The sequence below is a fragment of the Corynebacterium glyciniphilum AJ 3170 genome (genome assembly GCF_007673095.1).
Taxonomy (GTDB): domain Bacteria; phylum Actinomycetota; class Actinomycetes; order Mycobacteriales; family Mycobacteriaceae; genus Corynebacterium.
The window spans coordinates 1-57527 of sequence record NZ_VDYZ01000005.1 but is presented as its reverse complement, the minus strand read 5'-3'; the positions used below and the strand labels follow the sequence as shown (position 1 = coordinate 57527).

Sequence of the window (57527 nt, the reverse complement as noted above, 5' to 3'; positions counted from 1 at the left end):
AGGGCTGAGTCCTCATCCGGAACGCTTTCACCCGGGTAGACCTCATGCGCACCCCAGGGCGCCAAAGCATCCGTGCGTCCCATCAGCCGGCACTGTCGCACAGACGCAATGAGCGCACTGACGTCGGCACGGTTGTCGAGTGCTGAGAGATCAATCAGGAGTTCATCGGTCAGACCCGGCCCCGAGAGCCGCACTGACCCCCTGGCCTGTGGACGGACCAAGCCTGCCACCAGGGAGAATCCGTTCTCCGGTCCAGTCATGCCGTCGAGATACATCGGGATGGAGAAATGAATCGGCTGAGTGTCCGGCTCCGCAAGACCCGGTCTACTCCGCCAGAAATGGTGGGTCTCCGCAACACCTGTCATCGGTGCCGGGACTGGAGTCGACGTCGTGAAGACCACCGGGACCAGGAGGTGGTCCTGAAGGTTCCGTCCAACGCCGGGCAAGTCGAGCAGTGGTTCCACGCCCACAGAGATGAGCTCTTCTGAGGGTCCGATACCTGACCGCAGCAGGACTGCCGGTGATCCCAGCGCGCCGGCGGCCAGAATGGTCTCCGCGCCGTACAGGGTCTCCGTCGCGCCCTCACTGACATACTCGATCCCAATCACTGTCCCGCCCTCTATGATCAGGTGTTCCACCTCAGCGCCGGTGATGACCGTAAGGTTCTCGTGTCCTAGAACTGGTTCAAGATAGGCGTGCCAGGTGTTGAACCGTTTCCCGCCCCGGACGTTCAACTGCATCCTCGAGATACCGTCTGGGGCGCCGTCGTTATAGTCTTCATCCAGCGGAAGGCCTATCTCCACTCCCGCACGGAGGATGCTCTCCTGGATCGGGTTGACGTCGTACCCTTGGACCACATCCAGGAGGCCTTCTTTACCCCGCAGGTCTGAACCTGCGCCATCGAATTTCTCTATCCTCCGGAGAGTAGGGAGGACGTCGTCCCAACTCCACCCCGCACACCCCAGGTATGACCATGTGTCGTAGTCCGCCTTCGCCCCACGGCACCAGATCGTCCCGTTCAGTGCGTGCGACCCTCCGGTGACTTTGCCACGCGGCAGGTGTATTCGTCTCCCGTTACAGTGTTCCTGCGGGACCGTCTGAAAATCCCAGTCCTCAGGCCCGTGCCACAGTCTGACAGACGACCAGACGTCCGCGATCAACGGGTTTTCGTCGTATCCACCGGCCTCCACGAGGGTCACTGACTTACCGGCGTCAATGAGTCTGCGAGTGATAACGCTGCCCGCGGATCCTGCGCCGACGACGATGTATTCGGTTCTGTCCATGTTTTCCTGCGACTTCCATACTCTGCGCGACATGTGTATGACATGCGCCAGCCTTCTGTGATACACACCACAATCCTTGCGTTTAGAACAGTAATCCGTGGTCACGGCCTTGAATTGTCCGAGAGTGCTACCCAATTGGCCTGGAGTGACCACCTCCACTCCTCACCAACTGTCACAAGGCCCCGATAACCGCGGATCTAAGATCGATACACCGCACGCCGCCCGCTCGCGCCCACAGCCTCCTGTAACCTCTTACTCATGAGTGACACACCAGAGCTGGAGGTCGTAGCTGGGGCGCGACGCGATGCTTTCTCCCCGACTATTCCTGCGCCCCGCATCGGCATAGCCGACCCCGACCTCGACGATGCTGAACATCAGGCGCTTGTGTCCGAGACCCTCGAGGCCACGACACTCGACCTGAAGAAGATCGCGGAGCAGCGTAAGCAGACGTTCTCTGGCACCTACCCCACAGCTGCCGCCATTCTCTACAGCATACTGGCCGTCATCGTCGCGACACTGACGGTGCTGGTGGGGATCTGGTTGTTCCACGTCGGCGTCAACATGGACCTGGGAAACTGAGGGGCACGGTCATGAGCAACAAGAACCAGGCCGGCGGTGGGTGCGCCGCCCTTATCGTCCTCGGGGTCGCCATCGTCATTCTGGCGTGGGCAATCAAGATAGGACTCATCATCCTTGGGGTCGCTCTCGTGCTGGGTGGAGTGCTCGGTGGAGTCTTTTTGATCTTTGTCTTCTGGAACGGAGTCTTTGAACGCCCGGCAGCGCAGGCCGCTCTGGACGACTTCGACAACACGCTGAAGAACCTCTCCACCGAGTCCGCCCGGCGGCTCTCCTCGGCCATCACCGCCTGGGACGACCTGCAGCGTAGCCGTGGTGTCGGCACCGAACTCGAGAAGACCTACTTCGCCGAATCCGTGGACGCCACCACCCGGGAACTGTTCGAGGAGGTCAATTTCCACATGGAGTACGGAGAGGAGCTCCTCAACCCCGCCAACACTCCCCTCGACCGGGACAGTCACATCGATCACCTCCACGAGCAGGATGTCACCACCCTCCACCTGGACACGCTGCGTCGACAGGTGAGCTGACACCCCGCCGGATAATGTCGGTGCAGCCGTCAGTCGCACTTTGCCACCGCCGACAACGAAGCGTCGTCAGGCAGTGCTGGGTTACAGGCTCAGCAGACGCTCCCTGAGCGCCAGCGGGAATCCCTCAGCGGAGCGCAGGACGACCCGGACGTTCGCGCCGTCGACGTCCACGCCCTCTGGTCCGGCGGCACGCTGGTGCCGCAAGTCGCATACGGTCTGTCCTCTCCCCGGACCGTCAGTCGTGTCCACTTCGACCGGAATCCGGGGCGCCAGGACGGGCTCCACCTCCCCCACCGCGATGGCCGCGGCCAACGGATCGTGCAGCGCGCAGCACCGTCGTCCGAAAACACCCTGGTAGAAGTCAGCGTAGTAGTCCAACATTTGTCCGATCGCCGCTGCCACCGGCGTCGAACAGCGCTGCAACTCCTCGATGTCGGCGGTCTCGAAGGTGTTGACCATTGTGGTGTCCAGAGGCACCAGGGTGACCGGCCAGGACGCCGAGAGCACCTCCTGCGCTGCCTCGGGGTCATTGCCGATGTTCGCCTCAGTCAACGGCGCCATGTTGCCCGGCACCATCGCGGCCCCACCCATCACCGTCACCTCGGCGACTCGGTCGACGATGCTGGGATCTCGCCGCAATGCCAGCGCCAGATTCGTCAGCGGCCCGATGGCCAGGATGTGCAGCCGCCCTTCGTACTCACGGGACAGCCGGAGAAGGAGTTCGACAGCATCGACGTCTTCCACGGTCGCCGACGCGGCAGGAAGCGCCGTTCCGCGGGTGCCACCGACACCGTCCTGCCCATGGACGCGTACCGCACCCCCGGCGAAGGAGCCGACCAGTGGATCGCATGCGCCCACCGCGACCGGGATGTCGTCGTGTCCCGTCATGCCGAACAGTCGTCGCGTATTCTCCGCGCCGCTGACTGCACTAACGTTCCCGTGTACCGAGCCGACTCCGACGAGCGTCGCCGCAGGCGTGGCCAACAGGTAGCCGAGGGCGAGCGCGTCGTCGATGCCAGTGTCACAGTCCAGGTAGACCGGGATGCGGGGTTCCGCCGGCACGGTCAGTACAGGCGCGGCGTTCTGATCCATGTCTTTCTTGGCGTCTCCGTATTATCCGGCGCTGGTGGTCGGCTCCGGTGAGCCATCCCCGGAACCTGAAGTGGCCGAGACTTCCGGGATATCGATCAGCACCTTGCCGTTACCGGTGCTGACCAGGACCAGTTGGGCAGCTTCGGGCTGAACCTCGAACGCCCCGTAGAGCAGCTTCTTCTCGCCTTTTTCGATGTGCCCGAAACCCGGCCAGCGATTCGCCCCGTCGTCCGGTTCGTTGCAGAACCTTGTCGCGGACTCCACCGGCTGAGTGTACCCGTCACCGGACAATGCCGTCAGTTTGTCCATGCTGTATGTGTCATCGCCGTGATTCACTACGTCGATGGTGAGTTGGACGATGCGACTGTCCGGAGCTTTCTCCGCAATTCGGGGATTCACCCCGCCGTACTTGCAGGCGTCGTCAACAGAGAAGTCGTGGACGTACGTCTCGATTTCCAGGCCGTCCCATGTCGTTACGGTGAAGCCGTCGCCGACGCCGATGACATCATCCTGCACCTCGGTCTCGTCTTCCTCTGCCACGGGCTCATCAAGGGCACCTGCCGGAATTGCAGGACTGTCCTGCGATGCCATGCTCTCGCCCTCCCCGCCGTCATCGCCGGATCCGATGAGGGTGAAAGCCAGACTCGTCGCCAGTACACCTACCATCAGTGACGAGACGCCGGTCGCCACCAGGTGCGCACCGGTGAAACGTCGTCCCCGAGGCGACGGAGACGGTGCCGCAGTCCGTCCCCAGCCCTCCTGATCGGGTGCGCCACCGGCGGCCGGGTCGGACGGATGGTCAGGGTTTTGCGCAATGGGCACGGGCATCCTTAACGGTGAGGAGGGCTGTCAGGCGAGATGTCGTAGACGGTCGTCGTTAACTTAAGCATATCGTCCAGACATAAGACGCTAAGTTATAGCCCAGGCTTTGCGGGACCTGTCAGATCTGCCGTCATGACATACGGCAGGAGTACAAGCACGTTACGCCGCAGACCGTCTCAGGAACTCTTCTATTCTCGCGCCGAGGTAGAGCGGCATCTCGTACATGGAATAGTGTCCGACGTTGGGAAGGACCTCCAGATCGAGATGAGGGTAGGTCTTCCCAAAACTCGACCGGACGGTTTCAACGGTGACCGCCGGGTCAACAGCTCCCACGAAAGCCTTCACAGGGAGGTCCCGTCTCCCGAGTTGCTCAAGAAAATCAGCGTCGGCCCATGCCCGGAAGTACCCACCGACAGCGGCATCAGCTGAGGTATCCCGGGTCTCCTCCGCCAGTCTCCCGGTAAATTGCGGAGACAGGTTATTGCCTGTCGTAATGTCGATAATCGTCTGCCGTGCACCGATATCGAACTCGGCGGACTCAAAAAGTGCCCGCTGTTCTGGAGGCATCGGAGTCCCCGCCGCGCCGACCGGTGAGATCCCCACCATCGACTCGATGCCTCGGGACGAGTCTGCGAGTACCCGCTGCATAAACACGCCACCCATCGAATGACCAAGCAGTGAAATCCTCGAATGCGGAAGATCCTCAAGCACCCCACAGATGTCCGAAGAGACCTCGACTACGGTGAATTCGCCGGACGTGCCCTGCCGTCGTCCGTAGCCTCTGTAGTCAGGGAATACCCAGGTGAATTCATCGCCGTCCAGGTAGTTCTCCCATGGGCCCCAGGTTCCTGCGTGACCGAACCATCCGTTCAGACACACGACGGCGTGGTCACCTGTTCCACGTCTTCTTGTCTGGTTCACCGGTACTCCACTCCTTCTGCCACCCGGAAACCTGCCTCGGTCTTCATCCGGATCTCATCCACACTCACTCCCGGCGCACGTTCGGTGAGCCTGAGCCCGTCCGGGGTGATGTCGAAACAGGCGAGATCAGTGATGATCCTGTCCACCACCCCCAGCCCGGTCAGCGGTAACGAGCATTCCCGACGGATCTTCGGCATCCCGTCCCGGGTGGTGTGGGTGGTCATCACGACGACCCGTGGTGTACCAGCCACCAGGTCCATCGCCCCGCCCATACCCTTGACCATGTGTCCGGGCACCATCCAGTTGGCGAGGTCACCAGTCTCGGTGACCTCCATCGCTCCGAGGATGGCGACCTTCACGTGCCCACCACGGATCATGGCGAAACTCGTTGCGGAATCGAACACCGATGCACCGGGGATCAAGGTCACGGTCTGCTTGCCGGCATTGATGAGATCGGCGTCCTCCTCCCCTTCCACGGGGAAGGGCCCCATACCGAGGATGCCGTTCTCGCTCTGTAGCGTGACGTGAACCCCCTCGGGTAGGTGGTTGGCGACCAGAGTGGGCATCCCGATTCCAAGGTTGACATAGTCGCCGTCACTGAGTTCGCGGGCGGCGATCGCCGCCATTTGCTCGCGTGTCCAGCTCATGCCGTGGCCTCACTTTCTTCACGGGAACGCACGGTGCGCTTCTCGATCGGTTTCTCCCGGGGCATTGCCTCGATGACCTGCTGAATGAACACGCCCGGCGTCATCACCCTGTCGGGCTGAATCGCGCCCCGTTGCTCAAGGTGCTCGACCTCAGCGAGGGTGACTGCGCCGGAGGCAGCACACAACGGGTTGAAGTTTTGAGCGGTCAACCGGTAGACGAGGTTGCCGTCGACGTCCCCGTGAGCGGCATGGACAAGTGCGAGATCGGCGACGATGCCGCGTTCCTGGACGTAGGTCCGACCGTCAAACTCTGCGGTCGGTTTCCCTTCCGCCACCAGCGTTCCCACGCCAGTGGCGGTGTAGAACGCGGGAATCCCGGCTCCCCCAGCCCGGAGTCGTTCTGCCAGCGTCCCCTGAGGGGTGAACTCGACCTCGAGTTCACCGGACAGGTAAAGCTCGGCGAAACGCTTGTTTTCTCCGACGTAGGACGCGATGACCTTGTCCACCTGGTTGTTCTCCAGGAGAACGCCGAGTCCCTGACCGTCGACTCCCATGTTGTTGGAGACAATGGTGAGGTTTGTCGCCCCGGATTCACGTAGGCCGTCGATCAGGTCGAAAGGGTTGCCGGACAGGCCGAACCCTCCCACAGCGACAGTCATACCGTCGCGGGCGTACCTGGCGACGAGTTCCGCTGCCGTTGCCTCAGTTGTCTTCCGTGCCATCGTCGCAGTCACACCCCTGTCGCAGGACGGATCGTTCCGACGCACTCCCCGAAGTCGACGGTCTGGCCGTCGGCGCCGGGAGCGGTGGCACGCATCGTCACGGTCTGGCCGTCCTGGAGGAAGACCATTTCCGTACCGTCTTGGAGCTTCAGCGGTTCCTTGCCTCCCCAAGACAGCTCCATGAACGATCCACGGCTGTTCTTCTCCGGACCGGAGACCGTACCAGAGCCGAACATGTCACCAGGCCGCAGCGAGCCTCCGTTGATCGTCATGTGAGCGAGCATCTGCGGCGCGGTCCAGTACATCCGTCGGTACTCCGGGCGCGACACGACCTCGCCGTCGACCTCAACCTCGAGATGGATGTCCAGGCCCCAGGGCCCGCCGGCGTCCGTACCGTCCTTCAGGTAGTCGGCGAGCTCGAACTCACGTTCCGGAGTGTCGACACGGGCGTCCTCCAGCGCGGCGAAAGGCACGACCCAGGTCCCCACTGAGGAGGCGAAGGATTTGCCCAGGTTCGGCCCCAGCGGAACATACTCGAAATTCTGGATGTCGCGGGCCGACCAGTCATTGAAGAGGAAGACACCGAAGATATAGTCGGCTGCGTCTGCGACCGAGACCTCGGTACGGGCAGGAGCTCCGGCGCAGACGAAGCCCATTTCCGCCTCGATGTCGAGGCGCTCCGACGGACCGAAATCAGGTGCGCTGTCGGGCACGGGGCGTAGCCCCTTAGGCCGGACGACGTCCGTGCCGGAGATGACCACGGTGCCGGAGCGGCCATGGTAGCCGACGGGAAGGTGCTTCCAGTTGGGCTTCAGTGCCGCCTCATTGGGCCGGAACATCTTGCCGATGTTGGTGGCGTGGTCCTCACTGGCGTAGTAGTCCACATAGTCGGCCGGGGTGAACGCCAGGTTGTAACTCACGTGGGAGACGTCGACACTCGACGCCTCCACGGCGGTGTCGCTGCCCTCGGCGGACATCATCTCGATGAGCCACACCCGGAGCGGACGCCACACGTCAGGGCCGCCGGAGAGGACACCGTCTAGATTCGGGGCGGTCACCGCCTGCACCACCTCGAGGCCCAGTCCACCGACGGCCTCGGCGAGCGCGGCGATGTCAATGACGCGGTCCCCCAGGCGTGTCGCAAGGTACGTCCGTCCGTCAACGGTGACCGAGGCGTACGGGAGATTCGCCGTACCGAAACCATCGGTGGCGAACTTCTCTGCTGCAGTTGTCATGGGTTGCGGTCCTTTCAGCGGAAATTTCTTGGTTCAATTGCGGGAGGATGCCGGCTCAGCGAGGCCGGCGAGGGCATCGTCATCGACACCGCCGAGTTCATTGAGCGTGGTCAGAGGTTCGAGGACGCTGCAGGCACCGAAACTGACAAAGCTCGACCGCCAGTCGTCGTCGGCCTGCACCACGCTGAGAAGATCCGGTCCGTCGTCGCTGCCGAGCAGGACCTCGGCACGGTCCGACTCCCCCGCACGCAGGGCGACCACGGCGGCGGCGATGTTCAGGAAACCGAAATGATCGAGCACCTCGCCGTCCCCCTGCTCGGAGTACCGCAGCGCGCGGTGAAGTCCGGCAGTGAGCTTGAATCGTAGGTTTGCGTCGACGGCGGTGTGCAGGACAGCGAGGAGTTCGGCCGAGCTAGGGTACAGCGACCGGCTGACGCCACCGGTCCGGAACTTCAGGCCGAGTCCGTTGTCCCGCATCCACCCCAGCCGGTCACTGTCGACCAGGGTGAACGGCAACTCGATCCAGACCGCAAGACCGTCACGGTCGGCGGCGAAAGCGGATGCGGCGGCGAGCTGCTCGTCCAGCGTGGTGTCGCCGTCGGAGTCCACCTTGAGTTCCACGGCGGCGACGCGGGTCGTGCGGGGCATGGTGTCCAGAAGTGCGGTGACGTCGCCGAGCCGCCCCGCGGGCACAACGACCGACACGTCGAAGGGCACGCCATCGGCAAGCCGCGACGCTTCAGCAACGTCTTTCAGAGGCAGGACGAGCGGTCCCGTGAAACGGGCCGCCGACAACCCCTGGTTCTCCAGGTGCTTGGCGACCGCGTCCGGCAGGGATGCCAGTCCCGGCGGGAAGACGGCAGCATCGTCAATGAAGGTCTCGAACACTCCCATCACTCCCCGAGCCAACGTCCGCCGGTCCACGAAGACCTGTAGGACAGATCATTTACTTCGAGTCCTGCCTCTCCAAGCTGGAGGGGCTGGAAGGTGTCGACCATGACAGCGAGTTCGTCGAAGTACTCCTTGCCGATGGACGCCTCAGCAGCCCCAGGCTGGGGTCCATGCGGGTGCCCACCGGGGTGCAGCGAAATCGACCCTTTGTTGATCCCGGACCCTTTCCGGGCCTCGTAATCGCCGTCCACGTAGAACATGACCTCATCAGAGTCAACGTTGGAGTGGTAGTACGGCACCGGGATAGCGTTCTCGGCGTAGTCGACCTTACGCGGAACGAAGTTGCACACCACGAAGTTGTGCCCCTCGAACACCTGGTGGGAGGGAGGCGGCTGGTGGACCTTACCCGTCAACGGCATGTAATCATTGATGTTGAACACCCAAGGGTAGAGGCATCCATCCCACCCTATGACGTCGAAGGGATGCGTCGGCAGAACGTGAATCGACCCGCTGATCCCGGACGGGCCGCCACCGCGGTGCTTGATGTAAAGCTCGACATCTGTTTCAGATCCGTCGGCTAACTGGAGCTCCTGCGGACCACGAAGATCCCGCTCACAGTACGGCGAATGCTCGAGAAGCTGGCCGTGCCGGGAGAGATAGCGCCGGGGCGGGCCGATGTGGCTGTTCGCTTCGATAAAGTACAGACGCGCATCCTCACCGTCACGCAGCACCCAGCGGTGGATCGTGGCACGGGGGATGTTGATGTAGTCGCCTTCGGCAACCTCCAGCGGCCCGAACTGGGTCTCCACCAGGGCGGAGCCACGTTCGACGTAGACGAGTTCATCCCCCAGGCCGCTCTTGTACAGCGGCGAGGTGGTGTTGACGTGGGCGTAACTCAGTCGGACATCGGAGTTGCCCAGCACGAGCCGCCGACCGCGGACCGCGTCCACCCCGGTTCCGTTGGCTGCACCGTCAAGGTCGTGCAACTTCAGATGCAACGGGGCCAACGGGTCATTGGGGGTCAAGGTGTGGTCAGGGAGATCCCAGGTACGCGCATCAACCATCGCCGAGGGGATACCGGTGTGGTAGAGCAACGACGAGTCGGAGGAGAACCCCTCTTCCCCCATGAGTTCCTCGTAGACCAGGTCGCCCTTGTCGTTCCGCAGTGCGGTGTGCCGGTGCTTCGGGAGACTCCCGAGCTGTCGGTAGTAAGCCATGTTGTCCTCCTTAGGAAATGACTGCGACAGCAAACGTACACCATATTGGTTAACTTGTGAAGTACTTTCGACGAGAGGTGCGCGCCGACCGCAGATCGATCACCCGTTACCGGAGCCACGGCTGGCAATTCACCGAAGGTAGCGCACCGAGGTCGCGATACTGTGGTGACCATGGTCGACCACGACAACGACAGGTCACGAGACAACACTTCCGACGCAGCGCACCAGACACACCCGACCGAGCCGACGGCAGCAACCGCCCGGCCCCGGTACGACGGTGGACTGGACTACTGGAACTTCGTCGAGCACGTCCGTAGCCGGCTCGCGAACGAATCACCCAACTCAGACCACGCTGCGACAGCGGTGATCCTCGCCCTAGTCCGGGGGGCCACGACCTTCAGCAACACCATGGAGTCGACGATCCATCGCCCAGCAGGACGCAGTTGGGCCGGTTACCAGCTTCTTTACACCCTGTGGCTGGCGGGCGACATGTACCCTTCCGAAGCCGCGACCCTCACCGGGACCAGCCGGGCCGCAGTGTCCGGCCTGACCGCGAAGATGACTGAAGAGGGACTCCTCACGAAGATCCCAGCACCCGAGGATGGGCGAAGTCACCTACTCCACCTCACCGAGCGCGGTGTCAAGGAGGCTCGTACCCTTTACGAGCGGCAGAACATCCAGGAGACCCGGTGGGCAGACGCCCTGACCCGGGAAGAGCGGTCGATCCTGCTGATCCTCATGGACAAACTGCTTAGCGGCACAGCGGCGAGCGAGGCACGCCAGCGCCGCTGACACGACCGACGGCATGACAAGCCCTGGACGGAGCCGTCAACACATGTCGAGAAACTAGTTCACATATTGACTTGTTTCTGTGATGTGAATAACATCCGGCACTACGTTCCCCGCCCAACCTTCGGGTGAGGGCCCCGCCTCCTCCCCTGCAGAAGGGACCCCCATGGTTCTTGCATCAATCGGCGTCATTCTGGCGTTGCTCGTCCTCATCGTGTTGGCCTACCGTGGCCACTCCGTCATCGTCGCCGCACCGATCGCGGCCTTGATCGGAGTGCTGTTCTCCGGTGCTCCACTGATGGCGTCCTACACACAGATCTTCATGCCAGCAGCTGGCAACTTCATCGTCAACTTCTTTCCGCTTTTCCTCGTCGGGGCGATTTTCGGAACACTGATGTCGGCATCGGGATACGCCGACCATCTGGCACAGTGGATCTCAAGGTTGGTCGGTGCGAAAAAGGCGATTCTGGCCACCGCGATAGCCACGGCGCTGCTCACCTACGGCGGAATCTCGGCCTGGGTCATCGCATTCACGATTGTCCCGGTCGCCAACTCCTTGTTCCGGGAAGCAAACATTCCCCGTCGGCTGATGCCGGCCGCGATCGCGCTCGGTATCTTCACCTTCGCTACTGCAGCCCTCCCCGGCAGCCCCCAGATCCACAATGCGATCCCAACGAGATATTTCGGGACGACGACCTATGCTGCACCCGTATTCGGCATCATCGGTGCCATCGTCACCTTCGCTCTTGGAATGGCTTGGCTGGAATACCGCACCCGCAAGCTTGTCACTGCCGGGGAGGTCTACGAAGAACCCAGCTACCAGGGCGCGACGACAACGACGACCATTACGACCGCGAGGACGTCCACCGAATCCACATCCCGGTGGCCGGACCGGACGACGACGTTGCTCGGCCTCCGTGGACTCCTTCCGATCCTCATCGTCGTCGGAATGAATCTTCTGTTCGTCTATGTGCTGTCGAAGAAGATGGACTTCGCTTACCTGTCCGAGGACAAGTTCGGTAACACCGACATCGGTGCGGTCATGGGCACCTGGTCCGTCGTCATCGCGATGGCCACTGCCATCCTGGTGATCTTCCTGATGAAACCCGGCATGTTCTCCACCTATGTCAAAGGTCTTTCCGACGGCGCGAAGAATGCTGTCGTTCCTGCCTTCACCACTGCGTCGGAGGTAGGTTTCGGTGCAGTCATCGCCTCGCTGGCGGTTTTCGCGGCGCTGCAGAACAGCATCTTCGATGTCAGCAACAACCCGGTCGTGATCGGCGCTGTCGCCACTGCCGTGATCTCAGGGTTGACCGGTTCATCGTCCGGCGGTCTCACCATTACTCTCGAGACATTCGGCGACCAGCTGGCGCAAATGGCGACCGACCAAGGCATCAGTCTGGAGCTCCTCCATCGGGTAATCGCCATGGCCTCGGTTAGTTTCGACTCTCTCCCCCACAATGGGGCCATCGTGACCCTACTTCTGGTCTGCGGGCTCACTCACCGTCAGTCCTACAAGGATGTCGGCATGGTCACCATCGTTCCCCCGCTGATTGGCGTTCTTGTGGTGATGGGGCTCGGTGCAGTGTTCCCCACGATCTGACCCCGACTCCGATCAGCGAGATCCTCCCACTGCCACGTCAGGCCCGCCCGGTTCACCCGTGTGGGTTTCTCGTCGTTTCCGCCGCTAGAATCACCCCTATGCCCCGAGAGAGTTTCACCACCGGCCCCGAGTACTGGACTTTCATGGACCGGGCGCGGGAGAAGCTCGACGAACGCGATATGCCGTCAACCCGGATGCTCCTCGCGCTCAACCGCTCCTCAGAGGTCGTCAAGAACACCCTGGAATCCCAGGTGCACAAGAAATACGGATTGACGTGGCAGGGATTCAAGTTTCTGTTCGTACTCTGGGTGACCGGTGAACTCGAACCGCACCGTACTGCGGAACTGACCTACCTCCGGCGCGCTACGGTGTCCTCGTTGGCGAATGCATTAGAGGAGAGGTTGCTCATCACAAAACGCCCGTCGGATTCCGACGGACGTTCGGTGATACTCGCTATCACGGGGGCAGGTGCGGAACTCATCGAAAACGTGCTCCGGGAACAACAGGATAAACTGTCGCAGTGGGCGTCACCGCTGACGGCCACCGAACAGCAGATCCTCGTCCTGCTTCTAGAGAAACTCCTGTCCGGACAGCGCTGACGCCACGATCTCGTCGTCACAGGTCAAGGGTCAGCGGCTTCCCCGCACATGACCGTGACACACACGGCATGATGACCGCACCCGACTGCTTCTCCCGCACCGAGAGAACGTCATCACGGTGGTCGATGTCGTCCGGAGTTTCTCCCGTAACCCCCAGAACGCATGTCCCACAGAGTCCTTCACGACAGTCTGCGTCGACATCGAAACCCGATGTCTCGAGTACCTCAAGAAGTGTTTGTTCCTTCGGCACTGTCAGCACCTTGGCGGTGGAGTTGATCGTGACCTCGAACGGTTCGTTCAGAGAGACGTCCACCGAGGAGGTTGACTGGAAGGACTCGCGTGTCACGGACCCCTCAGGCCACGAGCTGAAGGCTTCCAGGACTGCACTGGTCAGACGTTCTGGACCACAGGTGCACACCTGTGTTCCCTCCCGATATTCTTCCACGATCCCGGGGAGGTTCAGCCTGCTTCCTTCATCGGAAACGTGGAGAATGAGATGCTCCCCGTGGTCGGTGCGGAGTCGGTCGAGGTAAGCAAGCTTCTCCCTGGTCGGTCCACAGTAGTGGATGGTGTAGTCGATCCCCCGGGACTTCGCATCATCGGCGAGCGCAAGAATCGGGGTGATACCGATACCACCGGCAATTAGAATCCGGCGGTCCACGTCAACGTCGACCACAAAGTTCTGTCGTGGGCCACGGATACGAACAGTCGCCCCTTCTGCGACATTCTCGTGGATCCATCGCGAGCCACCACGCCCATCCGGTTCGAGGGCGACCGCTATCTCCCAGGCTTCGGAGGAACTCCCACACAACGAATAGCGCCGGCTGACATCTCCGGCATCGATCTCGACATGGGCCCCAGGTTGCCAGCTGGGAAGCGTGCCGCCGTCTGGGACCAGGCTTATGCCGACGATGTGCGCGGTGAGCTGCCGTACCTCCTTGACGAACATGGTCCGGGTCCGCAGCTCCTTGCTAGGCCCGTTGAAGACAATGTCCGGCAACTCCGGAGTTGCCCCCGTCGTGTCCTTCTTCCCGGTGTCCGCGTCCCATTGGACCCACAGGTGCTCAGGCCCGCGGAAGGAGGTATTCGGAACAAACTCAAACTCCTGATCCACCAATCTCATGGAAGGGAATCTTCTGGTAAGTTCCTGGAGAATCACCTGAAGCTCCAGGCGGGCCAGATTCTTCCCGAGACACTGATGACTGCCGAAACCGAACGTGAGATGATCAGTGGAGTTGTCCCGGTAGAGGTCGATGGTATCCGGGTCGCTGAAATGCCGGGGGTCACGATTTGCCGCTGCTGAGACGATGAGCAACCGCTCCCCCTCATCCAGCCTCTGCCCGCCCAACACTGTTGGTTTCGTGGTGATTCTTCTCCAGGCAGCAACACCGCCACTGAGTCGGAGGCATTCCTCAATCGCATTGGGAATCAACTCTGGTTTCCGGACGAGCTCGTCCCACACCGAGCGATTCTCCAGCAGAAGCTTGATGGCGTTGGACGCAGAGTGAGCGGTAGTCTCGTGGGCCGCGACGATACCCGCCATCATGATGGAGTGAAGATAAGAGTCCGTCACGACCTCGGGTTGTTCGTTCTGAGCCCGGATACTGTACGGCATCCACCCTGGTGCTTCGGGAGTCTCCCGTAGTTCGGCCAGGATGTCACCGGCAAGATTCCAGAAGTTTCCGACGCTCTCGGCGATGTCCTTCTGCTGCTCTGGACTCGGCCGTCCCCAGGTATTCACCGTGTGTGCCACGGAGTACCGACGCAACATGTCCATGTCATGTTCCGGCACCCCAAGGAAGTGGAAGGCCACGGTCAGCGGGACCTCCCACAGAAGATTGTTGACCAGGTCGGCACGTCCCTTGTCGGCGAACCTGTCAATGTAATCAGTGACAAGTTCGCGGACCATCGCCTCCTCGCCCTTGAGATGGGCGACGTCGAAAGGCCCAGCCAAGGCCCGACGTCGTGCAGTGTGCGCTGGTTCGTCCTCGTTCACCAGTGTCCGACGCATCCCGTAGCCTTTAGCTTCCAGGATCGCCTGCGCCTCGGGAGTGGCCGGGGTCAGCTTCTCCAGTGCGACGGACGCTGAGTAGGTGGATTGGTCACGGAAAACCTCCTGCACATCTTCGAACCGGGTGACCACCCAGTACCCGAGCTTCTCCGAGTAGAAGATCGGTTCGTTCTCTCTGGCCCACGCGCACGCTTCGCCGGGGTTCAGCTGGTAGTCCATCTCGAAGGGGTCAAAGTCCTTCGACGCGGAGCCCGAGTGGTACGGGCACTTCGAGATATCAGGGTTGGGCTGGGCTGTGGTGTCGTGGGTGCCTGTTGCACTCGGAACCATGACGCGGATCTCCTCTCATCGTTACCCCGGGGCACCGACGCCTCTAGCCGGGTCTTCACGAGGTAAGAGTAAGGGTAATCCAGATCACACAATATAGTCAACATCTGTACTATATTTTCCAGGATCGAGCAGCTTGTAAGCCCATATCCCCCCGCATTACTGCGCTATGACACAAGAAATATGATACTTGTGTTGATCACTTTTCACTGATCAGTCAGCTCGCAGAACGATCCCTCGGCTTTCCTTCACGAAGAAGACAGCTCCCAGGCTCAGGAGCGCCGTGAAGACGAAATAGGCCGCGGGCGCCAGGGTGCTCCCACTGACATCGATCAACCATGTCGCGATGAATGGCGCCGTCCCACCGAGGAGGGTGTTGCTGACATTGTTGCCCAAGGCAAGGCCGCTGTAGCGTACCGATGCCCGGAGCATCTCCACGTAGGTCACATAGGAACAGCCGTTCACGACCGACACAGCGATGAACAGCACCATCTGCCCCAGGAATGCCTGCCACACGCTCCCGTTGGACATTAAGATGAAGCAGGGGAACCCGAGCAGGACCGCCGCGATGGTCCCGGTGAACAGGATCGGCTTACGCCCGTACCGATCCCCGAGATAGCCCGATATCGGTAAGGTGGCCACCCCGGCGATGAGCGCCACCGATGTCGAGAGGAACGCGACCGTCGGTGAATGACCGCCAGCTGTCTGCAGATAGGTCGCGGCATAAACCGAAGCGATGTAGTACCCGCCGGTAATGACCGCTCCGAGGAAGATGATGACGATGACTTCTCGCCATGAGGTGGACAGCAGTTTGGCGATCGGGATCGCCTCTGTCTCCCCCTCCTTCTTCAGTTCCTTGAACTGTGGGGTCTCATCAAGATGATTCCGGATCCAGATACCTATGACGCCCATAACCACACTCAACAAGAACGGAATACGCCAGGCCCACGAGAGCACGGTTTCCGGATCGAACATCGAGTTCACGGCCAGTGCGACGAGCGAGGCCAGCAACGATCCCAAATACGTTCCGGAATTGACCAACGATGTCTGCAGAGCTCGGTGCTTGGGTGGTGCCTGTTCAGAGACAAAGGCGTTCGCACCGCCTAACTCACCCCCGGCAGCAAAGCCCTGGAGGCACCGGCAGAGGACCAGGATGATCGTGGCCCACACACCGATGGTGACGTAGGTTGGAATCAGCCCCATGACGAAGGTGGCGATCACCATCAGGAAGATAGTCCACGTCAGCGCCTTCTTCCGTCCGTATTTGTCTCCGATATGGCCGAAGTAGATTCCACCCGGCACCCGGAGGAAGAAGGCCACCGCGAAGGCGGCAAAGGTGCCCAGCAGCGCCGCGGTGTCATCGTGGGACACGAAAAACAGGGCGGCGATCGCCGTTGCCATGTAGCCGTAGATTCCGAAGTCGTAGTACTCCAGGACGGTGCCGACAATCGCACCGCGAACTACTTTCGCTGTGGACTGAGTCGGTGCAGGGGCATGGTGCGCCCGTCCGGGATCCGCGCCCCGGGGGCCATGAACGGTTTCGTTGTTGTTGAGAGTCATGTCGTCTCCTCAGTGAGTGACTCAGTAGATGCTCCGCGGCCGGATCCCCGGTGCTCGGCGGCACTGTGTCCTGCGGTCCGTCCCATAGTGATCGCGTTGGCTACGGCGTTCCCCCCGCCGACATACGTCGACCCGAGGACCCCTCCACCGGCTTCCCCGGCAGCGAAGAGTCCGGGGACGGGCCGCCCGTAGCGGTCGATCACTCTGGCTCGTGCATCGATCTCCGGGGCCGCGTGCGTGCACACCAGTTCCGCCGGGAGATACCTCGCGGCATAGTACGGAGGGGTGTCTAGGGGAGCGATCGGCTCCGACGCGCCTTTGGCAGCCAGAGAATCGGTCCGCAGAAAGACAGGGTCCTCGCCGGCAGGAAGCTCCTCATTCCAGGCTGCGACCGTGTATTCCAGTGCTTCGGCCGGGACGGTCATCTTCTCGGCTAGTTCGGCGAGACTGTCGGCGCACAGCAGGCGACCTGCTGCAACCTCTGCCAGGATGTTGTCGGCGTTCCAGTCGACGTACCCGCCCGGCAGTGATTCTCTCGCCGTCTCGTCGAATATCATCCAGGTTGAACCACCCTGACGGTCGATGAGCCCTGGTGACACAGCGTATGAGGCGTCCTCGTTCATGAACCGTCTCCCCGCACTGTTGACGTGGATCCGTGAACGAGGCGGGAATCCCGCCTCCCAATGGTGCCGGGACTGGAAATAGGCCGTGGGGAGCATCAGCCCGTAGCCCTCGCCCGCTACCGCAGCACCGACCTGCTCACCGAAAGACAGATGGTCACCCCGGCTTCCCGGACCAGCGGCCACGAACAGTGACTCTGCAGATCGCAAGGCGTAGGGATAGTATTTTTCGAGTAGACCCCGATCACGGGCAAACCCTCCGCTGGCGATGACAACCGCAGAGCAGTGGATTTCCTCGTCATCGACCACCACGCCTCTAACGCCGTGAGGGTCAGAGAGCAGCGACTGAACGCGGGTGTTCAACACGATGTCCACCCCGGCCGAGCGCGCAGCCCGTTCCAGCACCTGGACCAGGCCGTATCCCTGGCCCTTCGGCACATGTCCCCGCCACAGGTCCTCGACGCCCGCCTGGCACAGCCCGGGCATGTGGGCATTGGTGGATTCGTGGGCCGGGACCTCGACACCGAGAGAGATGAGCCACTCCAGCGCCGGGCCTGCACTCTCGCAAAAAGCTCGGATCAACCCCGGTTTGAGCAACCACCGGTTAAGGTCCATATAGTGCTGAAATAACTTCTCCGGTGAATCCTCCACGCCGAGCTCAGCCTGCACACTTGTACCGGCGGCGGTAAATAGACCTGCCGAGAGCTGCGTTGACCCTCCGAGAGTCTCCTCCGCTTCAAAAAGGAGGACTGATGCACCTCGTTCGGTCGCGGAAACCGCTGCGGACAACCCTGCACCACCTCCGCCGATGATGATGACATCCCATGTCTGATCATCCATCAGAACGTCCCTCCTGATTCATTGGTGATCCGGTGGTACAGGCCATTGGATGTCAGACCACCGTCAATGGCGATCTCCGCACCGGTGATGTAGCCGGACGACCCCGACAACAGGTATGCGACCACGTCACTGACCTCGTCCAGAGTGGCCATCCGCCCCCAGGGCACACTGCCGAGTGACGCGTCGACAAAGGCCCCTGAGTCTGCCAACAACTGTGTGCCGACCAGACCCGGGTGGATCGAGTTCACCCTGATTCCCCCCGCGGCGAATTCGCCGGCCGCAGACTTCGACAGGCCTCTCAAACCCCATTTGCTAGCCGCGTACGCCGGAGAGAAGTAACCGACCAGACCCGCGATGGACGACACGTTAACAATTGATCCACCGCCGGTCTCCGACAACAGGTCATGCGCTGCTTTCATCCCGTAAAAAGGTCCGGCCAGGTTGACACGCAGTGTCTGCTCCCAGATATCGTCCGGGGTATCGAGGAAACTGAGCCTGCGGCTGATACCGGCGTTGTTCACCAATCCGTCCAGCCTGCCCAGGTCACTACGTATGGCGTCAATTACCGAGCGCCATGCCCCGGGGGAGCCCACGTCAAGTTCGTACCCGCTCGCCCGGCCGCCGGACCCGGTGATGGAGTCGACGACCTCCGCTGTGTCTGTGATGTCCGCGGCACAAACGTGCCATCCGTCGGCGGCGAGGCGCTCAGCATGATGGGCACCCATACCGTTGGCGGCCCCGGTGACGAGCACTGTGCGTACTGTTGTCGCGTCGTCAGACATGGCGGGACCCTCCATCCACGGCGATCGAGTGCCCCGTGATGTACCGGGCACTGTCAGACAGCAGGAACAGCAACGGGCTGGCGACTTCCTCCGCCGATCCGAGGCGGTGCAAAGGAACACTGGTGAGCGCATTAGCCAATGCCTCGGGGTCCTCCCTCACCCACAGGGTCATAGCCGTGTCGATATACCCCGGAGCAATCGAGTTGACCCGGATCCCTTTATCCCCTAGTTCAACCGCCATCGACTCGGTGAGGTGCGCGACCGCTGCCTTGGACGTGCAGTATGCACTCCTGCCGCGACGCACACGGAGTGCAGAGACCGAGGACATATTCACGATCGCCGCGCCCTTCCCCATGTGGCGGGCTGCCGCCTGTGCCCCGAACAACACTCCTTTGACGTTGACGTCCAGGACCGCGGAGATCTGCTCATCATCAACATTCTCCAACTCTGCGAAAGGAAAAATACCCGCGTTATTCACCCAGTAGTCAAGGCCACCGAACGAGGACACCGCTGCATCCGCCAGGTCATCGAGCTGTTCCCTGACTGTCACGTCCACCGGATGAGCAACAGCCCTGGCGGAAAGCCCCACTTCAGAGGCTTCTGCGTTAATCGTGTCGATCGTCTCGGCCAACTGATCCCGGTTGAGATCAGCTGCGAATACGTTCACCCCTTGAGCGACCAGACGACGAACAAACACCGCCCCCATGCCCCGGGCCCCACCTGTCACGACCGCGATTTTGCCCTTCATCTCGGGATAGTCGACCGTCGCGGGCGCCGACTGTGTTGCCGTGGGTATCCCGAATTCTCCGTAGGTATCCATGCCACTCCTCATTGTTTGCGATTCCTGTCGTTGCTGTCCCCGCGTCCCGCCGTTGTGCCGGCATCGACACGTACTGTCCGTCTCGCAATATCGACCTGTTCCCCGACTACGCGGAGTTCGTCTTCCACCGTCGTGATCCTGACGATGGTGGGTATCCCGTCAGGACCCGTGGCAACGATGCTCAGATACGCTCTGGCGCACCACCTCCCGTCGTCCTTCCGGAACACCATCGGGTTGGTGACGACGTGGCGTTGAAGGGGCCCCGCCGCTCGTGAATCCGTATATATCCGACGAGCGAAGGTCTCAAGTGCCTCCCGCCCACTCACGGGGTCGGGATAACTAGGCGAGACAAAGAGGCCGTCCGGCGCAAAAGTACTGGCCCATGCCGAGGCATCGCCCTCGTCGATGGCAAAACTCTGTCTGCCGTAGAGCTGCCCGACCTTGGAAAACATCCTGTCGATCGTGTCAATCACCCGTGCTCCTTCCAGAAATCCAGATTGTCGATCGGCTCGGTAGCCGTATCAGATACGACATTTCGTGCTATATTCGCACGCAGCGTGCGAATATCAACAACACTAAGTGATCTACATTACATTTGTCGAATGTAATATTTCCATGACAAGATTTATGGGACAGTGACGTGCACGAAGGAGACTCCATGACCGACAATGACCCCCTCAAACGAGGTTCAAAGACCCTGGACAACGGGCTTCAGCTCCTCGAAGTTCTGGGAGACTCCCCGAATGGGCTGACCACGACTGAACTGTCCGAGCGACTCAGTCTGCACCGCACTGTCACCGACAGATTGGTGAGAACGCTGGAGCATCACGGTTTCTGTCGACGAACACAGGAGAAGAGGATCGTGCTCGGCAACGGGCTGGTCGCCCTGGCCAACCGGGTACAGCAGGACCTCCGTGGTACCGCACGACCGATCCTCGAGGACTTGGCGGAAGAACTCCAGGTCACTACGCACCTGGCGGTCCAAGAGACAGAGGACACTGTCCGGGCGCTCATTGTCATTCCTCCGCGACACTCCCGTATTCACGTCGGCTTCCGCGAAGGGCAGGTCGACCCGATCGACCGTGGTTCGGCCGGATTGGCCATCATGTCAATGCGGGAGAAGCAGCCTGGTGAACGAGACGAGGTCGACACAGTGCGTGAACGCGGCTATGCGGTGACGAAAGGAGAAGTCACCCCGTCGGTGACGGGCATATCCGCCCCGGTTCCCTATCGGAACGAACCCGGACTACTCAGCGTGGGCATCTCCGTGTTCGAGGCCGCCGATGAAGCACATCTCGCGACCACAGTGGTTGCAGCTGCTGATGCCTTGGGACGCGAACTCCTGCGCTAGTCCCACCGTCGATCGAGAATAAATCTGGGGAACGTCCAAAGCTACGTGGTCCCTAGAGGTAGTACTCGGCCCTATGACGCACACGACTACGCTGACCAACAACGCTCATCCTGTTCCACCGACCCCACCGACGCGGAGGACACCATCCACCGATGAACATCGACCTTCACCAGCTCGAGGTGTTCGTGGAGGTGTCCCGCACCCGCAACGTCGCCCGGGCAGCGGAGAACCTGGGGCTCACGTCCTCCCCCGTCAGTCGCACGCTACGTACCCTTGAGCACCGCACCGGCCCCCTGTTCCACCGCGCGCACCATGACATGCAGCTCACCGAACACGGACGGACGTTGCTGGGAACCGCGGTGAGCATCCTGCAGCTGTCCCAGGTCTTCGAGGACAAAGCCGCCGGTATCGAACGGACGTTGCGCTACGGTGTGACCCCCTGGGTCCCGGACTCCTATGCCGATGCCTTCCGTACCGCTGTCGGACTGTCGGGCATCACGCCCGAGGACGCAGCGTCCGGGGTGTCGGTGGAACTGCTGGAGAAACTCCAGTTCGGCGAGATCGACATGGCACTGGTGCATTTACCCGTCAACCTGCCCGACATCAGCTCACTGGTTATCGGTCGCTACACCTTTGACCTGATGGTCGCCGCCGATGACCCCCTCATCACCGTGGCAGAAACCGGACCGGTCCCGCTGGCAGCGCTCCGCGAGCGGAAGGTCGTGACACTCCCCTTCTCGCAGATGCAGCCGGCGTCCGGAGACAACGTGCGCGAATGGTTCAACCGGGCCGGGGTCACCGACATCACCGAAGTCGGTTTCAGCGACTACGCCGTGCTCACGTCCCGCCTGCCCCGGACGCACGAGGTCAGTATCGGGGCGCGGGGACACTCGCTGGGCCACGTGCGCGGCGCCGACAGCAAGGTAGTGCTGCTGCCCGTCGCAGACGAACAACCATGCTTCGAGCTCGGTGTGGTCTGGCGTTCCGGGGCAACCGCCCGGCGCGAGGACATCGACCGCGTGGTTGCCGCACTAACGGACCGCTTCCGGAGTTGAGCCCGCGCCGATGCGCCGGGCGAGGTTCGCCCGGTGGAACTGGGCGTCGCCGAACAACACCTGGTCGGCCCGTGCCCGCTTGAGATACAGGTGCGGGCTCGCTTCCCAGGTGAAACCCATCCCGCCGTGGAACTGGATGTTCTGGTGGGTCGCCGTCACCGCTACATCAGTGCAGATGCCGGCGGCCAGGGAGGCGGACGCCGGCAGCTCCTCCGGCGCGTCCTGCGCGGCCCACAGCGCGTAGCGGGACGCCGACGCCGCGGATTCGACGTCGACCAACACGTCCGCCGCCATGTGCTTCAGCGCCTGGAACTCCCCGATCGCCTGACCGAACTGCACCCTTTCCTTCATGTACGCCACGGCGTCCTCCAGTGCCCGGCGGGCGACGCCGACCTGCTCGGCCGCCAATCCCACCGACGCGAGGTCCAGTATCCGGGACACCTGGTCCCACCCCTCGTCGTCTCCCAACGGAGTAGCCGGTGCATGGTCGAAGCGCAGATGGGCCACCCGGCGTGTGGGGTCAAGGGTGGAGAGCCCCTGCGTCGTGACACCGTCACCGACGCGCACAATGAACAGCGAGATGCCGTCCCCGGACTCGTGACCGGTGCGGGCGGGGACGATGAACACCCCGGCGTTCTGCCCGTCGATGACCCCCGGACAGGTGCCCGACACGGTCCAGTCGTCGCCGGACTTCTGTGCGGTAACCGTGACACCGGATTCGTCCCACCGGCGGTTCTCCCCGGGAAACGCCAGCGTGCCGATCAGGGAACCGTCGGCGATGCCCGGCAGGATCTCCTGCTGTGCGGCAGTATCCCCGGACTCCAGGACCGTCATCCCGGCAAGGACAGTGGTGGCGAAGTAGGGGGCGCACAGTAGTGCCGCCCCGGCTTCCTCCAGCACGATGCCGAGTTCGGTCCAGCCGAAGCCCTGCCCACCGAACTCCTCGGGAACGGCGATCCCCTGCAGCTGGAGTTCGCGGGCCATCCGGTCCCACACCTGGGGATCGTAGCCGGTGTCAGAGTCCATGGCCTGGCGGACCAGGGTCTCCGAGGAGACGGTGGCGAAGAAGTCCCGGACCACTGCCTGGAACTGGTCCTGCTCCTCAGTACGTGGTGCAAACATGTCGTTGTCCTCTCGTTCTACTTCTCGCCGGCATGGTCGTCGGCATGGTCGCCACTGAGGCTGCGGTTCACGGCCTTGCGGACGTCGCGGAACGGCACGCCCTTGTCGGGTTGTGCCCCGCGCGGCAGGCCGAGGACACGTTCGCTGATGATGTTGCGTTGAATCTGGTCGGTGCCGCCTCCGACGGAGTTGAAGAAGCCCATCATGAGGTCGTAGGACGTCCGGTAGGCGACGGGGTCCCCTGTCGTCGCGTCCTTGTCGTACTGCAGGCCGCGGGTTCCGAGCAGCCGGAACTCCAGGTCGGACGCCCCGTGGAGGATCCGGGAGTTCGCCAGCTTGCCGAGGGACGCCAACGGCGACCCGCCACGTGACCGGTTCTCCATCTTCGCCCGTGCCTGGGTCCAGTCGTTGGTCAGCCGCCAGGTGTGGATCTTCATCAGTTCGTCGATGATCACCGGATCGTCCAACCGGTCTGCGGTGCGGGCCGCATCGACGAGGTCATCGCTGCGCGTGAAGACCGCGGAGCGCGAACCGGTCTCCGCGGTGTCCCGCCCCACCTGGGCCATCTCCCCCATTCCCCTGCGCTCGGCACCGAGCGCAGACTGCAGGACCTTCCAGCCGTTGCCTTCACCGCCGATGAGATTCGCTGCCGGGACGACGGCGTCGGTGAGGAAGACCTCGTTGAACTCGGAGTCGCCGGTCATCTGCCGGATGGGCACGACCTCGACACCGTCCTGTTGCATGGGGAAGATGAACAGGCTGATCCCGGCATGTTTCGGCACGTCCCAGTCCGTCCGGGCGATGAGGATGGCGAAGGTGGCGCGGTGGCCGTTGGTGGTCCACACCTTCTGGCCGTTGATGATGTAGTTCTCGCCGTCGTCGGACAGCTCCGCCTTCGTCTGGATGCTGGCGAGGTCGGAGCCGGCACCGGGTTCGGAGTAGAGCAGGCAGCCCAGGTCCCACTCACGGGTGATCATCGGACGCAGCAGCCGTTCCTTCTGCTCAGCTGTGCCGTAGTCGGTGAGAGCGGCTCCGGGCAGCAGTAGCCACGAGACCTCGGAGAACGGGGCGACGTCCCGTGCCCCGCCCGGGACACCGGCGTCGCCGAACGCCCGGAGTACCTCGCGGGCCTGGTCGCGGGTGTAGCCGCGTCCGAAGTTCTCCGGCGCCCAGGACGGCACCCCGTATCCGGCGTCGACGACCGTGTTCCGCCAGTCGAGGTCGTCGGTGCCGTTCCAGTTGTCCCTGATCCAGGACGCCGTCTCGTCGTAGATGCCGCTCATGCCTGTGCCTCCTCTGTAGTGCCAGTGGTGTCGCGTGCGATGCCGCGGATGATGTTTCGGTCGCCGTCCTGCTCTATCGACAGCGTCGGGTCGAAGACCGCGTCCGAACTCAGCAGTCTGATGACCTCGTCGGATGCTCCTTCTCCGGAACTGCGGGGCTCGCTGACCGCGAGGATCCGGGCGTTGTCCGGGGTGCGGGCCACCACGATGCCGATCCAGTCGCGGTTGAGGTCGGTGGTGACCGTGTAGGACTCGACCGTCGCCGGGCCGGAGTAGTGCTCCACGATGTCGGGGGCGGGCACGGCGTCCAGGGCCTCCTGCAGTGGGCGGTCGTCCCAGTCGGTGTACTCCACTGGCGTTGTGGAGTACACCCCGGAGGAGTACTTCGTCATCCACCCGCCGTTGGCGCCGACGAAGCCGAAGGTGCCGGGGTTCTTCCGCAGCCGGTCGACCATCTCGGCGATGGCGTGCATCGAGTAGTTGTTGCCCGCCCCGCCGAAGAACGGCAGCCCGCCGGTGAGGGTGAGCCCACGCGGGTCGTCCGGCGCGATCCCCAGAGCATCGCAGATATTGAACACCGGGATCGGGAAGCAACTGTACAGGTCGAGGAATGCCAGGTCATCGGCGCTGATCCCGGCGCGCTCGATCGCGGTACGCGCCGAGAGCACCGACGCCGGGGAGACCGACAGGTCCGCCCGCTCGGTCACGGTACGTTCGGTCAGGTCACTGTAGCCGTGCAGGAAGACCCACTTCTCCTGCGGGATACCGAGTTCCAGTGCTTTTCCGACGGAGGTCAGCAGCACCGCCGCACCCTGGTTGACCTGGTCGCGGGCGACCAGGAACCGCGGGTAGGGGTCGGCGATGAGACGGTTACGCTCAGTGACTGTGATGAGTTCCCCGGCGGTACGCTCCGTCGGCGCGGCGGCGTAGGGGTTGGACGCGGCGACGCGGGTGAACGGTGCGAACAACTCCCCCATCGCCGTCGCGTAGTCCTCTCGGCTCAGGCCGAGACGACGGCGCCGGGCGTTCTCGAAGACCGCGTACTCCGGCGGGGCGCCGAGCAGCCCGTGGCGGACCTCGTAGGGTACGTGCAGGTCGTCGACCTGCATACCCCGGTCCTCCAGCTGACCGCCGACGGTCTCGGTGAAATCGGGGGCGTCGTCCCGTCCCACCAACGCACGTGCGGTGGAGATCGCCTCGGAGCCGGCCAGGAGCACCACCTCGGCGTCCCCCTTGGCTATGGTCCCGCTGAACTCGGTGACGAGATGCTGCGGTCCCTGCCCGCCGACGACCTCCAGCACGGCGCGACGCGGGTCCGCACCGATCCGTGCGGCGATGGAGCGGGCGATGTTGTCCGACTTACCCAGCGGTGCGACCGCGCCGGGCGTGGAGATCTCGAACTGCCGGATGACGGCGATGGTGTCGATGGCGGCGGCAATGTCGGCTGCGAGGCCGGCGTCCTGCACCGCCCTGCGGGACGCCTCCCCGGCGAGGTCCGCGGCCGACCAGCGGTGGTAGTCGTCGGCGGTCACCGGGTCGGTGGCCTGCCCGACTCCGACGAGGACGGGGGTTCGGGGGTCGAGTGAGTCGGTCATCTACTCCGCCTTCCATTCCGGGGCGCGCTTCTCCGCGAAGGCGGTCATGCCCTCCATCGCGTCGGCGCTGTGTATCAGCGCAGCACTCTCGGTGTCGTTGCGCGACCAGTCGTCGTCCTCTGTGTGGACGGTGCCGTCGGTGATGCCGTGGGCCACACGTTTGGTGGCCTGAACCGAAAGCGGGGCGTTGCGGTTGATCTTCTCCGCCAGCCCCAGGGCTGTGTCGAGGACCTGGTCCTGCGGGACGACACGGTTGACCATGCCGAGTTCGTAGGCGCGGGCCGCGGGTATCGGTTCGGCGGTGAGCATCGTCTCCATCGCCACTTTCACGGGGATCTGGCGGGGCAGGCGGAAGGCACCGCCGGCGGCGGCCATGATGCCGCGGGTGACTTCCGGCAGACCGAAGGTGGCGGTGTCGGCGGCGACGGCGAGGTCACTGGCCAGGGTGATCTCGGTGCCGCCACCGAGGGCGAAACCGTTGACGGCGGCGATGACGGGCTTGGAGATCCAGTGCTTCACGAAACCGGCGAAACCCCAGCTCTTCAGTGGTTCTTCGGTCATGCCGAGTTCGCCGGCCGCCGCGGCCTTGAGGTCGGCGCCGGCGCAGAACGCCTTGTCACCGGATCCGGTGACCACGACGGTACGCACGCTGTCGGTGTGCTCGGCCTGTTCCAGTGCCTCGCCGAGGGCGAGGGCGAGGTCCCGGTTCACGGCATTGCGTGCCTCGGGTCGGTTGAGGGTGATGAGCAGGGTGTGTCCCCGTTGCTCGACGAGGACGGGGCCAGAGGATTCAGTCACTGTGGTGCTCCTGTGGTGGTGTGGGTGTCAGACGGTTGTGGTTCGAGGGCGCCGCGGGTGACGAGGGTGTCGATCGTGTCCTCGTCGAGCCCCAGGACGTCCCGGATGACCTCGCGGGTGTGTTCGCCCTGCAGGGGCGCCGGCTGCAGCCGGGCGTCCCCGAGGCGGAGACTGCGTCCTTCGGAGGCGAGTGTGGGGAACGGCTCGGTGAACTGGGGTTGGGTCATGGCGGTGAGCAGTCCCCTCTCCGAGAAGTCGTGGTCGTGTCCGATGTCGGCGAACCGCATCATGTGTCCGGCGGGGACGCCGGCGTCCTGCAGTTGGCGTTCCGCGGTGATCGCGGTGCGGGAGGACGTCCATTCCCGGAGTGTGTCCTCCAGTTCCTCATTGTGGGCGAGTCGGCCGGTGGGCGTGGCGAAACGATCATCACTGATCCATTCCGGGTGGCCGATGGCGTCGGCCAGTGCGGCGAAGCGTTGGTCTCCGTGCCCGTCGACGACGATCCACTCGTCGTCGCCGGCGGCCGGGAAAAGCCCGCGCGGGGCGTCCTGCGGGGCGGTCAGCGCGGTGAGACCGGAGCCCGGTTCCAGGGATTCGGCGGCGAGGTGGCCGCCCATCGCGGCGAAGATGGCGTCGACCTGGGCGGTGCTGACCACCCCACCCCGGCCGGTGCGCGCGCGGCGCAGCAGCAGCGCGACCACGGCGATGGCGTTGAGCCGGCCGACCACGTGGTCGGGGTAGATGGTGATGGTGTCGCTGTAACCGTCGGCGTCGCCTGGATAACACCACAGCGCCGACAGTCCCGACGCCGCACGGACCAGTGGACCGTAACCCATCTTCGTCGACCAGGGGCCGGTGTCGCCGTAGGCGGAGGACTCCGAGAGGACGACGCCCGGGTTGATCGTCCGGATGGCGTCGTGGCCGAAACCGAGACGGTCGAGGGTGCCGGGCTTGAAGTTCGTGAGAACCACGTCCGCCTCGGCGATGAGCTGCCGGAGGAGGTCTCTGCCGTCCTCCGTGGTGAGGTCGAGACCGAGACTGCGCTTGTTGCGGTGGCCCCAGGCGAAGCTCTTGGTCATCTGCACCCCGGGAAGCATCTGGCGGCACCCGTCGGGGTGGCTGGTCGACTCGATCTTGATGACGTCGGCACCGTAGTCGGCGAGCAGGCGCCCGGTTTCCGCGCCCATGACGATCACCCCGAAGTCCAGGACGCGCAGGCCGCTGAACGGGAGGTCCCGGCTGCCGGCGACAGCGACGGCGGCGCCGGCGGCGTGCCCCTCGACGACGGGACCGGTGACCGGGGCGGCGAGCCAGGGGCCGTCCTGCGGCCCGCCGTCGGTGCGTCCTGCTGCCGTGCCGGTGATCCCGGTTCGTGCACCGTCGATGGTGTACACCCCGCTCGGCACCGTGGCGGTACGGCCGTCGGTGAGGGTGAGGTCGCCGAGACTGCCGCTCTCGTGAAATGCAGGCTCACCGATGACATCGGAAAGTTCGTCGATGGATGTCGTCGGCACGCGGAGTTCCTCGCCCTGCCGGACGGCCTCCTCCGTGGTCATGCCGGCGAACAGCGCACGGTAGTGGGCGAAGATCCGGTCCTGTTCCTGGAAGCGGTGGGTCGGGCTGTTGTACTCGGGTGCACTGAACTCCTCGGGGTAGCCGAGCCAGGTCAGCATCGCCTGCCACTGCCGTGGGGACAGCACACAGATACGCACCATCCCGTCGGCCGTGGGAAAGATCGGGTAGAGCGCGCGGGCGTCGGGGCGTCCGTGCGGGACGTCGAACGGGTCGACGCCGGTGCGCCCCGAGCCCTGCATACCCATCGGCGGGTCGAAGATGTGGGCCAGTGCATCCAGTGTGGAGAAGTCGATGAGGTCACCGGTGCCGGTGCGCCGCGCGTTGTAGTAGGCGGTGATCGTCATCCACACCGCCTGCGGGGCGACGGCCCCGGCGACGAGGAAGGACGGCGGCAGCAGCGGCTCCTCCCGGTCCGGCAGCCCCGAGCGCGACAGGATCGTCGACAGCGCGAACTGCACGTCCGGGGTGGATGTCCAGTTCTTCTTCGAACTCTGCTCACCGAAATCGCTGAGCAGGGTGATGACCGTGCCGGGGTGGTCCTCGGCGAGGGTCGCGGGGTCGACGAGGCCGCCGGTGACGTAGTCGGAGAGCCGGTTGACCAGGACGATGTCCGCGCCACCGATGAGCTCGCCGAGGGCGTCCCGCGCCCCTGTGCTGGCCGGGTCGACGGTGGTGAAGCGTTTCGTGGCGTTGGCGATCTCGAAGGTCAGGCTGGTGTCGCCGGAGAGCACACCGTCACGGCGGTCGGCTGACCCTCCGGGCGGTTCGACGCGCAGGACGTCTGCCCCGAGGTCGGCGAAATACCGGCCGACCATCTGGAACTCACCTTCAGCGAGGTCAAGGACCCTCACGCCTGCCAGCGGTGGATCGACGGTGTCTGTCATCGTGGTTCTCCGTCCTTCCCGGGGCGCGGTGTACACCCCTTCTGTCCTCAAAACTACGAGGGGACGGAGAGGCGTGCGACGCAAATGATGGGGACCGGACGTGTCAGATTGTGAGCGGTGGCCGTGCCAATTGTTGGGACGTTGACTGTCATTTCCCGTACGGGGTAGGCGGCCCCCTGCTAGGCTCATCCGGCATGGGGGAAAAACTAATATTCTCCGGTCCTGATTCGGGCCGGGCGACAGCGCTACTCAACACACTGAGCACCACGGGAGATGACGGGGGCAACAGCGATCTTCACGAACTCGGCGAAGCGGTAATCGCCGCCGTCGCCGCGGAGATCGGACGCGAAGAGGCCGAACGCACACTGCAGGCCGCTGCGACAGGTACCACACCAGCCGAGAGATTCTCGCCGGCCGAGGCACAGAAACGTTTCACTGCCTCGGAGAACATCGACGTCGACGAGATCCCCGATCCGGTGTGGGCCGTCCTGACCGCCGGGGCACGCTCGGCGATCGAGGCGGTGTCCGGATCCGGGGAGCATGACCGGGCATTCAACATCTACGTCCACGACGATCCGTACGAATCCGGCGAGCGCGTCCTGTCGGTCAACTGCCTGCACAACGACGATTCCGAAGACGGTGCGGACGGCGTAGGTGCGCCTGTCCACTTCGACGCCATCGCCGTCTACCAGCAGGACGCGGATGCGCTGGCCGCGATCGACGACCTCTGCACCACTGACCCGCTTCTGCTGCAGAGCTGGTGGATAGAGGCGCTGAAAGACAGCGTCGGCGACGTAGACACCGAGGACGTCGAAGACGCAGCGGACATCGTGATCCGTTCGATGACGACCAACATCTTCTTCCCGTTTCCGGACGCGACCGGCCGTATCCGGTGTCCGCACGGGGTGACCTTCGAGATCGTCGACACCACTGAACGCGACGCCGCGGTCCAGAAGGTCCGGGACGGGTGGGACGATGACCGTACGATCAGCGATCCTGAGTTGCTCGAGTCCCTGGAGAATCTGGCGACCGGGATCCTCGGCGAGACACTTGCCGAATTCGGCGACGAAGGCCTGATCAGCGGGATCAGCGCCGACGGAGAAGGGGTGACCGTCCGGATGCTGACAGACGAGGAGCGGGGGGTCGGCCTGCCGGGGATAGAGGTCGTCACGGCTCCGGCGGACCGCAGACTGGTTGGCCGGCTGGAACGGGAGTTGGGACGCTCGGTGAGCGCGACGAACGCCGTCTGGTCGCGGGCGTTGGAGAGCGCCGTCAACCGGATTGTCGAGTTCTCGCCTCATCCGAGGGCGGCCATCGTGCGCGTCGTCGAACGGTCCACCGTGATGCTGGCAGAGGAGGAGCTGGCGTTCACGGCGTAGGTGCGCGTCGAGTAAGACACCGTTTTCATGTCTGCCGGGTATATTTTTTATACAGGAGCACGCTATGATCTTTGAGTACGATCCGTTCATTTCCGTCCGCCGCGCACGAACCAGGGAGGTTCTTCTCTATGAAAACGACTGAAGACTTCGACGAGGCTTTTGACCGCAGTGAGGACGTTGTCGATTCTCTCGACCGCAGCTCAGCGCGTCGACCCGGAGAGGAACAGCGACGGGTCAACGTCGATTTTCCAGCGTGGATGGTTGCCGCACTGGATGCTGAAGCACGCCACCTCGGGGTAACGAGACAATCCATCATCAAGATGTGGCTCGCCGAACGTCTTGATGACCGCGGAACCGGCGCTGCGTGAATCTGAATTGACCGCTACCAGCCATGTCCACCCACTGGTGTGGGGTGGACACGAACCCCGATCAAGAGGGTGCCGGCAGACCTTAGTGACCTTCCGTCACCCTCCAGCGGGCGACGGCCTCGTCGAGCCCGACACTGTCGACTGACCAGCACCGGAATCTGCCTTCAATGCCGCTGAGCATTCCAAGCAGAGTCTCTCCGGGAGCACACTGCACCCAACTGGTCACTCCTCGCTCTGCAACAGCCGCCATTCCGCTCGCCCAATGCACCGGCTGATCCGTAGACGCGACAAGGTCGGACAGAACCGCTACCCCGTCGCGCAACAGGCGCCCCGAACAGTTGGCCAGCAGTGGAAATTCCGGTGGACCAACAGGAGTGGCTGTCGTCGCTTCTTCCAGCGCTGTCCTCGCAGGCGTCATCAGCGGACTGTGCGCAGGCACCGCCACGTCGAGTCGTATGACCCGCCGCGCACCTGCATCAGCAGCAGTCTGCTGCAGCTGGTCCAGTGCAGTGTCAGACCCGGACACCGTGCACTGCGTCGGTGTATTCAAGTTCGACACCCAGGCGTCCTCACCGATCTCCGAAACCAACCGCCGGACTGCCATTTCAGACAGTCCGACAACCGCAGACATGCCGTACCCTGTGGGAGCCGCAGCAGCCATTCGCGAACCTCGGATATCGACGAGGCGCAGCGCCTCACCGAAACTCAGGACGCCTGCAGCGACTGCAGCACTCCAGGCTCCCAGGGAATGCCCCGCACCGATGTCGGGCCGTAACCCTCTGTTCCGCAATGCAGCGTTGATCCCACTGTGCAGTACCAACAGTGACAACTGCACAGCACGGGTGCCACGGAGGGATACCTCCGAATCAAGTTCCCAGACGTCCTCGCCGAGAATCTCAGAGGCCTGCCCCACATGAGCCTCAACCTCGGGAAGGTCTGCCCACTGATGCAACATCCCAGGGCGCTGGCTCCCCTGGCCGCCGAACAACATCACCGTTGTCATCGCCAGCTCCGCAGATCAGCAAGCGGGACCGGGCCGTCCACAGTACGTACGATTGCTGTGTCGACTCCGTTGGCAAGTTCCTGCAGGTTCACTCCGCCTTCAGGTGTCTCGACCAGTGCATCGATCTCGACTCTGGTCTGCTCGCTTACCCGGTCCAGCGTGCCCTGCATCCTCCGCGCCGTGGGCTGGTCAGGAACACTGTCGATCCGGATCACAAGGTCAAGGTCGCTCGTCGGGGTAGCTTCCGGATGCCCGGACGCGAGTTCAGCGCCGACGCTCCCACCGGGGCCCCAGTCGTGGGGTAACGGTGCCGACCGCAGTAACGCCAGTGCCCGGAATACGGGCAGATCCCTGGAGGCGATCCGTTCGACAAGGTCAGACGGATGAAGAACCCTGAGGCATTCTGAGGACGGAGCCTCGGTACCCCAACGCTGGTGCCGGTACCTCCCCCGCACACCGACCGCCAGGTGCGCGTCCTCAACTGGACTGGCACGACGGACCACTACCCACGGTGAGGCGGCGAGACTGTCCACGACCCAAGGTTGCCCCTGTCCCGAGGCACGCCGACCGAGTTCAATGACGGCACCGGGGGAGAGTTTCACGATGTCGTGGACGACCGCGTTCACCACTGGTCGTTCACCACCTGGCGGACTTTTCTCGACAATGCCCGGGACTGGAGCGCTTGATCGGAGTCGAGTCGACATCGCAGATCCGTCGTCCCGCTGTCCCGGATGTCGGCCAGCGCCCGACCGAAGGCCTCCTGAACACTGGCGACGTCGGCGGCATCCGGCGCCGCGGGGTTACCTGGGGCAAGTGACTCGAACACTCCTCCGAGGGTGGTGAAGGACGCTCCGTCGAAAGCCATGGCCGGAACGGATTCGGCTGCCGCTTCCATCTCCTCCACTGATCGTCGGGTGATCCGCGCAGCGGCCTGTTTTCCCATCACCTGGACCTGGACGTCATCATGCTCAAGCATGATGATCCGATTCGCCTGCATCCCGGTGGACAGGAAGGCGCCGGAAATGGCCTTGCCGACGACCAGACTGACGATCGGTCGCCCAGCGAGACGTGTACGAGCCAACGCGTTGACCGCGGTGGCCATCGTGGTGTTCAGCCCGAACTTCTCCTCAATGAATCCGTATGCCTGACTGGGGACGTCCACCACGATTACGAGAGGCATGTCAGGGTCATCGAGACTGGTCACCCATTCTGCGAGTTCCAGAGACTCCCGGAGACCGACCTCCCCGTTTCTGGCGCGTGGGAATCTGCTGTCCGGATCCGGAACGACAGCGACGAGCGCGGCGGCGGTGCCGTCGTCGAGCACCGTACGCCCCGTCAGTAACGAACCGGTGGTGTCTGCCCCTGTTGTATCCAATGCTGTGAACCAGACAGTTCCGTACTGGGGGTGGTTGTTCATCATTTGGTCCTCTCTGCGTCAGTGTCTGCAAGTTCCCGGGCGAGTTCTTCGATCCGATCGGCACGGTGTGTGCCGGGTGGTGTGTTCCACCCGTTGATCACCGCTTCCCGGACAGCACCAGGATTGTCTGCGACAAGTGCGTCTGCCCGGCCGGTGGATACACGGTGTTCCCCACCCGTGACAGCCCAGACCGTGCTCCGGTCCGCGGAGTTGAATTCCTCGATACCAGCCTCAGTCTCGATGACCTCCGGGCCGTTGAGGGACAGCCGCCCCGCCCGAGTCATGATGATGCGGTCACAGAGACCGGAGGCGATCCCCATTCCGCCGAAACAACCGACCATGCCGGCCACCACGGCGGTGACCGGTACATGGCACTGCAACGCCACGATCCCCGCATGGATCTCTGCGATGGCCAGGAGACCGAGATTGGCTTCCTGCAGGCGGATTCCACCTGTCTCCAGAAGCAGTACGACCTGGGTGGGGCGCCCGTTTTCTGCGTCGACCAGGGCGCGTTCGAGAACGGCGGCGATCTTTGCACCGGAGACCTCCCCGATACCACCGCCCTGGAACTTCCCTTCCAATGCCACGATCGCTGCGGGGATGCCTTCGATGGTGCCCCGTGCAATGACCGCGCCGTCGTCCGCGGCGGGGACGATGCCCTGACGTTCCAGATGGCTGGATTCGACGTGGTCGGTGGGACCGAGGATCTCCCGGTACGTTCCCTCGTCGAGGAGCATGGCCGCACGCTGCCGTGCGTTGAGTTCAGTGAAAGGCATTCCTGTGGTGCCTCTGGTCGGTTCGTCGTCCGGCGTCGCAGCGATCTCGAAGGCCTGAGACAGTCGGAGGGAGACCATTCCGGGGGTTGCTCCGAAGTCATTGATCTGCACGTCACAGGCGAGATCGTTCCGGCCGAAGAACGTGTCCAGGACGCCGCGCCAGGTGGTATCGAACCCGTCCACCGAGGTCCGGACCGTCACAGTGACAGCGTCGGACGAAGTCGGTGGCGAGAGCAGGATCTCCAGGTCGCCGGAGCCGACAACTCCGACATGGACGTCCGTGTCCACAGGAGTCGTCGCCGGGTAGTCAGCGGTGATGAGTTGCATGTCATTTATCCTTTGTCGTCAGAAATAGTGCACAAGCCAGCAGGTCAGCGCTACCACCGGGAGAGAGCCGACGTCCGGTCATCCGGGCGTCCAACTCCGCGAGGGAGCAGCGGTCGAGGACTCCGGTGCGGAACGTGTCCTCCAGGATCCGGTAGGACGCGTCGTGGACCATCTCCAGCGCCCCGCGTCCGCCCCGGTGGAGGATGCAGGTGTCATCCAGGGTGCTCATGGACGCGAGGAGGCCGATCAGACGGGCATCATCCCGGGTGAACCCCTCGTCTCCTGCGGTGTGGATGGCCTCCGCAATGGCCCGGACGTGCGGGAACCCTCCGGCCGCCTCAGAGACGGCACCGCCGACCCGGTACCGTCGGCGGGCGAGCGCACCTGGCCTCTGGCCGAGGTCCAACGCACTGTCCCTCAGAGAGGCAATCTCGCCTGCCCGCCGGGTCACGGTGCCGACGGTGACCGCGGAGCCGGATGCCCGCAGCCCCGCCGTGGCCGTGGCCATCAACCCCAGGTTCCAGATGGCACCCCGGTGTGTGTTCACACCACTGGTGGCAGCCATCATCTCTTCCTCGCCACGCCTCCCCACCCGTCCGAGTGTGTCGCGCAACTCCTGCCCGACCGGGGTCTGTGCCCCGTGATCGGCGAGTGCGCGGAACGTGGGATGCAGGGTGTTCGCGGACAGCAGCATGAGGTCGCAGTCCATGTCGGTGTGTCCGCGTGCCCCGTCGGGGCCGACCAGTCCAGGTTTCCCGCGGAGCTGGACTTCGGAAGTTAAGGCAGCAACGGCCGACGAGGCGATGTGCGTAGAAAGGCCGCTGGGTACCGCTGAAGATTGAATCAGTGTTGTCGTGAGAGCGGTTGTCATAGTGTCACCAGCTCTGGAACTTCGCGGGCGGGTCGTACAGTCCTCCGGACCAGTCGACGAGTTCATCGATGGAGTGGGCTGCCAGAAGACTTCGGTTCGCCTCCGCCGGGCGAACACCGATATCGGCAGGGAGTGCGAGAAGACCGTCGCGACGCAGCGCATCGACGTCGTCGGGCGTAGACCGTCTGCCCAGTGGGGTCACGCCCGCGAGGGCGGAGACCACCCGTCGGCGTTCATCGAGACTCTGAGCTTTGTAGAGATAGCCGACACCGACCTCGGAGACGAGATGGGTGAGATCGTCGCCGTAGACCATGACCGGTGCCAGATCCATCCCGGCGTTGTCCCCGACTGCCACAGCATCGAGTTGCTCCACGAACTTCGGTTCTGAACCGGCGTTGAAGGTCTCCGCGATCTGGACGACCAGTTTGCGTCCACGCTCCACACCAAGCTGACCGCGTCCCTCCGAAAGGTCGAGCCAAGCGGGTGAGGAATGGCGGCGGCCCCGCGAATCCGCCCCGAGGTTCGGGGCGCCACCGAATCCGGCCAGGCGTCCCTGAGTGACCGTCGAGGAGTTTCCTTCAGGATCCACCTGGAGGGTGGAGCCCACGAACATGTCGGTGGCGTACAGGCCGGCGGACTGGGCTGCCATACGGTTCGACCGCAGGCTGCCGTCAGGGCCGGTGGCGAAGATGTCGGGACGCGCGGCGACGTATCGGCTCATCCCCACTTCCCCACCGAATGCGGAGATCTGTTCAACCCAACCGCTCTCGATCGCGGGGATGAGATTGGGATGCGGGTTCAGTGCCCAGTGGGTGCAGATCTTGCCTTTGAGTCCCAGCTGTTCGCCGTAGGTCGGCAACAGTAGTTCGATAGCGGCGGTGTCCAGGCCCACACCGTGGTTCAGTGACGTGACCTGATGGCGTTCATAGACGCCTCTGATGGTGAGCATCGCCAGGAGGACATGGACGTCGGTGAGATTCCGTGGATCACGGGTGAACAGGGGTTCCACCTCGAACGGCCGGTCGGCTTCCACAATGAAGTCCACCCAGTCGCCCGGCACGTCCACCCGGGGAACCTTGTCGACGATCTCGTTGACCTGGGCGATGACGATGCCGGAACGGAAGGCCGTCGCCTCGGTGATCGCCGGCGTGTCCTCGGTATTCGGGCCGGTGTACAGGTTGCCGTCGCGGTCAGCGGAGACGGCAGCGACGAGAGCCACTTTCGGTGCCAAGTCGAGGTACATCCGCGAGTAGAGCTCGAGGTAGGTGTGGATTGCACCCACCTGGAGAGTCCCGTCATCGACGAGTTGAGCGACGCGAGCGGACTGCGGTCCGGAGAACGCGAAGTCGACCTTACGCGCGATACCGTCCTCGAAGATGTCGAGGTGCTCTGGCCTGGCGATCGAGGAAAACAGCATGTGCAGGTCGTGAATGCGTTCGGGGTCGACCTGTGCCAGCGCGCGGGAGAGGAAGTCCGCCTGCTTCTGGTTGTTGCCTTCCAGAGCGACGCGGTCGCCCGGTCTCATCACAGCATGGAGGAGATCGACGATCGAACTGGTTGGGACAGTTTTCCCGGTTGCCAGGCCGGTTGCCCGCGCCAGTCTGTCCGCTTTGTCTCTGCGGCCGGTGTCCCAAAGTGTGGTGGTGTCTGTCATGGATAGTCCTTGTCGTTGTGGGTGGCGCTGAGCCGGACGGGCCGGTCAGCCGAACAGGGCGCGGAAGAGGAAGTAGAAGACTGAGGGGCCGAGGAGACAGCCCAGTCCGGTGTAGAGGCTGGATGTCACCGCGCCGTAAGGAACCAAGCGTTTGTCGACGGCGGCGAGGCCGCCGGTGACCCCGGAGGTGGTGCCGAGCAGGCCGCCGAAGGTCATGGCCGACTTCGGGTTGTTCAGTCCGATCCAGCGTGCGACGAGTGGTGCAGCGATCATGGCGAGCATGGACTTCACCAGTCCCACCGCCACAGACAGTGCGATAACCTCAGACGAAGCTCCCACGGCGGTACCGGTAACCGGGCCGACTATGTACGTTGCAGCGCCAGCGCCGATGGTCGCGAGCGACTCCGGATCGTTATAGCCGAAGGCCAGTGCGACAGCCGCTCCAACGATGAATGAAACGATCATGCCGAAGACGAGGGAGATGATGCCGGCAGGTCCTGCCTTCTTCAGTTCACGGACATCTACTCCGTACGCGGTGGCGACGATAGCGAAATCTCTTAGCATCGAACCGCCCATGAGCGCCAGACCGCTGAAGAGACTGATGTCCGCAAGTCCCTTGTCCCCACCAGACTGCAGCCCGCCGACATAGGCGAGGACGAGTCCGAGGAGGATCGCCACGGCCGAGCCGGCGACGTGGCCACGGGTGAGGGTACGCCCTACCCATCCGCCCACCAGCATGACCAGGCCGACCAGCGCAAAAGCGAACAGTAGCGCGTTGTCCTCGATGAGGGTGGTGATGGTGTCAATGATGTCGCTCATGTCAGGCCTCCTCGTCTTCTGCGTCGGTCAGCGGGGGAAGTGGCTCTGAGACCGGGCCTATTTTGGCGATGGCGGGGACCAGTGCCAGAGAAGCGATCAACACGATCACCCCCGCGAGAATCGCCATGACCCCACCGTCGACGGCGCTCCGGACGTTCTGTGTCATGGCCATGGCCACGACTATGGGAATGTAGATTCCCGACCAGAACAGGACGCCACGCTCAGTGACTTTCGGCAGATAGTTCCTGCTGCGAAGCCAGCCGGTGACGAGCAGCAGCGCCACCATCGCGAATCCGACGCCGCCAACATCCGCATCGACTCCGAGTAGCTGTCCCAGCAAGGTGCCGATCGTCTTCCCCACCAGCACGCATACGGCGAGGATCGCCGTACCGTAGATAATCATTCCGCCTCCGGTTGATGTAGTGGTCTGTCACATCTTCACTTCCTGATGTGAGCTGCATCCCACTTTGCTCCCGGTGTAGTTTTCTGGTCCAATATGAAAAATGACCGACTCATGCAGCCACGCATTGATTCGCACCGTTCCTCGAGGAGGCTCCACCGTGACAGTCCCTGTGACCCTGACTTCGTCCCAGCTCACAGCCTTGACCGGTGCGCTTCCGGTGCTCCGTGAGCTCGGTCGGGGAACCACGTTGACGCAGACCGCTCATCTCCAGGGAATGTCCCAGCCGGCGCTGAGTCGCATGGTGATGCGGTGGGAAGCAGAACTGTCCGTCCCCCTGCTCCGCAGGGTGGGTCGTGGTGTGACACTGACCGAGGAAGGACTGACTCTCGCGAACGCCGCGACGGACGCACTCAGCGTGTTCGAATCCTCGTTGGAGCAGGTGCTGGAGGAACGGGACGCCAGACCGGTGCGGCTGGGCACCCTCCGGTCACTGTCCGGGCGCATCGCCCCGCTGCTCGCCGACGCAATGTCTCAAGTGAACCTGAGTGTGGCGGAGGGGTCGGCGGCTTCATTGCTCGCCCAGCTGGAAGCCGCTGAACTGGACGCAGTGATCGTGGGACCCCGTCCCACCGGGAAGAACTACAACTGGGCGTTTCTCGCACATCAGCCTTTTCACCTCGTTGTTCCTGAGGGGCACAGACTGGAGAGGCAGGACTCGATACGATTGCGGGACGTCGCCGACGAGAATTTCGTCGCGATGGACGCGCACTACACGACCAGGCAGTTCGCCGATGAATTGTGCGCGGAGGCCGGGATTGCACCAGAAGTGACCGTGGAATCGGACAATTCGCACACCCTGAGATCCTTCGTGCAGGCCGGCCTGGGACTCTGCATTCTTCCGGCGGTCATGGCGGACGCCACCGGTGTGGTGTCAGTACCGATCCATCGGGTGGACGGAAGACCGGCGATGCGCGAGATCGGCATGGTCCGTATGGCTGGCAGGCGCCTTCCACCCCATGTCCGGAATGTCCTCCACGAGTTGAGCGCGCTGTTCGAGGGTAATGCCAGAGTAGTGCGCAGGTCTCATGCATCCGCGTAAGGATGCCCCATTTCCTGTCCACGCGCGTCCGCAAGGCAGCCACACCTTCACAGGCGCGATTGATAGACCGAACTGCGATCGGCCGCTCCACGCTTGAGCGTCGAATTGTCACCCTCCCAGGTAGGGCTTCAGCTGGATTCCCTACCTCGGAGGCTAATGATCCGACATCGGACTTGCCCCGCGATTGATCATGGGGAGGTACCGACGAGTTCTTCGATGAACGCCGTGATGATTCCGGCGACCTCGTCCGGTGACTGCATCGTCATCGAGTGACTGCCGCCGTCGATCGTCACGAGATCGACACCATGGTCCACCATGGCATCGTGACTGTACGTCCGATCTGCGGTCCCGTGGATGAACCGGGTCGGGACGCTGAGTGCCTGTCCTCCGCGACGTTCCAGCAGTATCGGAATGCTGTGTTCCAGCCGGTGGAGCGGGAAAGTCGCGACAGCCTCGCGGGTCAGTGACGCAGATGGTTCGGCACCGTTGCTGGAGCCACTGGCGATCATCGCCGCGAGGTCTTCACCCGGGCCGTCCTCGCCCCAGACGGCGAGCAGATGGTTCATCGACTCAATCTCATCTTGCGGGGCACTGTCACGGGTCGTACTGATCCCGATCACACCGATGACCCCGTCCTGATCCGCAGACTCCTGGGCGATCACACCACCCTGGGACACACCCGCCACAACCAACGGTGTCGACGTGACACCCCGGGCAGCAGCCACTGATGACGCCGCAAAGTCACGGAAGCTCTCGTCACGGTCGTTGTCCCCGTGATGGGGGGCGTCAACGGCGACGATGTTGCAGCGTTCCCTGCCCTTCACTGTCGGTCACTGCACCGGCGAGTGTACCGAGACACTTATGCGGTGGTGCGTAGATTGGGGAAGATGGAAATGGAGGACATGCCGTGAGAACGCGACGCCACCCGGCGACCTGGAAAGACCATCGCATCGCTGTCATCGGTGGGAACGGCGGTATCGGGGAACAGCTGTGCATGCAGCTACAGGCGGACGGGGCCCGGGTCTTCTGTCTGGATCTAGTTACCGGATTCGATGTCACAGATGATGCCGTCGTTCACAGGTGGTTCGACGAACACCCGGTCGATACCGTCATCTACGCCGCTGGGCTTACAGCATCCGGGCCCCTCACCCGCGACGGTTCCATCGATCAGCTCCGTACGTTGTTCAACGTGAATGTTGCGGGCATGGTCAGTGTCGCCGCCGCGGCCTCCAGTTCTCTGAAGCGCACTCGAGGTCGACTGATTGTCCTGAACTCTGCATTCTCCCTGGTGACCGCACCGGGCTACGGGGCCTATTCCACCTCGAAGGCAGCACTGTCCATGGCTGGCACGTCGCTGCGTCCCGAGTTGGCCCCGGCGACGGTAACGGACTGCATCCTCGGAGGGGTCGGCACCCCCATTTTCGACCGGGCCGCCGAACGTGCGGGGACGGAGGAGGCGTCCAACGTCGCCCGGCGTTTCCGCCAGCGGATTGCACGCAACTCTCCTGAGGATGCAGCGGCCCGTATTCTCCGTGCCGGACTGCGCCGGACTCCGCGCGCTAGCGTCGGGCCTGACGCCCAGGTCGGGGCCATCGCATACAGGATCGCCCCGTCTTTCACCCAGAAGGTGCTGAATACGCTCATCGGCGACCACTTTCAGTAGGACATCAACGATCTCTGCAGGGGCATAATCCGTACCCTTCGCCTGACTTCGCCGGGCAAAACTCAGGTCGCGGAGCCCCGGTTCTGCAACGTGAACGCCAGCTGACTATAGGCCGGGGTATGAGTGGCGACACCGAACGCGACCGGTACACCGTCCGCGGTGAACACCGTGGAATCCACTGCCAGCACGCTGTCCCCGACTGCGATACCGAGGCTCTCGGCCCGTCCCTGATCGACCTCATCCAGTCGCACCAGCAGGTCATTGCGGGTGAGGACGACCCCGTAGGTGGTCTCAAGGAACTCGAACAGTGAACCGGTGGAGAAGTCGTGCGCCAGCACTGCGGGATATCGCGCCGTCGGCAGGTACGTCACCACGTGCTGATGCAGTGTGCCGTTGATGTAACGAAGCCGCTCCAGCAGGATCAGCTCATCAGCGGGATTGAGCTCCAACGCCTCGGCGCCCCGCGCCGCCCGGGTGACCTCGTTGGCCGGAACCTCGGTGACCACGTCACGGCCGAGTTCAGCCTGTTGGCGCCGGGGTAGTCAGCGGTTCCCTGGAGCCGTTCGGCGACATGTTCCAGGAGGCCTTCAACGTCCAGGGGGTGGTCCCGAACAACGAGGCCATCGTCGGGACGGTGCTGGTCACCTACGGGACCAACGCCGCACTGATCTTCTTCTTCGGCATGATCGTCAACGTCCTGCTGTCGATGACCTCCAAATTCAAGTACATCTACCTGTCCGGCCACGTCGCGTTCTACATGGCGGCGATGATCGCGGTGATCTTCAAGGTCGCCGGCTTCGCCGACTGGGAGGCGGTCCTGTGGGGCTCGATCGCCCAGGGCCTGATCGTCACCGTCTCCCCGGCCCTGGTGCAGCCGTTCATGAAGCGAGTCACCGGCACCGACGACGTCGCCCTCGGGCACACCGGCGGCGCGGGCATCGCACTGAGCGGCCGGGTCGCCACCGTCACCCGCAGCAAGAAGCACCCGTCGAAGTCCACCGAGGACCTGGACCTACCGTCCGGACTGGGCTTCCTGCGGGACACCACGGTGATCACCGCCCTGTCGATGGGACTGATCTACCTGATCGTGGCCTTGTTCGCCGGGTCAGGGTACATCGAGGACAACCTCAACGACGGCACGAACTACATCGTCTTCGCGCTGATGCAGGGCGCGACGTTCTGCGCAGGCGTGTTCGTCATCCCCGCCGGCGTGCGCGTGGTGCTGGGCGAGATCGTCCCGGCGTTCAAGGGCATCAGCGAGCGTCTGGTGAAGGACGCCAAGCCGGCGCTGGACGTGCCGATCACTTTCGCGCCGAATGCGCTGCTCATCGGTTTCCTGTCGAGTTTCGTCGGCGGTCTACTGGGCATGGGCATCATGGCGATGGCCGGGACGACGATCGTGGTGCCGGGCGTGATCGCCCACTTCATGACCGGTGGCGCGTCCGGCGTGATTGGCAACGGTGTCGGTGGACGTCGGGGTGCGGTGCTCGGCGCATTCGTCAACGGCCTGGCCATCACGTTTCTGCCGCTGTGGCTGCTGCCTGTCCTCGGCGACGTGGGACTGTCGGACTCGACGTTCTCGGACGCCGACTTCGGTGTGGCGGGTCTGTTCCTCGGCTATCTGAACCAGGGTGGTGGCCAGACGGCCATCATCATCATCGGCCTGGTCGCTGCGATGCTCGTGACCTACGCGGCGTCGTTCATGATCGGACGGCGGGAGAAGAAGGTGGAAGTGGCGGGTGGTGCCGAGGAGGCGTCGGCGGAGCCTTCGGAAACTGCGACGTAAGACACCGTTTGTCTGCGATCGACAGCGTTCGTGCCTCTACCATCGAACAGCACGGCAACCGTCAGATCCACGATGCGCCAGATCCCCGGGTCTCCCTCGGAGAGTTGAACCAACACATCGTGGGAGACGCCGTCTGATGGCAGGTATCGGATCTCCTCCACGGAACCGTTATATTTCCGCTCCCCTCGGCGATCACCGCATCCCTGAACACGCCCCTACCTGGTGTACAGCTTCAGATTGTCGATGGATGCTGAGCCTTCATAGTAGTTCAGGTGTGGAACTCCGATGACAAAATTATCCGGATATGCTGACCCCTCCGGCCAGATATCCTTGGTGAATTCGCCGTGCGGCCCGCTGACCGTAAGTTCCTGGTTGAGCGAACCATCATACTCACCAGCGGTCTGGTTGTAGTGGAACACCGAGTACCCGTCGTCACTGATGAACGGCCGTTCGTACCGAAGGGTGCGCTGGCCGACTTTGGCGAAGTTCCCTGTCATCTCCGTGACATAACTGTCGCCGGTCCTCTCGATGGCGAAAGTGTAGGTCTCGCCGGGCAGCACGTCCGGCTGTAGCTCTGTAGCTGCGACGATTTCAGCCTCCGGGTCATCGCCGATACAGAGACCACACTCTGTCGGCATGACGAACTCGTTGTAGGCGAAATCCGGGTTCCGGAAACGGGTGCCATCGAAGAAGATCTGGTTGACATTGACCGCATCAGACTCCTCGTAGGGATAGAGCTCGCCGGTGTCTGCGTTACAGACTGCGTAGCTCCCCTCCGCCCAGTCCGCGGCGACTGAGTATGTATCCATACCAACCTTGCGGTGACTATGGATGAACAAGTTGTTGTGTGGCGCAGGCTTCTCATAGTCCATGATGGACAGCAGATAGAAGCCGTTTTCATCGGTGACGTCTCCCCAAGGCTCACCACAAGGATCTGCCTGAGGCGTTCCCTCCCTCACCCAAGGGAAGTTCGTCTTGCACTCCCCCGGTTCATAGCCGTTGAACTTTCCATCGTACTCCCACTCGCCGTCACGCTTTCCGCCGAAGTCGAAACCTGTCAGGTCATATTCGATTCGGTACTGTTCTGGCAAGGTATCGGTGGCAGTGAGAATGAGGCCCGTGTCCTGCGCAGGTACGTTGATGGTGCCCTGTCCTGCAGAAACGTCGAGGTTCGGCTCGTTGTCCGGGACCCCGTCTCTGTTCCGGTCCTGCGCCGCGTGCTCGACGGTGAGCCATCCGTCTTGTCCAACTTCTGTGCGTTTACGCAGAATGTCGACTGAATCGAGTGCTTCAGCGAATGCATCGCCGCCCTTGACATCGAAGTACTCTCCGTCATCGTCAAATTCATCGACGTGCCAGGGGCTGTCCTCCCCGTGCGGATCCACGACCCACCGGCCATCCGTAGGCAGCGGCGCTTCAAAATCTTCGCTGTATTTGAGGTGCCAACCACCTTCCGAAGCGTCTAAGGTGCTGGGTGTCGTTGACTCCGCAGTTGCCGTTCCGGCACCAGCCACACCCAGGAGTGCGACAAAAGAAGCGGCGATGACAGTGTGCCCAGAAGAAAGGTGGTGTGGTGTTCTGGTAGTTTTCATGATCTTCCCTTGATCAGCCTCAGTTGAGGTAGAAAATTCGGTCCTTGCTGCGGGCCATATGATCGGCGTTCCACTCAGCTCCTCCATCAAGGTTGGCGGCGAGAAAAACCGGGGGTTGTTCACCACGCTCTACCAGGTGCTCAATGATGGAGGCGGAAAGACTCTGCAGAATAGCAGTTGAGGTCACGCCGGACGCCGGTGTGAACTTCTGGGGAACCCCGTCGAGTTCAAGTACCGCGTCACCGGCATCAACATGGTTGTCCAGCAGAAAGTCCGCGTGATCTCTCAGCTTGGTTCCGTCAGGTACGCGGCTTTCCACTGCCGAGGTGTACTTTTCGGAGGTCACCGCGACGACGATGATCCCTTTCGCCCTGGCTTCGCGTGCGAGTTCCACCGGCACCGCGTTGCGCCCTGACACCGAGACGACGATGAGCACATCCCCTCGTTCCAAAGGCGAGTTGCCGAGCAGAACCTCCGCGTAACCGGGTATCTGCTCCATCTGGGATCCCAGCGTCGTCGGGCGTGTGGTGAGTGCCTCAATCCCCGGAGCAAACAAGGGGTTGATCAGCATCAAACCGCCGGCACGATAGACGATGTCCTGTACGGGGAGGCTAGAATGCGAGGCGCCGAAAGCGAAGATTCTCCCACCGTCGACTACCCGCTCCGCAATGGCAGAGGCAGCCTCTTCGACAGCGCTCATCTGCCCGTCGCGGATCTCGGTGAGCAGGTTGATGAGCTTGTTATAGTACCCGGAGATTAGGTCAGACATAGTTTTCCTTTCTGTTCGGTTTAGCAGAGTCAGCGACCGAAGAGGTCACCGATGAAGTCGATGATGATGCCGGGGACAATCGCGTCCGGTACGGTGAACCCGAGGCCAATTGCACCTAGAGCATCCAGGTCGCCGAACACCTGGAATTCATATGCGAAGGAGATGAGAATCCAGCCGACGAAGCCCCACAGGAATCCGCCGAGCATCGCACCCCGGCGTCCACCCGTGGAGTTACCGAAGATGGCGGCGGTGCCGCACGCAAAGAACGCCACGATCATCGAGGGAATGGGGACCGGCCAGCCGACCGCGCCCATCAGCACCATGCCAGCGATCTGGCCGATCAGACCAGTCACCAGGCCGATAAGCAGAGCATTTGGAGCGAACGCAAACAGGACCGGGGCATCCAGAGCAGGCTTGGAATTCGGGATCAGCTTACGACTGATGCCTTCGAATGCCGGAACGATCTCACCGATGAGCATACGTACGCCGTAGAGAAGTATCAGCATGCCAGCGGTGAACTGCAGCGCCATCATGAATGCGAAGAGCAGCCATTGTTGCCCGTCCGAGATTCCTCCGTCGGCGACCGGCGCCTCGAACGCTCCCGTTCCACCGACGATCACGGCCCAGATAGCTACACCGACAGAGACGATCATCATGACCAACGTTGTTGACACGGCAATGTCACGGAAGAACGACAGCTTTTCCGGCATCTTTGATTTCTCTGCAGAGTCTTCGGGCTTTCCCACGAATTTTCCGAGGTAACCAGCGAGAACGTTGAGTAACGTCTGACCATGTGCGAACCCAACTTCGTCATTTCCGGTGATCTTACGGACGAAAGGCTGAGCAATCGCTGGAGCCAGGGTCATGTACGCACCGTCAATGAGTGACGCGATGACTACCGTCCACACCGGGCTGAACCCCAGTGAATGGATCAGAATCGTGAATGCACCGGCATGTACCCAAATCATGTGGCCGGTGAGGTAGATGAACTTGAAAGGGGTGATCCGGGCAAGGATTAAGTGGACGACAAAACCGAAGAGCAGGACCAGACCGATCTGGGATCCGATAGAACCCACGGCGCTCGTCTGCACAGCACTGACCACAGCTTCGTCGAAGGTGACGAATGTGGTAACACCGCCGTCGGGGAAGGCCATCTCGAACATGGCCTGAATGGGCTCGAGGCCGGCAGTGAGCACTGTCGTGCCGCCGGCGATGATGAGTAGGCTTAGTGCAGTCTTTACCGTGCCGGTGACGACATCACCTGCGGGCTTTTTCTGAGCGAGGAGTCCAACCAGCGCGATAGCTCCGACGATAATCGCCGGGATCTGGACGACCTGTGTGATGAATTCAAGTGCGCCGTTCATGGGTCACTATCCTGCGTCGTGCGCGTCGTCGATGGCCTTGACTGCCGCAAGGACCTTGGTCTTGATCTCATCCTTGTCCACAAGGTTGTCGATAGCGACAACACTGGCGCGAGTCCCCTCGACTTGACCTGCCATGGCCGTGGTGGTAACGACGATGTCGGATGGTTGCGATTTGAAAGATCCCAGGTCAATAGGTTGGACTTTCGCCGTGATGTTCTCGTCCTCGAGCAGCCCGCGGATCTGCCCCGCGAGCATCATTGACGTGCCCAGGCCCATGCCACAGACGGTTGCAATCTCAATCATTGTCATTCTCCCTTGGTGGTTGTGGTGCTTTTGTCGAACAGTGAGCAGAGGGCGTTGTCGTCCCCTGCGTTGCGTATACTGTCGAGTAGTTCTGCGTCGGAGAGAACACCGGTAAGTGATCGGATCATCTCCATGTGGCCTGCACCGGACTTTCCGTCGGCGTCAGCGGCGAAAGAGACGAGGATGTCGACGGGGTCGTTCTTCGCGTGCCCGAATTTCACAGGTGTGTCCAAGGTGACAACCACCTGACCCGGCCTCTTGACTCCCTGCGCAGATTTCGCGTGTGGCATGGCAACTCCAGGGACCAGGACCATATATGGCCCGAGTTCCTCAACAGCACTGATCATCGCTTCGGTATAGCTACTGTCGGCAATCCCCTGCTGCTCATAGAGCTTCCCGACATGTTCCAGCGCTTCGCGCCAGTTATCGGCACGGCGTTTCGCAGCTACGGCTTCGGGCTCAAATCCCTTATCGGACGACATGTTCTCACTTCTCCTGACGATGTCGACTGGCGGTTTGATGGTTGCCCCGGAGGACCGCCACATCGCTGACCTTAGCGGCGGGTAGTGACCACGGCAATGGGTAATGATCATTTCCAATCATGATGGAGGCCGCGCAGAAGCAGACCGTCTATCCAGGCAGGCGCCTCCTGACCTCGCCTCATGTGCACGACTGACCACCTATTGGACCCGAGATGAATTTACCCCCGATACTACCCCCGAACATTGGCATGATTGCTTATGACTCTTGTGTTCCGATTCAATCATTTGCCATCATGTAGGTGAACGAAGGCGCCACTGCCCGATCACGACGAGAGGACCGACTCCAATGAATCAGCCCACAACCACCTACATGGAGCAGGAGCTCGCCAGTCAGCCAGAGATGTGGAAACGTGCGCTGAGCATGACGGATGCGCGGAATTCGCTCCCCCCACGGGGAGCTTCAGTTGCAGTCGTCGGTTGCGGAACCTCCTGGTTTATGGCCCAGAGCTTCGCGAGCCTCCGCGAGGACGCTGGCCATGGCGTAACCGATGCGTTCACGGCAACCGAGGCTCGCATCGACCGACCTTACGATGCCCTCATTGTCATTTCACGGTCAGGCACCACCACAGAGATCGCCGAGCTCCTTGACCAGAACCAGCAGCGTGCAGCCGGGCCGCTTCCGACTGTCGCAGTCGTGGGTGCCACAAACACCCCAGTGGCAGACAAGGCGGATAGTGTCATCGACCTGTCGTTTGCCGATGAGCAGTCCGTGGTTCAGACCCGTTTCGCTACCACCGCACTGATGTTCCTGCGCGCGAGTATCGACCAGTTGAACGTCTGCGAAGCCGCTATCGAAGATGCCGAGCGGATCCTCGCTGAGGAGATTCCCAATGATCTCATCAACGCCGAGCAGTACTCCTTCCTCGGTCGCGGTTGGACAATCGGATTGGCGACCGAAGCCGCCTTGAAGATGCGGGAGTCCTGCCAGGCATGGACCGAGGACTATTCCTCCATGGAGTACCGCCACGGGCCAATCGCCATCGCGGCGGAGGGACGCATCACCTGGCAGTTCGGCGCTGCACCGGAAGGTCTGGCTGACCAGGTAGCCCGTACCGGCGCCCGCTTCGTCGACGACGATTTCGATCCCATGGCCGATCTCGTGCGCCTGCACCGCGTGGCTCTGGCGACATCGGCAGCGCGGGGCCTGAACCCGGATGAACCCCGCAACCTCACCCGCTCGGTAATCCTCGAGTAGTACAGGCCCCGATTACTATGCCTGCATTGTTTGCGGTAACCCCCAATCCGGCCCTCGACATCACGCTTACTCTGCCTTCACTCCAGCCAGGCGCCTCACATCGTGTCCCGGCAGCGGTACGACGCCTCGGAGGCAAGGGCATTAACGTCGCCGCGGTCGCGGCTGAGCAGGGCATCGACTCCGTAGCCCTCGGCCCGGTTTCTGCGGCTTCTTTCGCTGAGTTTGAAGCACACTGCGACTACGGCTCGGGCGTACGGCTCCCCGAAAACCTACGCCAGGCATTCACGGATACCCCGACTCCGCTACGCTCCACCATCGCGATACATCAGACCGATGATAGCTCCACCTCAATTGTCAACGAAGCTGGCTCTTCGCATCCGACCGAAGTGTTCTCGACAATACTCGATAGGCTTGCTGATGAACTGGGAAAATCCTCCGGAAACTCGGTATCGCTGTCGGGTTCGTTCCCTCCAGAGGCTCCAGGGGGCCTGATCCCGAGACTAACTGACATCTGCCGTTCGTCGGGCAGCCCCCTGGTCGTAGATACCTACGGAGACCCCCTTCTCCAGGCATGCGACCACGGTGCGACCGTCGTCACCCCCAATGCGGATGAACTTCGGACCACCACCGGGTACACAGACGTCTCTGCTGGCGCGCAGGAGCTGTTGCGCCGAGGTGCCGAACTCGTGGTCGTGACACTGGGTAGCGAAGGAATCTTTGCAGCGACCCGAGACGCTGCTTCCGGCATTCATGTCAGTCTCACCGAACCGCTGAGTGGCAACCCGACGGGAGCAGGAGACGCCCTGACTGCAGCCTTGGCATCTGCACTTCTCGGTGGACATGAACTGACTGAGTCATCCCTGCCTGAAGTCCTGAGTCGTGCTGTCTGCTGGTCTGCTGCTGCGGTACTCAGCCCTGCAGCCGGCTCAATCGGCACCGACTGGCCCCAGCTTCTGCCCTGCGTCCGTATCCGCTGACCCCGCTTCTGAACAGGATTCTCATGACTCTGAAAGACACATTCTCCATCGTCAATGCCGCCGCGGCGAACCACATGGGGGTCGGAGCGTTCAACGTGATCCACCTGGAAACCGCGGAAGCGCTCGCTGCGGCAGCCGAGCGCGCCGAGCTGCCGGTGATCCTCCAGATCAGTCACAATTGCGTCCGGTATCACGGCAACCTCGTCCCCCTGGGACTTGCGACCCTGGCCATTGCGAAAGCATCATCCGCCGCGATCGCGGTGCACTTGGATCACTGCGAAGATGTGAATTTAGCGAAACACGCAGTAGACCTCGGCTTTAGCTCAGTCATGTTCGATGGCTCCGTTCTTACTGTAGAAGAGAACACCAAGCGCACCCGCGATGTCGTGCGCTATGCCCATGAGCACGGCGCCACAGTCGAAGCCGAGTTGGGCGAGATCGGCGGTAAAGGCGCCCACACCCCCGGTGTCCGGACAGATCCCACCGAAGCAGTCGATTTCGTCGCTGAGACAGGAGTCGACGGACTCGCCGTCGCCGTGGGTTCCGAGCATGCCATGTCTGACCGCACGGCCTCCCTCGACATCAACCTGATCGACAAGCTCAGCACTGCACTTGAAGTCCCCTTGGTGCTGCACGGGTCTTCAGGGGTCCCTGACGATGAGATTGTGCGCGCGATCCAAGCTGGCATGACGAAAATCAACGTGTCGACCCACCTGAACTCCTTCTACACCCATGCCATTGGTGGCTTCCTGGATGAGAACCCGGACGTCGTTGATTCGCGCAAGTACACCGCAGCCGGAAGAGATGCTCTGAGTCGCGAGGCGGAGCGCATGCTCCAGCTTTTCGCTGGCACCGGCCGATAGAATCGCTTCCACAACCACTCATCTTCAGCGAATCGGAGAGAACACCCGTGATACGCAGTGACAGGCTCCAAGGCATTCTTGACGTTCTGGCAGACCAAGGTTCCGTGTCCGTCGACCAGATTGTCGCGGATTTCGAGGTTTCTCCTGCCACGGCACGCCGAGATCTCGATGAGCTCGCAGCTCAAGGCCAGTTACGCAGAACCCGTGGTGGCGCGAGCAGCGGGGTCGTGTCTTTCGATCCGCCGCTCTGGGAGAAAAGGCGTATTCAGGCGCGTAACAAGCGGGCTATAGCCGAATACTGCCTGTCGTTCATCGAGCCTGGCAGCGTCATTGGTCTCACAGGTGGCTCCACCGTTGGAGCGCTTGCGGAAGAGTTCGCCGGTTGGGCGGCAGACACCGCGGCTGCAGAAGGACCGACGAACAGGCCTATCCTTACAGTGGTAACTAACGCCGTGGACATTGCCTACGGGCTCTCCGGGTCACCGAACATCAGGGTGATTGTCGTCGGCGGCGTTCTCAACAACAGTTCCCGCGAACTGACCGGCCCGTTCGGGACCAGCACCTTACGGCAGATCTTTCTTGACGTGGCGTTCCTCGGAGTTAACGGCTTCGACGAGCACGGTCCCGGGGTCGTCGACGAATATGAAAGCGAGATCAACGGCATCATGGCAGCCCAAGCCAGTAGACCCGTCATCATCGCGGATGCTTCCAAGTTCGGGCGTCGTTCATTCTCATCGGTGCGGGGGCTCAACATCGAGAAAACGACCGTCGTCACCGATGACTCCCTACCCACCGACATCGTCGAAAAACTCGCTCAGCGTGGCTACGACGTCCGACAAGCGCCCCTGAATCCAGAGGAATAATGACAGCCTCACCCTTGATAGTCCGCGGCGCCCGTCTCCTTGACGGGACCGTCGGCTCCGACACACAGGACACTGCTTTCCTTGTCACCGATGGTGCGATCCACCGTCTCGGGACAGTCAATGACACGGAAAGCTGGCCTGAGACCGCAGATGCCGAGGTTATCGATGTTGCTGGAGCACCAGTTGTCCCCGGTTACGTCGACATTCATCATCACGGAGGGGACGGTGTCTCGTTCGATGATGGTGCAGAAGCCGCACGGAAAGCGTTGGCTGTCCACCGGGCGCACGGCACAACATCCTCAGTCCTGTCCTACGTGACCGGGGACCTCCAAACGATGCGTTCACGCCTCATGGCCGGAGCTGAACTCGCGGAAAGCGATCCACACATCCTTGGTCTGCATGCGGAAGGGCCGTTCCTACACCGTGACTTCAGGGGGGCTCACGATGAAGCACTGCTCCGTGACCCGGAGCCAGCGGCCGTCCGATCACTCATCGACGCAGCCGGGGGCCATCTGCGGCAGATGACGATCGCCCCGGAGAAACCCGGTGGCCTTGACGCGGTGAAGGAACTGGCTCACTGTGGTGTCGTGCCCGCCATAGGGCACACGAGCGCGGATTTCGATACCACGGTCTCGGCTTTCAGCCACGGGGCGAGGATACTCACGCACAGTTTCAACGGCATGAGGGGAATACATCACCGCGCGCCTGGTCCAGTGGTGGCGGCACTACGTGAATCACGAATCTGGCTCGAGGTCATCAACGATGGAATTCACGTCCACCCGGCTGTCGTTGCAAGTCTCTTCGTAGAGGCCCCCGACCGGGTCGTGCTGGTCACCGATGCGATGTCGGCCACCTGCAGCCCCGACGGGGACTACATGCTCGGCGAGCTGGAGGTGACTGTCGCCGACGGTGTGGCCCGGTTGTCGTCAGGCGATTCTCTCGCGGGCTCCACTCTGACCATGGACCGGGCTGTCGCGAACGCCGTACACTCGGTGGGAGTCCCGCTCGATGTCGCCGTCGCTGCGGCAACAAGCCATCCTGCCGCCGCGGTCGGTGCAGAGAACCAGTGTGGAAAGTTAGCAGTCGGTATGCCCGCTGACTTTCTCGTGCTGAACCCTCAGACCTTATTACCTGATAGGGTATTCATAAACGGTGAGCTGCAGGTAGCGGGTGACGTGCAACGATGACCACTTTCAGGAGTTCACCTCGGCCCGGATCACGTGTTTCAGCAGTTTCCCCGACGGATTCCGCGGTAGACCACGGGCCACGATGACCTCGCGGGGGATCTTGTACTTCGCGATTCTCCCGGCAAGATGCTCCCGCACCTCATCGACACCGAGGTACTGCCCGTCCAAAGTCACAACGACCGCGACCACCGTCTCTCCCCATGCCGGATGCTGACGGCCCACCACAGCAACGTCCCGCACCTCGGGGATCGCCATCACCGCGTCCTCGACCTCGGTGGAGTACACGTTCTCCCCACCAGTGATGATGACGTCCTTCTTCCGGTCCACGATGTAGACGTAGCCGTCGGCGTCCACTCTGGCGACGTCCCCGGTGCGGTACCACCCGTCGATGAACACCTCAGCCGTCGCGGCCGGGTCAGACATGTACACACTCATCACCGAATCCGCACGCATCCAGATCTCCCCCTGCCCGTCAGCATCGACGTCCCTGCCCGCATCGTCGACGACCTTGAGGTCCACGCCGAACATGCCACCCCTGCCGATCGAACCCGCCTTGGTCAGCTGCTCTGAGGGTTGGAGACACGAGCCGGCCGGTCCCGTTTCGGTCATTCCGTACACCTGGTAGAAGTTCCCGGTGCCGTAGGCGTCGATGAGCATCCGCGCCTGGTCCTCCCCCAGCGGTGCGGCACCGTAGATCAGCTTCTCCACGCTGCTGAGATCGAAGTCCCGGAGATCCCTCCCCTCTGACCTGGCCTTCTGCACCGGCGCGATATACGCAATCGGGGCACCGAACACCGAGGTGATCCGCTCCTTTTCAAGCGTCGGTAGGAACTCAGCGGCATCGAACTCGCGCATCAGCACCACGGTCCCGCCGATGTACATCGTGGTCAGCAGCCAGTCGTTCAGTGGTGAAGCATGCCAGATCGGCATGATCATCAGGAATCGTTCATCCGGGGTGAAATGCAGCGTGTTGGCGATATTGGGCGACAGGGCACTGATCCCGCGGTGGGTATGCACGCACCCTTTCGGCGCGCTCGTCGTACCTGAGGTGTAAAGCACCTGGGCATAGTCCTCGTCCGGCGCGACGTCACCGGAGAAGGGAACAGCCACCGCGACAGCGCGATCGAAGTCTCCCTCCTCCCACCCGGTCTGCATCCAGGTAATCTCCGGCCCGCCCTGACGTGCGGCGTCAATGACAGCATCCGAGGCGACGCCGAACACTCCCCCGGAATGCCGGACGATGTGGCTGATCTCCTCGGGCTGAAGTTTGTGGTTCACCGGCACGAGCACCGCTCCCGCTCGCCAGATGCCGTACATCGCGACGACGAAGCCGGGGTCGTTCAAGGTCATGACCAGAACCCTGTCACCAGGTCGGACACCATTGTCGACGAAGACAGTCGCTGCCCGGTCCGCAGCCTCGCGCAGTTCCCGGTAGGTCATCGACCTGCTCCCCCACTGCAACGCGGGGTGATCGGGGCGACGTCGAACGGTGGCGTCGAGGGAATCAAGGAGGTTCATGGGGAGGCTGCCTTTCGGTGGTGGTGTGATGTAGCCTGAATCACAGTGAACCATAGTTCACACCTTCACGAAAGAACGGTCACTTCCACCGACCAGAGAAGACATCAGGACGCATGCCCTACCAGCAGACCGAGAAAACCCGAGCGCACGCCCAGGGGCGACGCGACAGCATCCTCCGCGCCGCGACCGCCCTCATTTCGTCCGGCGGATTCGCGGCCGCCTCCGTGCGCGCCATCGCCGAAGAGTCCGGGAACGCCGCTGGCTCGGTCTACCGCTACTTCGGCAACCGCGAGAAACTGCTGGCAACCGTTTTCCGGTCGATCGCCGACCGCGAGTTCCGCGCCGTCGAGGACGCGACGATGTCAGCACGGCCCACGGTCGCAGACCGCCTGTCGTCGCTCCTGGCAACATTCTCCACCCGTGCGCTGCGCAACCCGACAATGGCAGAGGCCCTCCTCTTCGAACCGGTCAACCCGCTGGTCGAGTCGGAACGACTCACCTTCCGCCGTCGCTACCACGATCTGGTCGTCACAGTCATTCGCGACGGCATTCTGGCCGGCGAGATCCCTGACCAGGACGCCGAGCTCAGCGCCCGTTCCGTCATCGGCGCCAACGCCGAAGCCCTCATGGGACGGCTCAGCCCTGAATCCTCCGTCACAGATCCCGACTACCTGATCGCCTCCGTCACCACTTTCTGCCTCCGGGCGCTAGGAGCACCACAACCATGACCACGCACACCGTGTTCAACCAGTCAGCGCCCCGCGTCGACCTCAATGAATTCACCACAAACACCGCGCTTCAGGATGCGGTCGCAGTCTTCGCCCCGGACGCCGACACCGCCCGGCTGGGCGGTATCGGCGCGGAGGTCGGTTCCGCGTCCTATCAGCACGACGCGGAACTGGCGAACACCATCACGCCCCTACACCGTTCCCACGACCGGTGGGGGCATCGCGTTGACGAGGTCGAGTTCCACCCCGGCTACCACCGCATCATGGAGCAGTCCATCGGGTGGGGGCTCCACACCTCGGCATGGGCGAATCCCCGCCCCGGTGCGAATGCGGAGCGTGCTGCGGCGTTCATGCTCGCCAGTCAGGTGGAGGCGGGGCACGGCTGTCCGGTCTCCATGACCCATGCCGTGGTGCCGGCGCTACGTCTGGCACCCAATCTGGCGAAGGAGTGGGAACCGAAGCTGCTGTCCACCAATTACGACCCGGAGCTCCGCGACCCCGCCACCAAGGACGGCGTGATCTTCGGCATGGCGATGACGGAGAAGCAGGGTGGATCGGACGTCCGCGCGAACACGACCGCCGCCACGCCCAATGCGGACGGAACATGGTCGTTGACGGGGCACAAGTGGTTCTGCTCGGCGCCGCAGTCAGATGCGTTCCTCGTTCTCGCGCAGGCCGCAGGCGTTCCCGGGGGCCTGAGCTGTTTCCTGGTGCCGCGCGTCCTTCCAGGCGGCGAGCGGAACGTGTTCCTGATCCAACGGCTGAAGGACAAGCTCGGCAATAAGTCGAATGCGTCGTCCGAGATTGAGCTCAGCGGCACCGTCGGCTGGATGGTCGGCGAGACGGGACGAGGGGTCCGGACGATCATCGAGATGGTCAACCGCACTCGGCTGGACTGCATCTACGGCACGACGGCCGGGATGCGTCAGGTGGCGGCGGAGGCGGCGTGGCACGCCCGGCACCGTTCTGCGTTCGGGGCGACCTTGATCGACCAACCTGCGATGACCAACGTGATCGCTGATCTCCAGTTGGAGGCGGAGGCGGCGACATGGACGGCGATGCGTCTGGCGTCGGCCCATGATGACGGTGCCGGAGAAGAGGACTTCCGACGGTTGGCAACGGCGGTCGCGAAGTACTGGGTGTGTAAACGGGGCCCGCACCACGCCTACGAGGGGCTGGAATGCCTCGGCGGCAACGGGTACACCGAACTGTTTCCCTTGGCACGGCGGTATCGCGAGCAGCCGGTTCTTGCTGTGTGGGAGGGCTCGGGGAACGTCATCGCTCTCGACGTTCTCCGTGCGTTGGCAAAGCAGCCTGCCGTGACAGAGGCCTTCGACGCTGAAATGGCGACCGCCCTGGGACGGGACGAACGCTACGACGCACAGGTTGCCCGCATGCGTGGCCTGCTGTCGGAGGTCGCGGCGCACCCGGAGAGCGCAGAGAGAAACGCACGGCGGCTGGTCGAGTCGATGGCACTGACTCTGCAGGCGCAGATTCTACTGACTCACGCTCCCGGGCATGTGGCTGACGCATTCCTCGCCGGACGGGTGGATCCGGCCACGCGAAGTGTGGAGTACGGGGCGCTGAGTGATGGTGTTGACGTGGACAGGTTGGTTGAGAGGGCGTGAGACGACCGACGAATACAGCCAGACGGATACGGAGTCCGGGAAACAAGGCGTCCTTCTAGTGTCGCGTGTCGTTAGTTCCTAAATGGTTCGTGGTGTGGGATAATAAACCATGCCCAACAACCCCGCACCCGCCCTGATCCTGCGCGACGGCGACAAGGAGATTCTGGAGTCCTGGACCCGGTCGACAACGATCAAAGCAGGGCTGGTGCAGCGGGCACGGATCATCCTGCTGGCCGCCGACGGGATGGCCAATGCGCACATCGCCGAATCGGTCGGTACCACCACCACCTCGGTGTGGAAGTGGCGCAACCGCTACCGCGAAGTCGGTATCGCGGGGCTGGACGATGCGGCCCGCTCAGGCCGGCCCAAACAGGTCAGCGACCTGGACATCGTGTACGCCACCCTGACCCGCCCGCCGAAGAAATACGGGGTAACCCACTGGTCATCCCGGCTGCTGGGTCAGCACCTCGGATTGGGCAACGCGACAGTCTCGCGGGCCTGGCGGGCCTACGGAGTCCAACCCTGGAAGGTAGAAACCTTCAAGTTCTCCACCGACCCCGAGTTGGTCGCCAAGGTCACCGACGTTGTCGGACTGTATCTGGCCCCGCCGGACAACGCGGTCGTACTGTGTGTCGATGAGAAGTCCCAGATCCAAGCACTCGACCGCACCGCGCCGATGTTGCCGACGCGTATCGGGGATGCTGAGAAACACACCCACGACTACAAACGCCACGGCACGACGACCCTGTTCGCTGCCCTGGAGGTTGCCACCGGGACTGTCACCGGTGCGGTGAAGCCGAAGCACCGCCGGGCTGAGTTTTTGAGCTTCCTGCGCCAGATCGACCGCGCCTACCCGGAACAGGATCTGCACCTGGTGATGGAC

At 62.8% G+C, this 57527-nt stretch carries 55 protein-coding genes and 1 pseudogene (1 of these 56 running past the window's edge); 20 read left to right on the top strand and 36 right to left on the bottom strand.

What is annotated here, in order from left to right:
* Positions 1–1283 carry the 5' portion of a GMC family oxidoreductase gene (locus FS507_RS06075; protein ID WP_145941908.1) on the bottom strand. It extends 277 nt beyond the left edge of the window, so only the first 1283 of its 1560 coding nucleotides appear in the window; its start codon is at positions 1281–1283; the stop codon falls past the left edge of the window.
* Positions 1284–1541: 258 nt separating this feature from the next.
* Here FS507_RS06075 and FS507_RS06070 point away from each other — a divergent pair, with 258 nt between their 5' ends.
* Both FS507_RS06070 and FS507_RS06065 read left to right on the top strand, forming a co-directional pair.
* Complete coding sequence (locus FS507_RS06070; RefSeq protein WP_145941907.1) at positions 1542–1862, top strand: hypothetical protein; 321 nt, start codon at positions 1542–1544, stop codon at positions 1860–1862.
* Positions 1863–1873: 11 nt separating this feature from the next.
* Positions 1874–2389, top strand: coding sequence for a hypothetical protein (locus FS507_RS06065; protein WP_145941906.1), 516 nt, complete (start codon positions 1874–1876; stop codon positions 2387–2389).
* 81 nt (positions 2390–2470) lie between these two features.
* Here FS507_RS06065 and FS507_RS06060 read toward each other — a convergent pair whose 3' ends face one another.
* From FS507_RS06060 to FS507_RS06025, 8 genes are all read right to left on the bottom strand, one after another.
* A complete protein-coding gene (locus FS507_RS06060) occupies positions 2471–3481 on the bottom strand; it encodes a nucleoside hydrolase (RefSeq protein WP_145941905.1) in 1011 nt (336 codons plus the stop codon).
* Positions 3482–3502: 21 nt separating this feature from the next.
* On the bottom strand, positions 3503–4303 hold the full coding sequence (locus tag FS507_RS06055) for a hypothetical protein (protein ID WP_145941904.1): 801 nt from the start codon (positions 4301–4303) through the stop codon (positions 3503–3505).
* Between the two features lie 159 nt (positions 4304–4462).
* Complete coding sequence (locus tag FS507_RS06050) at positions 4463–5224, bottom strand: alpha/beta fold hydrolase (RefSeq protein ID WP_145941903.1); 762 nt, start codon at positions 5222–5224, stop codon at positions 4463–4465.
* Entirely contained in the window at positions 5221–5871 is a 651-nt protein-coding gene (locus tag FS507_RS06045) for a CoA transferase subunit B (RefSeq protein WP_145941902.1), read from the bottom strand. Before FS507_RS06045 ends, FS507_RS06050 begins: the two co-directional genes overlap by 4 nt.
* Positions 5868–6593, bottom strand: a complete 726-nt coding sequence (locus FS507_RS06040; protein ID WP_145941901.1) for a CoA transferase subunit A — start codon at positions 6591–6593, stop codon at positions 5868–5870. The genes FS507_RS06045 and FS507_RS06040 overlap by 4 nt, the downstream gene beginning before the upstream one ends.
* An 8-nt stretch (positions 6594–6601) precedes the next feature.
* The gene (locus tag FS507_RS06035; protein WP_145941900.1) at positions 6602–7828 is read right to left on the bottom strand and encodes a fumarylacetoacetate hydrolase family protein; all 1227 of its coding nucleotides are present in this window, start codon (positions 7826–7828) and stop codon (positions 6602–6604) included.
* 33 nt (positions 7829–7861) lie between these two features.
* Entirely contained in the window at positions 7862–8716 is an 855-nt protein-coding gene (locus tag FS507_RS06030; protein WP_145941899.1) for a hypothetical protein, read from the bottom strand.
* A gap of 5 nt (positions 8717–8721) precedes the next feature.
* A complete protein-coding gene (locus FS507_RS06025; protein ID WP_145941898.1) occupies positions 8722–9936 on the bottom strand; it encodes a homogentisate 1,2-dioxygenase in 1215 nt (404 codons plus the stop codon).
* A gap of 171 nt (positions 9937–10107) precedes the next feature.
* Here FS507_RS06025 and FS507_RS06020 point away from each other — a divergent pair, with 171 nt between their 5' ends.
* From FS507_RS06020 to FS507_RS06010, 3 genes are all read left to right on the top strand, one after another.
* Complete coding sequence (locus FS507_RS06020; RefSeq protein WP_145941897.1) at positions 10108–10728, top strand: MarR family winged helix-turn-helix transcriptional regulator; 621 nt, start codon at positions 10108–10110, stop codon at positions 10726–10728.
* Between the two features lie 163 nt (positions 10729–10891).
* A complete protein-coding gene (locus tag FS507_RS06015; RefSeq protein ID WP_145941896.1) occupies positions 10892–12328 on the top strand; it encodes a GntP family permease in 1437 nt (478 codons plus the stop codon).
* Between the two features lie 98 nt (positions 12329–12426).
* Entirely contained in the window at positions 12427–12927 is a 501-nt protein-coding gene (locus FS507_RS06010; protein ID WP_145941895.1) for a MarR family winged helix-turn-helix transcriptional regulator, read from the top strand.
* A gap of 16 nt (positions 12928–12943) precedes the next feature.
* Here FS507_RS06010 and FS507_RS06005 read toward each other — a convergent pair whose 3' ends face one another.
* The 6 genes from FS507_RS06005 to FS507_RS05980 form a co-directional block, all read right to left on the bottom strand.
* Entirely contained in the window at positions 12944–15268 is a 2325-nt protein-coding gene (locus FS507_RS06005; RefSeq protein ID WP_145941894.1) for a cytochrome P450/oxidoreductase, read from the bottom strand.
* Positions 15269–15478: 210 nt separating this feature from the next.
* Positions 15479–16825, bottom strand: a complete 1347-nt coding sequence (locus tag FS507_RS06000; protein ID WP_145941893.1) for an MFS transporter — start codon at positions 16823–16825, stop codon at positions 15479–15481.
* Positions 16822–18285 carry an FAD-dependent oxidoreductase gene (locus tag FS507_RS05995; protein ID WP_145941892.1) on the bottom strand — a complete coding sequence of 488 codons (1464 nt, stop codon included), beginning with the start codon at positions 18283–18285 and terminating at the stop codon, positions 16822–16824. The genes FS507_RS06000 and FS507_RS05995 overlap by 4 nt, the downstream gene beginning before the upstream one ends.
* Positions 18285–19067, bottom strand: a complete 783-nt coding sequence (locus tag FS507_RS05990; RefSeq protein WP_145941891.1) for an SDR family NAD(P)-dependent oxidoreductase — start codon at positions 19065–19067, stop codon at positions 18285–18287. The genes FS507_RS05995 and FS507_RS05990 overlap by 1 nt, the downstream gene beginning before the upstream one ends.
* The gene (locus tag FS507_RS05985) at positions 19060–19887 is read right to left on the bottom strand and encodes an SDR family oxidoreductase (RefSeq protein ID WP_145941890.1); all 828 of its coding nucleotides are present in this window, start codon (positions 19885–19887) and stop codon (positions 19060–19062) included. The genes FS507_RS05990 and FS507_RS05985 overlap by 8 nt, the downstream gene beginning before the upstream one ends.
* An 8-nt stretch (positions 19888–19895) precedes the next feature.
* Positions 19896–20360 carry a nuclear transport factor 2 family protein gene (locus FS507_RS05980; protein ID WP_260853188.1) on the bottom strand — a complete coding sequence of 155 codons (465 nt, stop codon included), beginning with the start codon at positions 20358–20360 and terminating at the stop codon, positions 19896–19898.
* 185 nt (positions 20361–20545) lie between these two features.
* On the opposite strand from FS507_RS05980, the gene FS507_RS05975 reads away from it, so the two are divergent.
* Entirely contained in the window at positions 20546–21238 is a 693-nt protein-coding gene (locus tag FS507_RS05975; protein WP_145941889.1) for an IclR family transcriptional regulator, read from the top strand.
* Between the two features lie 152 nt (positions 21239–21390).
* Positions 21391–22293: a LysR family transcriptional regulator gene (locus tag FS507_RS05970; protein WP_145941888.1), complete on the top strand. Its 903-nt coding sequence runs from the start codon at positions 21391–21393 to the stop codon at positions 22291–22293.
* On the opposite strand, the gene FS507_RS05965 is transcribed toward FS507_RS05970, so the two are convergent.
* From FS507_RS05965 to FS507_RS05945, 5 genes are read right to left on the bottom strand one after another with little or no spacing between them, the layout of a single operon-like run.
* Positions 22270–23415, bottom strand: a complete 1146-nt coding sequence (locus FS507_RS05965) for an acyl-CoA dehydrogenase family protein (RefSeq protein ID WP_145941887.1) — start codon at positions 23413–23415, stop codon at positions 22270–22272. The genes FS507_RS05970 and FS507_RS05965 overlap by 24 nt on opposite strands.
* A 17-nt stretch (positions 23416–23432) precedes the next feature.
* Positions 23433–24698: an acyl-CoA dehydrogenase family protein gene (locus tag FS507_RS05960; protein WP_145941886.1), complete on the bottom strand. Its 1266-nt coding sequence runs from the start codon at positions 24696–24698 to the stop codon at positions 23433–23435.
* Positions 24695–26293 carry an acetyl-CoA acetyltransferase gene (locus tag FS507_RS05955; RefSeq protein ID WP_145941885.1) on the bottom strand — a complete coding sequence of 533 codons (1599 nt, stop codon included), beginning with the start codon at positions 26291–26293 and terminating at the stop codon, positions 24695–24697. Before FS507_RS05955 ends, FS507_RS05960 begins: the two co-directional genes overlap by 4 nt.
* Positions 26294–27091, bottom strand: coding sequence for a crotonase/enoyl-CoA hydratase family protein (locus FS507_RS05950; protein ID WP_145941884.1), 798 nt, complete (start codon positions 27089–27091; stop codon positions 26294–26296).
* Complete coding sequence (locus tag FS507_RS05945; RefSeq protein ID WP_186314580.1) at positions 27088–29550, bottom strand: CaiB/BaiF CoA-transferase family protein; 2463 nt, start codon at positions 29548–29550, stop codon at positions 27088–27090. Before FS507_RS05945 ends, FS507_RS05950 begins: the two co-directional genes overlap by 4 nt.
* A gap of 194 nt (positions 29551–29744) precedes the next feature.
* Between FS507_RS05945 and FS507_RS05940 the strand changes: the two genes are divergently transcribed.
* On the top strand, positions 29745–30929 hold the full coding sequence (locus tag FS507_RS05940; RefSeq protein WP_145941882.1) for a hypothetical protein: 1185 nt from the start codon (positions 29745–29747) through the stop codon (positions 30927–30929).
* Positions 30930–31057: 128 nt separating this feature from the next.
* A complete protein-coding gene (gene brnA / locus FS507_RS05935) occupies positions 31058–31297 on the top strand; it encodes a type II toxin-antitoxin system BrnA family antitoxin (protein WP_145941881.1) in 240 nt (79 codons plus the stop codon).
* Positions 31298–31379: 82 nt separating this feature from the next.
* Here brnA and FS507_RS05930 read toward each other — a convergent pair whose 3' ends face one another.
* From FS507_RS05930 to madL, 8 genes are read right to left on the bottom strand one after another with little or no spacing between them, the layout of a single operon-like run.
* A complete protein-coding gene (locus FS507_RS05930; protein WP_145941880.1) occupies positions 31380–32300 on the bottom strand; it encodes an ACP S-malonyltransferase in 921 nt (306 codons plus the stop codon).
* Positions 32297–32929, bottom strand: coding sequence for a malonate decarboxylase holo-ACP synthase (locus FS507_RS05925; protein ID WP_186314579.1), 633 nt, complete (start codon positions 32927–32929; stop codon positions 32297–32299). Before FS507_RS05925 ends, FS507_RS05930 begins: the two co-directional genes overlap by 4 nt.
* A complete protein-coding gene (gene mdcE, locus FS507_RS05920) occupies positions 32923–33720 on the bottom strand; it encodes a biotin-independent malonate decarboxylase subunit gamma (RefSeq protein ID WP_145941878.1) in 798 nt (265 codons plus the stop codon). The genes FS507_RS05925 and mdcE overlap by 7 nt, the downstream gene beginning before the upstream one ends.
* Positions 33717–34820: a biotin-independent malonate decarboxylase subunit beta gene (locus FS507_RS05915; protein ID WP_145941877.1), complete on the bottom strand. Its 1104-nt coding sequence runs from the start codon at positions 34818–34820 to the stop codon at positions 33717–33719. The genes mdcE and FS507_RS05915 overlap by 4 nt, the downstream gene beginning before the upstream one ends.
* Position 34821: 1 nt before the next feature.
* The gene (locus tag FS507_RS05910) at positions 34822–35691 is read right to left on the bottom strand and encodes a triphosphoribosyl-dephospho-CoA synthase (RefSeq protein WP_145941876.1); all 870 of its coding nucleotides are present in this window, start codon (positions 35689–35691) and stop codon (positions 34822–34824) included.
* Positions 35692–35695: 4 nt separating this feature from the next.
* The gene (gene mdcA, locus FS507_RS05905; RefSeq protein WP_145941875.1) at positions 35696–37345 is read right to left on the bottom strand and encodes a malonate decarboxylase subunit alpha; all 1650 of its coding nucleotides are present in this window, start codon (positions 37343–37345) and stop codon (positions 35696–35698) included.
* A gap of 45 nt (positions 37346–37390) precedes the next feature.
* Positions 37391–38164, bottom strand: a complete 774-nt coding sequence (madM, locus tag FS507_RS05900) for a malonate transporter subunit MadM (RefSeq protein ID WP_260853187.1) — start codon at positions 38162–38164, stop codon at positions 37391–37393.
* Position 38165: 1 nt separating this feature from the next.
* The gene (gene madL / locus FS507_RS05895; RefSeq protein ID WP_145941874.1) at positions 38166–38567 is read right to left on the bottom strand and encodes a malonate transporter subunit MadL; all 402 of its coding nucleotides are present in this window, start codon (positions 38565–38567) and stop codon (positions 38166–38168) included.
* Between the two features lie 157 nt (positions 38568–38724).
* Between madL and FS507_RS05890 the strand changes: the two genes are divergently transcribed.
* Positions 38725–39666 carry a LysR family transcriptional regulator gene (locus tag FS507_RS05890; protein ID WP_186314578.1) on the top strand — a complete coding sequence of 314 codons (942 nt, stop codon included), beginning with the start codon at positions 38725–38727 and terminating at the stop codon, positions 39664–39666.
* Positions 39667–39854: 188 nt separating this feature from the next.
* Here the strand turns inward: FS507_RS05890 and FS507_RS05885 are convergent, their stop codons facing one another.
* Positions 39855–40490, bottom strand: coding sequence for an alpha/beta fold hydrolase (locus FS507_RS05885; RefSeq protein WP_145941872.1), 636 nt, complete (start codon positions 40488–40490; stop codon positions 39855–39857).
* Positions 40491–40573: 83 nt separating this feature from the next.
* Here FS507_RS05885 and FS507_RS05880 point away from each other — a divergent pair, with 83 nt between their 5' ends.
* Positions 40574–41329, top strand: coding sequence for an SDR family NAD(P)-dependent oxidoreductase (locus tag FS507_RS05880; protein ID WP_186314577.1), 756 nt, complete (start codon positions 40574–40576; stop codon positions 41327–41329).
* Between the two features lie 62 nt (positions 41330–41391).
* Here FS507_RS05880 and FS507_RS05875 read toward each other — a convergent pair whose 3' ends face one another.
* Positions 41392–41835, bottom strand: coding sequence for a GntR family transcriptional regulator (locus FS507_RS05875; RefSeq protein ID WP_145941870.1), 444 nt, complete (start codon positions 41833–41835; stop codon positions 41392–41394).
* A 32-nt stretch (positions 41836–41867) separates the two neighbouring features.
* Here FS507_RS05875 and FS507_RS05870 point away from each other — a divergent pair.
* A pseudogene (locus FS507_RS05870) lies at positions 41868–43115 on the top strand (PTS ascorbate transporter subunit IIC); the annotation flags it as partial.
* A 215-nt stretch (positions 43116–43330) separates the two neighbouring features.
* Here the strand turns inward: FS507_RS05870 and FS507_RS05865 are convergent.
* The 5 genes from FS507_RS05865 to FS507_RS05845 are packed head-to-tail and all read right to left on the bottom strand — an operon-like array spanning position 43331 to position 47625.
* On the bottom strand, positions 43331–44707 hold the full coding sequence (locus FS507_RS05865) for a hypothetical protein (protein ID WP_145941869.1): 1377 nt from the start codon (positions 44705–44707) through the stop codon (positions 43331–43333).
* Between the two features lie 19 nt (positions 44708–44726).
* A complete protein-coding gene (locus FS507_RS05860) occupies positions 44727–45476 on the bottom strand; it encodes a sugar isomerase domain-containing protein (RefSeq protein ID WP_145941868.1) in 750 nt (249 codons plus the stop codon).
* 29 nt (positions 45477–45505) lie between these two features.
* Positions 45506–46840 carry a PTS ascorbate transporter subunit IIC gene (locus tag FS507_RS05855; RefSeq protein ID WP_145941867.1) on the bottom strand — a complete coding sequence of 445 codons (1335 nt, stop codon included), beginning with the start codon at positions 46838–46840 and terminating at the stop codon, positions 45506–45508.
* 6 nt (positions 46841–46846) lie between these two features.
* Positions 46847–47143 carry a PTS sugar transporter subunit IIB gene (locus tag FS507_RS05850; RefSeq protein ID WP_186314576.1) on the bottom strand — a complete coding sequence of 99 codons (297 nt, stop codon included), beginning with the start codon at positions 47141–47143 and terminating at the stop codon, positions 46847–46849.
* Between the two features lie 2 nt (positions 47144–47145).
* Entirely contained in the window at positions 47146–47625 is a 480-nt protein-coding gene (locus FS507_RS05845) for a PTS sugar transporter subunit IIA (protein WP_186314575.1), read from the bottom strand.
* A 346-nt stretch (positions 47626–47971) separates the two neighbouring features.
* Here FS507_RS05845 and FS507_RS05840 point away from each other — a divergent pair, with 346 nt between their 5' ends.
* Genes FS507_RS05840 through nagA form a run of 5 tightly spaced genes read left to right on the top strand, consistent with a single transcriptional unit; the run spans position 47972 to position 52770 of the window.
* Positions 47972–48880: an SIS domain-containing protein gene (locus FS507_RS05840; RefSeq protein WP_145941864.1), complete on the top strand. Its 909-nt coding sequence runs from the start codon at positions 47972–47974 to the stop codon at positions 48878–48880.
* A gap of 26 nt (positions 48881–48906) precedes the next feature.
* A complete protein-coding gene (locus FS507_RS05835) occupies positions 48907–49857 on the top strand; it encodes a 1-phosphofructokinase family hexose kinase (protein ID WP_186314574.1) in 951 nt (316 codons plus the stop codon).
* 23 nt (positions 49858–49880) lie between these two features.
* Positions 49881–50720, top strand: coding sequence for a class II fructose-bisphosphate aldolase (locus FS507_RS05830; protein ID WP_145941862.1), 840 nt, complete (start codon positions 49881–49883; stop codon positions 50718–50720).
* A 47-nt stretch (positions 50721–50767) separates the two neighbouring features.
* The gene (locus tag FS507_RS05825; protein WP_186314573.1) at positions 50768–51583 is read left to right on the top strand and encodes a DeoR/GlpR family DNA-binding transcription regulator; all 816 of its coding nucleotides are present in this window, start codon (positions 50768–50770) and stop codon (positions 51581–51583) included.
* The gene (nagA, locus tag FS507_RS05820) at positions 51583–52770 is read left to right on the top strand and encodes an N-acetylglucosamine-6-phosphate deacetylase (RefSeq protein WP_145941860.1); all 1188 of its coding nucleotides are present in this window, start codon (positions 51583–51585) and stop codon (positions 52768–52770) included. Before FS507_RS05825 ends, nagA begins: the two co-directional genes overlap by 1 nt.
* 6 nt (positions 52771–52776) lie before the next feature.
* Here nagA and FS507_RS05815 read toward each other — a convergent pair whose 3' ends face one another.
* Positions 52777–54288: a class I adenylate-forming enzyme family protein gene (locus FS507_RS05815; protein WP_145941859.1), complete on the bottom strand. Its 1512-nt coding sequence runs from the start codon at positions 54286–54288 to the stop codon at positions 52777–52779.
* A 113-nt stretch (positions 54289–54401) separates the two neighbouring features.
* On the opposite strand from FS507_RS05815, the gene FS507_RS05810 reads away from it, so the two are divergent.
* From FS507_RS05810 to FS507_RS05800, 3 genes are all read left to right on the top strand, one after another.
* The gene (locus FS507_RS05810) at positions 54402–55016 is read left to right on the top strand and encodes a TetR/AcrR family transcriptional regulator (RefSeq protein ID WP_145941858.1); all 615 of its coding nucleotides are present in this window, start codon (positions 54402–54404) and stop codon (positions 55014–55016) included.
* Positions 55013–56644 carry an acyl-CoA dehydrogenase family protein gene (locus FS507_RS05805; protein WP_145941857.1) on the top strand — a complete coding sequence of 544 codons (1632 nt, stop codon included), beginning with the start codon at positions 55013–55015 and terminating at the stop codon, positions 56642–56644. Before FS507_RS05810 ends, FS507_RS05805 begins: the two co-directional genes overlap by 4 nt.
* A 109-nt stretch (positions 56645–56753) precedes the next feature.
* A partial coding sequence (locus tag FS507_RS05800) for an IS630 family transposase (RefSeq protein ID WP_145941856.1) occupies positions 56754–57527 on the top strand: 774 nt, incomplete at its 3' end.

Excerpts from the sequence above, each read along its gene's own strand:
- FS507_RS05845 (WP_186314575.1), bottom strand. The coding sequence starts at position 47,625 with ATGTCGTCCGATAAGGGATTTGAGCCCGAAGCCGTAGCTGCGAAACGC.
- FS507_RS05915 (WP_145941877.1), bottom strand. The coding sequence starts at position 34,820 with ATGCAACTCATCACCGCTGACTACCCGGCGACGACTCCTGTGGACACG.
- FS507_RS05940 (WP_145941882.1), top strand. The coding sequence starts at position 29,745 with ATGGGGGAAAAACTAATATTCTCCGGTCCTGATTCGGGCCGGGCGACA.
- nagA (WP_145941860.1), top strand. The coding sequence starts at position 51,583 with ATGACAGCCTCACCCTTGATAGTCCGCGGCGCCCGTCTCCTTGACGGG.
- FS507_RS05985 (WP_145941890.1), bottom strand. The coding sequence starts at position 19,887 with ATGGATACCTACGGAGAATTCGGGATACCCACGGCAACACAGTCGGCG.
- FS507_RS05945 (WP_186314580.1), bottom strand. The coding sequence starts at position 29,550 with ATGACAGACACCGTCGATCCACCGCTGGCAGGCGTGAGGGTCCTTGAC.
- FS507_RS06065 (WP_145941906.1), top strand. The coding sequence starts at position 1,874 with ATGAGCAACAAGAACCAGGCCGGCGGTGGGTGCGCCGCCCTTATCGTC.
- FS507_RS05855 (WP_145941867.1), bottom strand. The coding sequence starts at position 46,840 with ATGAACGGCGCACTTGAATTCATCACACAGGTCGTCCAGATCCCGGCG.
- mdcE (WP_145941878.1), bottom strand. The coding sequence starts at position 33,720 with ATGATGAACAACCACCCCCAGTACGGAACTGTCTGGTTCACAGCATTG.
- FS507_RS05860 (WP_145941868.1), bottom strand. The coding sequence starts at position 45,476 with ATGTCTGACCTAATCTCCGGGTACTATAACAAGCTCATCAACCTGCTC.
- FS507_RS06020 (WP_145941897.1), top strand. The coding sequence starts at position 10,108 with ATGGTCGACCACGACAACGACAGGTCACGAGACAACACTTCCGACGCA.
- FS507_RS05970 (WP_145941888.1), top strand. The coding sequence starts at position 21,391 with ATGAACATCGACCTTCACCAGCTCGAGGTGTTCGTGGAGGTGTCCCGC.
- FS507_RS05830 (WP_145941862.1), top strand. The coding sequence starts at position 49,881 with ATGACTCTGAAAGACACATTCTCCATCGTCAATGCCGCCGCGGCGAAC.
- FS507_RS06045 (WP_145941902.1), bottom strand. The coding sequence starts at position 5,871 with ATGAGCTGGACACGCGAGCAAATGGCGGCGATCGCCGCCCGCGAACTC.
- FS507_RS05910 (WP_145941876.1), bottom strand. The coding sequence starts at position 35,691 with ATGACAACCGCTCTCACGACAACACTGATTCAATCTTCAGCGGTACCC.
- FS507_RS06000 (WP_145941893.1), bottom strand. The coding sequence starts at position 16,825 with ATGACTCTCAACAACAACGAAACCGTTCATGGCCCCCGGGGCGCGGAT.
- FS507_RS05865 (WP_145941869.1), bottom strand. The coding sequence starts at position 44,707 with ATGAAAACTACCAGAACACCACACCACCTTTCTTCTGGGCACACTGTC.
- FS507_RS06040 (WP_145941901.1), bottom strand. The coding sequence starts at position 6,593 with ATGGCACGGAAGACAACTGAGGCAACGGCAGCGGAACTCGTCGCCAGG.
- FS507_RS05975 (WP_145941889.1), top strand. The coding sequence starts at position 20,546 with ATGACCGACAATGACCCCCTCAAACGAGGTTCAAAGACCCTGGACAAC.
- FS507_RS06005 (WP_145941894.1), bottom strand. The coding sequence starts at position 15,268 with ATGGTTCCGAGTGCAACAGGCACCCACGACACCACAGCCCAGCCCAAC.
- FS507_RS05960 (WP_145941886.1), bottom strand. The coding sequence starts at position 24,698 with ATGAGCGGCATCTACGACGAGACGGCGTCCTGGATCAGGGACAACTGG.
- brnA (WP_145941881.1), top strand. The coding sequence starts at position 31,058 with ATGAAAACGACTGAAGACTTCGACGAGGCTTTTGACCGCAGTGAGGAC.
- FS507_RS06070 (WP_145941907.1), top strand. The coding sequence starts at position 1,542 with ATGAGTGACACACCAGAGCTGGAGGTCGTAGCTGGGGCGCGACGCGAT.
- FS507_RS05815 (WP_145941859.1), bottom strand. The coding sequence starts at position 54,288 with ATGAACCTCCTTGATTCCCTCGACGCCACCGTTCGACGTCGCCCCGAT.
- mdcA (WP_145941875.1), bottom strand. The coding sequence starts at position 37,345 with ATGACAGACACCACCACACTTTGGGACACCGGCCGCAGAGACAAAGCG.
- FS507_RS05965 (WP_145941887.1), bottom strand. The coding sequence starts at position 23,415 with ATGTTTGCACCACGTACTGAGGAGCAGGACCAGTTCCAGGCAGTGGTC.
- FS507_RS05840 (WP_145941864.1), top strand. The coding sequence starts at position 47,972 with ATGAATCAGCCCACAACCACCTACATGGAGCAGGAGCTCGCCAGTCAG.
- madL (WP_145941874.1), bottom strand. The coding sequence starts at position 38,567 with ATGATTATCTACGGTACGGCGATCCTCGCCGTATGCGTGCTGGTGGGG.
- FS507_RS06015 (WP_145941896.1), top strand. The coding sequence starts at position 10,892 with ATGGTTCTTGCATCAATCGGCGTCATTCTGGCGTTGCTCGTCCTCATC.
- madM (WP_260853187.1), bottom strand. The coding sequence starts at position 38,164 with ATGAGCGACATCATTGACACCATCACCACCCTCATCGAGGACAACGCG.
- FS507_RS06025 (WP_145941898.1), bottom strand. The coding sequence starts at position 9,936 with ATGGCTTACTACCGACAGCTCGGGAGTCTCCCGAAGCACCGGCACACC.
- FS507_RS06010 (WP_145941895.1), top strand. The coding sequence starts at position 12,427 with ATGCCCCGAGAGAGTTTCACCACCGGCCCCGAGTACTGGACTTTCATG.
- FS507_RS05995 (WP_145941892.1), bottom strand. The coding sequence starts at position 18,285 with ATGGATGATCAGACATGGGATGTCATCATCATCGGCGGAGGTGGTGCA.
- FS507_RS05810 (WP_145941858.1), top strand. The coding sequence starts at position 54,402 with ATGCCCTACCAGCAGACCGAGAAAACCCGAGCGCACGCCCAGGGGCGA.
- FS507_RS05955 (WP_145941885.1), bottom strand. The coding sequence starts at position 26,293 with ATGACCGACTCACTCGACCCCCGAACCCCCGTCCTCGTCGGAGTCGGG.
- FS507_RS05805 (WP_145941857.1), top strand. The coding sequence starts at position 55,013 with ATGACCACGCACACCGTGTTCAACCAGTCAGCGCCCCGCGTCGACCTC.
- FS507_RS06035 (WP_145941900.1), bottom strand. The coding sequence starts at position 7,828 with ATGACAACTGCAGCAGAGAAGTTCGCCACCGATGGTTTCGGTACGGCG.
- FS507_RS06060 (WP_145941905.1), bottom strand. The coding sequence starts at position 3,481 with ATGGATCAGAACGCCGCGCCTGTACTGACCGTGCCGGCGGAACCCCGC.
- FS507_RS05930 (WP_145941880.1), bottom strand. The coding sequence starts at position 32,300 with ATGACAACGGTGATGTTGTTCGGCGGCCAGGGGAGCCAGCGCCCTGGG.
- FS507_RS05990 (WP_145941891.1), bottom strand. The coding sequence starts at position 19,067 with ATGTCTGACGACGCGACAACAGTACGCACAGTGCTCGTCACCGGGGCC.
- FS507_RS05850 (WP_186314576.1), bottom strand. The coding sequence starts at position 47,143 with ATGATTGAGATTGCAACCGTCTGTGGCATGGGCCTGGGCACGTCAATG.